Source organism: Bradyrhizobium sp. HKCCYLRH2047 (assembly GCF_051168175.1).
In the GTDB taxonomy this organism is placed as follows: Bacteria; Pseudomonadota; Alphaproteobacteria; order Rhizobiales; family Xanthobacteraceae; genus Bradyrhizobium.
The window spans coordinates 282,300-339,970 of sequence record NZ_JBNPUM010000006.1; the positions used below are offsets into that span (position 1 = coordinate 282,300).

Below are 57,671 nucleotides of genomic sequence, written 5' to 3' on the forward strand. Positions count from 1 at the left end.
CAGGTCCTTCCTGATGCGCCCGACCAGCACGTCGTCCTGGCCGGAGGCGTCGACCGGCATCGGGAAGTAGTTGTTGGCGCGGTCGTCGACCACGCGCACGCCCGGTGCCGCCGCCAGGATGCGGCGGACGTCGTCCTCTGAGATCGGCTTCTCGCATTCGAAGGTGATCGCCTCGCAATGCGCGCGCAGCACCGGCACGCGGACGCAGGTGACGCCGATGGCGATGCCCTCGTCCTCGAAGATCTTGCGGGTCTCGTTGATGACCTTGGTCTCTTCGTCGTTGTAGCCGGTGTCGGGATCGATCGCCGTGTTGTGGCTGAACAGGTTGAAGGCGAACGGATGCGGCATCACCTTGGGCGCATAGACCTGGCCGTTGAGGCTCGCGCGGGTCGACTGCACCAATTCGTCCATCGCCGCCGCGCCGGCACCGCTGGCAGCCTGGTAGGTCGAGATGATCACGCGCTTGATGCGGTTCTTCTGGTGGATCGGCCACAGCGGCACCAGCGCCGTGATCGCCGCGCAGTTCGGATTGGCGATGATGCCCTTGTGGTCGCGGATGCGGCGGGCGTTGATCTCCGGGATCACCAGCGGCACGTTCGGGTCCATCCGGAAGGCCGAGGAATTGTCGACCACGACGGCGCCGGAGCGCACGGCAATCGGCGCGAACTTCTTGGAGATGCCGCTGCCGGCCGAGAACAGCGCGATGTCGACGCCCTCGAACGAGCGCTCGTTGAGCTCCTCGATCACGATCGTCTGGCCACGGAAGGTGAGGGTCTGCCCGGCCGAGCGGGCGCTTGCCAGCGCCTTGAGCCTGCCGACGCGGACATTACGGCGGTCCAGGGTGGCGATGAACTCGGCGCCGACGGCGCCGGTGACGCCGACGATGGCAATGGTGGGATCGTGAGGCACGTCTTCAAGTCTCCGGTTGGAATCTGGGCATAAAAAAAGCCCCGGACCTTCATCAGGCGGGGCTTCGGTTCGAAGATGGTCGCAATCGAGTTCGACTACGCGCGCACGCCTCCCGAGGCCCGCAAGGGCTTGGTGGTTTTCGTCGTGCGTTTGGTCGAGGTCGACATGGCGCCGGACCATAGGGGCGGCCGGAACCGCCGTCAACGGCCGAAAGGCACCAAAACAGCGCCATCGCGGTTGAATCGGGGGCGGTCCTGACGCAATAAGCCGGCCATGAGCTCCTCGGTCAGCGACCTTCCCAACCATTTCGAACTGCTCGGCACAGACGGCGCGGCCCGTACCGGCCGGCTGACGACTCCGCACGGCGTGGTGCGCACCCCGGCCTTCATGCCGGTCGGCACCGCCGGCGCCATGAAGGGCATCCACTGGCGCGACGTCCGCGAGGCCGGCGCCGACATCGTGCTGGGCAACACCTATCACCTGATGCTGCGGCCAACGGCAGAGCGCATCGCCGCCCTTGGCGGCCTGCAGCGCTTCACCGGCTGGGGCGGTCCGATGCTGACCGATTCCGGCGGCTTCCAGGTGATGTCGCTGTCGGGCTTGCGCAAGGTGACCGAGCAGGCGGTGACGTTCCGCTCGCACATCGACGGCGCGAAGATCGAGCTGTCACCGGAGCGCGCCATCGAGGTGCAGCGCCTGCTCAACTCCGACATCGCGATGCAGCTCGACGAATGCGTGCGGCTGCCGGCCGAGCGCGACGATATCGAGCGCGCGATGCGGCTGTCGCTGCGCTGGGCCGAACGCTGCCGCCGCGCCTTCGAGAAGGCGCCGGCAGGCTACATGCTGTTCGGCATCGTGCAGGGCGGCGATGTGCCCGCATTGCGCGTCGCCAGCGCGCAGGCGCTGGTCGAGATCGGATTCCACGGCTATGCGATCGGCGGCCTGGCCGTCGGCGAGCCGCAGGCGGTCATGCTCGAGATGATCGAGGCGACCGCGCCGGCGCTGCCGGCCGACCGTCCGCGCTACCTGATGGGCGTCGGCACGCCTGACGATCTCCTGGAGTCGGTCCGGCGCGGCATCGACATGTTCGACTGCGTGCTGCCGACCCGCAACGGCCGCCACGGCGTCGCCTACACGCGCTTCGGGCCGGTGAACCTGCGCAACGCGCGTCATGCCGACGATGACAGGCCGCTGGATGAGGAGAGCCCGTGGCCGGCGGCGCGCAGCTATGCCCGCGCCTATCTGCATCATCTGATCAAGGCGGGCGAGGCGCTCGGCGCGACGCTGCTGTCGGAAATCAACATTGCCTATTTCCAGCAATTGATGGCCGGGATGCGCGAGGCGATTGCACAGGGGCGGTTCACGGAATTCTACGAGCGCACCAAGGCCGATTGGGCGCGCGGCGACATCGCCTCGCGCGCCGGCTGACGGCCGCTTCAGGTGAAGGCCGTCAGCTTGTTGTGAGCCCGGCCCTGTGCGCCGGCCCTCATGAAATTGTGCTGATCATGCACTGCCGACCGGCTCGATGGCCGACGGTTGCGTTATCCTCGGCCATCGAACGGCCGTGACATCACGTCGCGGAACTCTCTCGCCCTGGGGCCGTTCAATTGCAGACGAAGCGGCTTTTCACGGAGTGCTTGGTGACGAAGCCATAGCCGCAGGTGTCGCAGGTCCAGAGATAGCTGATCGCATTGTCAGCCAAATATGCCGACGCCTCCGCGGCAATCATGGAGTCGGCGCAGACCGGGCATGTCGGCAGATCGCAGCCGCGGGGATTCGGGCGGGCGGTTGCGGTCGACACGAGATCAGCGAGTGCTGACATATTGACCTCCTGGACGATCTCTTTGTTGGCGATCTCTGCTTGAACGACGTCAATTTCGAAAAGGGTCGATTTCGAACAAGTCGCGTTCGAACGGGTCTATTTCCGACGAGTCCAACTTTCGCGGATATCAAATCCGTCACACAAAGAGTTTTGTCTGGGTGGTCTGTTCTTATATCTATTCTACAACGGCGCTTTCGTTTGGCACGAACGCCCCGATTGTATCACTCCGAAGATGACATCTTGCTGATGTCCGCCCGGGTTGCAGTCGACCTGCACCGTGAATCTTCATCCGGCTGAAATCAAGCATACACCGAGTTTATTGACCTTGTCGCAACACAAATGCGTTGGTTTTTCGCAATTTAGCCACGACTTGTTGTGCGCCGCGATCGTCCTAAGATCGCGCAAACGTGCTTGCGCAGCGCAACAGGCTCGCTGAAGATGGTCAGAAGCGTTGTCGACGTCGCGCGGGGCGCGCAGAGGAGTGATTTCATGGAGTCGTCAGCACAGCGTCCAGGACGCGGGCGCGTATTTGATTCAATTGTCGACGCGTTCGGCAATACGCCGATTGTGCGGTTGCGAAAGCTGCCGGAGCAACATGGAGTCAAGGCGACCATCCTCGCCAAGCTGGAATACTTCAATCCCGCCGCGAGCGTGAAGGATCGGATCGGCGTCGGCATGATCCTGGCGATGGAGCAGGCCGGCGTGATCAAGCCCGACACCGTGCTGATCGAGCCGACCTCGGGCAATACCGGCATCGCGCTGGCCTTCGTCGCGGCGGCGCGTGGCTACAAGCTCAAACTGGTGATGCCGGAGTCGATGTCGGTGGAGCGGCGCAAGATGCTCGCCTTCCTCGGCGCTGAGATCGTGCTGACGCCGGCGTCGCAGGGCATGAAAGGCGCCATCGCCACCGCCGAGGAGTTGTTGCGGACGACGCCGAACTCGGTGATGCCGCAGCAGTTCAAGAACCTCGCAAACCCGGACATCCATCGCCGCACCACGGCCGAGGAGATCTGGAACGACACGGCTGGCAATATCGACGTGTTCGTCGCCGGCGTCGGCACCGGCGGCACCATCACCGGCGTGGGCCAGGTGCTGAAGTCGCGCAAGCCCGGCCTCAAGGTCGTCGCGGTCGAGCCGGAGGAGAGCCCGGTGCTGTCGGGTGGGCAGCACTCGCCGCACAAGATCCAGGGCATCGGCGCCGGCTTCGTGCCGGACATTCTCGACCGCTCGGTGATCGACGAGATCGTCAAGATCAACAGCACCACCGCCATCGAGACCTCGCGCGCGCTGGCCCGCACCGAGGGCATTCCCGGCGGGATCTCCTCGGGCGCGGCGATTGCAGCCGCGATCGAGATCGGCAAGCGGCCGGAGAGCGCGGGCAAGACGATCCTGGCGATCGTGCCGTCGTTCTCGGAGCGCTATCTGTCCACCGCGCTGTTCGAGGGGATCTGATCATGGCCGACCAGCCGCGGCGTCCGCGCACGCTCGCTGACGCCCGTACCGAGGCCGAGGCCGCGTTCAAGAAGGTGACCACCAAGCCGGTGGAGGCGCCGCCGAAGAAGGCGGCGGTTCCTGGTGTGCGCGAGCAGGTGACGTTGCGGATCGACCAGGACGTTCTCGAGCACTTTCAGTCTCAAGGGCCGGGCTGGCAGGACCGCATCAACGCGGCGCTGCGCAAGGCGGCAGGGCTCTGAGGGGCGGCTGCATTCTAACGAACAAGCCCGGAGCTCGTGCTCCGGGCTTTTTTACCGGGGGAAGACGAAGTCGCTTACCGGCGCAGCGCGCTGCCGAGCACACCGCCCATCATGCCACCGATGAAGGCGGCGCCGGCGGCGTTGCCCGAATTGTCCTGCGGCGGCGGATTGCGATAGACCGGCGCACCCTGAGGCGGCGGGCCGCCGGCAGCCACGTTGCCGGCCGGCTTGGCGCGGCGCGGCCTGGCCTCGTCGCCGACTGCGGCGGTCGCCGGCGCGGGCTGCGGCTCTGCCAGCAGCGCCTTGTGCTGCAGCTTGGTCAGGAATCCAGTCGACGGATAGCCTCGGGCCGCCTGCCAGCGCTTCATGACGCCGCGGGTCTGGTCGTCGAACACGCCGGTCATCCTGGTGTCGAAGCCAAGACCGGTCAGCCGCCGCTGCACGTCGCGGCGCTTGGTCTTGTCGAGGCCGATCTGATCCTCGCTGACCTGAGTGCCTTCCTCGGTGTAGGTGGCGGGATCGACGCCCTTGGCGACGTTGCGAGTGGCGGTGTTGATGGCGCCGCTCTCGATCGCGGCGATGCGCGCCATCGCCAGCGACTTGAACTGCCCGTTCGGGTAGGTCGAGAGATAGGCGTTCAGCTCTTCCGGCTTGTTGGAGTCCTTCACCGAGCGCCAGAATTCGAGCTCGGCTTCGCCTGCGGTCACGGTGGCCGTCGCGACGGCCGGCGTCGTCCCGGCCGTGGCGGCCGTTGCAGCAGGGGCCGCCGCCGGGTTGAGGTAGACGGCGCCGATCAGGTTGGTATGCCCCCAGGGCAATTGGCCCTTGCTGGTCTCCTCATTGACCTGGGCGCGCACGGCGGTCATGGCCTGCTGGATCTCGATGCCGGGCTGGGCGATGTGCGAGATCAGCGCGCGGGTGAACGGGCTGTTGGCGCCGGCCTCGCCGTCGAGGGCGGTCTGGCCCGGGCCGGTGGCGAACGCGATCAGCGTACCCTCGCCGGACTTCATCTCGGCCAGGCCGGTCTGCACCGACACGCTGCGGGTCGGCGAGTTCGACTTGATCTTGGCGGCGAACGGATTGTCGCGGCAGGCATCGAGGAAGACGAGCTTGACCTTGGCGTCGCCCATCGTCTGGTCGAGCGTCACGTCGATGTTGATGGCCGAGCCCAGCTTGACGTCCATCTCCGATTTCAGGTCGGCGTCGACCGGCAGCAGGTAGTTGGTGCCGGCGATCGCAATGCCGTGTCCGGCGTAATAGAACACCGCGATATCGGCGCCCTGCGCCTTGCGACCGAAATCGAGCAGCTTCTCGGTCATCTTGTCACGGGTGAGATTGGTGCCCTCGACGACGTCGAAGCCGACGTTGCGCAGGGTGGCCGCCATGGCCTTGGCATCGACCGGCGGGTTCGGCAGTTGGGCCACGCTCTTATAGGCGCCGTTTCCAACGACAAAGGCGACCCGGCGGTCGGCCTTGGCGGCTTCAGCGGTCAGCAACACGCAGAGCAGGGACAGGGCGACGGTGAGATAGCGCATCAGGAGATCCCCCAACGATCAAGCGAAGCGTTCACTGCAGCATTTGTCGCGGATCGGCGCCAAAAGTCTTGTTCCCGGTCAAAAAATCACGCTTCCGCCATAAACCAGTTCGCGGGTGTTGCGCCAGATCCACGACGATCGCGTGTAGCGCGGCGGTTCCGTGATCCGGGTCACGCCGCTTGAGGGGATGCTCGGCGCCTCAGGTCCCTGCCGAACTGCCCATCGGCACCGGCCGAGGCTGCGGCGGACGCAGGTTCAGCAAGTTTCCGGCGAGAATCAACGCCGCGCCGACCACGGTCAATCCGTCGAGACGCTCCGCATAGACCAGCCAGCCGACGGTGGCGGTCAGCGGAACGCGGAGAAAATCCATGGGCACCACGATGGTGGCGTCGGCGTAGAGCAGCGCCCGCGCCATGCAGAAATGCGAGAAGGTGCCGCAGAGGGCGACGAGCAGGATCCAGCCCCAGGCGGTGGCCGATGGCGGCGTCCAGAATACGAGCGAAGGGATGAGGCCGGCGACGGATTGCACCACCAGCATCCAGAAGATGATCGACACGGTGGGCTCGGTGCGCGTCAGCAGCTTGACCAGTGCGATCGAGATACCGAAGCCGACCGCGGCGGCCAGCGCGATGAGCTGTCCCGGATTGATCGCCCCGGTATCCGGGCGGACGATCACGACGACGCCGACGAGGCCGAGCCCGATCGCCGCCAGCTTGAACAGGGTGATGCGTTCGCCGAGGAAGGCCGCCGCCAGCAGTGCCGTCCAGATCGGCATCGTGAACTCGATCGCCACCACCTGGCCGATCGGGATCAAGGTGAGCGCGAAGAACCAGCCGAGCTGCGCGCCGTAATGGACGAGGTTGCGCGCCGCGTGCTGCTTGAGCCGCGAGGTGCGCAAGGTGGCAAAGCCTCCGCTGAGGGCGATGACCGGCGAGAGCATCACCAGGCCGATCAGGCAGCGCAGCTCCATCAGCTCGAACACGTTGAGCTCGCGCATCGCTTCGCGTCCGGCCACCGCCATCACCAGCATCAGGCTGAGCCAGCCCGTCATCCACAGTGCGGCAATCAGTTTCGAAGCGGGACGATTCATGCGGTGGCGGGGAGAGCGAGGACGGCGGCGAAGGCGGGCTGTATCACCTCGCGCGCAGAGCAATGCAAACGAAATCAACGGTGCAGCGCACCAACGCCGCTGCAGGCTTTGCTCGCGACGGACGCGCGTCATCGAGAAAAACGTGGAGTGTGGCTGTGTTTCGTCCTAAAGCGACCGCCGCGATACAGCCCGCGAACAGCACAACACAGTCTAAGGCAGCCAGAGACAAGACATGACCGAACGCGCCGCTTCAGCCGACTTCGTGACCGCCTTTGCCACTGGCTGGCCGGAGCGGGAGCCTCATCTCATGGTGCTGTCGCTGACAACCCATAAAGGTGTGCAGGACTTCGCCATGACGCGGGAGCAGGCGCTGCTGGTCGCCAAGACCATCAAGCGCACCGCCGCGCAGCTTGCTCCGCCGCCGTCCGCAGGTGCGGTCCCCGGCGCCAGGCGCGGCAGTTGATCGGGATCACCGCGACAGTGAAATGTTGGCTGCGCGGAACTGGCTGTCGGCCCGGATCGACACGGACTGCCTCTTGCCGCGGGTGGCGAGCGCGATGTTGGCGTTGAAGCCGGCGGTGGTCGCGAGCAGCTGGAAGTTGCCGCCGCCGCCACGGCCCTGCAGCACGCCATTGATGCCGCGGCTGGTCTCACTCCAGGTTCCCGAGATGGCCGAGCCCTCAGCGATCACCTCGGCCTGCAGCCCGAACTTGTAGGCATCGCTGGCGCAGGTCAGGACGAGCGTCATCCGCGGTCCCGAGACGCCGTAATTGGCCCGGCACCGGATGCGCTCGGTTGAGCCGTCCTCGAGGGCAACCGTGCCGCTGCCGCCCCATGTTCCGGCCATGCCCGTGAAGGGACCAGGGTCGGCATGCCCCGGCGAGGCGGTCACGCCCGCCGTCAAAACAACGGCGGTGGCCGCGACCCGCCGCACCATCTTCAGGAGCGTGTGCGCGCCGTTACAGGCGCGAAGCCTGCCAGCGGCCGCTGCAGGGGATGCCTGCCGAGGCGCCGTTCCACTTGCCCGAGCCAGAATTGCCGTTGAGCTGCCCATTCGCATATGCGCCATTGATGGAGACCTTGACGAGGCCTTCGCGTCCAATCGAACCCGACACATTGGCGCCAGCCGCAGAAATCTTACCGTCTGCGACGATCAAGGTCGAGCTGGCCGTGGGCTCGCAGCTGCCACTGTTGGTGACGATCGTCACCTGCCACTGCCCGTCATAGGGCGACTGGGCGAATGCGGGGGCGGCCGAGCTGCCCACCAGGATCGACGCGGCGAAAGCCATTCCAATGCGGTCGAGACGCATGAATCGTTGTCCCTCAAATGTCGTTGATCACGACCTTATTTGGAAGAATTGTGACGAAAATTTGCCGCAGCGCCACAACGGATTTTTATCGAGCAATTTCAGTCCATTAACGATTAATGCGGAACCCGGCTTGGAGGCATTCGGGCGGCATTGTGCGCAAACTGCGCCTTCGCCCACGGCATAAGCGGGCGAACGCCCACATCTTTCCGCTGACCGCCCATGCTGCCGTTCGCAGGGCACCGCGAGGGCGCCAGCGGGGAGGATGTCCACAACTTATCAGGGCGATGCGATCAGATGCTCAGTGCGGGGTGAGGCTGGGCGCCTTGGTCGCGAACTGCTCGTCCTGCGGCTTGGCCGGAATCGCGCCTGTCGCCTTGGCCGATTCGACGACATCGCCGAGCAGCTTGAGCCCGAGCGGTGCGAGAGCGCGCTCCCACAGCTCGCGCGCGGTCTCTCCCTTCTTGACGAAGCACCATTCCTGGGCGGCGATGGCGCCCGCATCCATGCGGTCGGCGAGGTGATAGATGGTGCCGCCGGCGATCGGATCGCCTTCCTTGATGGTCCACTCCACCGCAGCGATGCCCCGGTGACGCGGCAGCAGCGACGGATGGTAGCCGATGCCGCCGAGCCGGGCGGCTGCGACCGCCTCGTGAGTGACGCGGGCGTGGCTATGCGCCGTGACGATCAGGTCCGTGCCGGGGGCGATCTCGCCGGCGGGCACGACCTTCGGATTGGCCTGGACCACGACCTCGATCCCGGCCGCCCGCGCCGCGGCTGCAAGCCGGTCCTCGCCATCATGAACGACGACCCGCGCGATCTCGATTCCTCTCTCGCGCAGCATGTTCAGTGTGGCGACACCGAAATGGCGGGAGCCGACGAGAGTGATGCGCATGGCCAGGGATCTTCCACGGTTGGGGGCTGGATCCGGTCGGAGGCTCTGACCGGGCGAAACGGGTCAAACCAAGCCTTGGCCTCCAGGTCAAGCGCCTGCTGGGCCGTCGTCACAGTCTGGCTTCGTCCGGCCGCCGGAGGCGCTGTGGGACCCAAACGGGAAAGGGGAAGGCCGCTCCGAGCCGGAGTTGGCGGGGCCCCTCACGCCTATTGGCGCGCCGATCGCCATGGTCGCCATCAACCTGGCCGCCATCAAGATGCAGGCCGAGACGACCGTGGCGGATGACACGCCCTCGTCGGTACCGGCGGCGGCCTCAGATGAACCGGGACGTCAGGACAGGTGCCGGAAATTCGCCTATAGGTTGTGTATAGACCGGTGCTGCATCACGCATATTGCTCGACACAGCTCAACTAAAGGCGCCGAGCTATCAACTGTACTGATGAGGACAACCGAAGATGCCGCTCCTGTCGGCTCAACGGGCGCGATCTGGTCGGTCTTCGAACGCAATTTCCTGGACCCATGGCTGAAGATGTCATCGAACTTCTGGTTGTGTTATCAGTTGGCGCGTCTGCGTAGTAAAACTGACGCTTCTGCGTATGACGAATATAATTTCTTAAAGGCCCAGGAGCACAATGCTCGAGCCGCTCCGCCGCGCGGCCGGATAGCCGGGTGCCGCGCCTGTCACCGATCCCTGGGCAACAGCACCCGGTTATTTGCCGGCGGTCATGTGGTTTCCGGCGGCGGAAGGTCGATGCCGAGCGCCGCGCACAGCGGCCCAAGATGTTTCTCGTAGCGGCGCCAGCTTCCGATCGAGCGGCGGTAGATCGGCTCGCGCACCTGCATCAGGCTCGCCGTGCGCACCATGCGCTCGGTGCGATGGAAGTCGAGGCAGGCATCCTCCCAGTCGAGCCCGCAATGGGCGAGCACGCGGCGCGACACGCCGTCGAGGTCGTCGACCAGATCCTCGTATTGAACGTCCATCAGGATGCCGGGCGGTAGCACCTTGTGCCAGTGTTCCATCACGCCCTCATAACCCCGGTAGTAGTGGCCGAGTTCGGTCAGGTCGTAGGCGAATGGCTGTGAGCCTGTGAACAGCAGCGAGTAGCAGGAAATGCAATTGTCGAGCGGGTCGCGCCGCGCGTTGATGATCCTGGCGCGCGGGAACGCCGCATGGATCATCCCGACGAACAGGAAGTTCAGCGGCATCTTGTCGACGATGCGCTCGGCTTCGGGCGCCAGCGTCCGAACGCGGGCGGTGTACTCCTGACCGATCTTCGTCATTTCCTCGGGTGGCAGCAGCGTGATCAGATCGGGATACGCCGGAACGACCTTCTGGCGGTTGGCGCATTCGCCGACGAGATCCTTGAAGGTCTCGAGCTCGCCCGCGCCGAAGACCTTGGAATGGCTGGCCAGCACCTGCTCCATCAGGGTGGTTCCGGAGCGCGGCATGCCAACGATGAAGATCGGGGCCCAGGAATCGTCGCCGTGCCCTGCAACCATGCGAAAGAACTCGGGCGTGAAGCGCGTCGCGACGTTTTTCATCATGCCGAGCCGCTGCTCGGAGTCGTAGTCGAAGGTCTTGCGCTTGAGGGTGTTGGCCTTGTGCAGATGCGAGAAGGCCAGGTCGTAGTCCTTCAGGTCGGACAACGCCTTGCCAAACGCGAAATGGGCTGCGATCTGCTTCTCCTGGTCGAGCTGGTCGACGCGTTCGATCAGCTGCCGTAGACTCGGAAGCCGGCTGTCGTCCGGCTTGAACTTCGACATGTTCGCGAGATTGAGGTGGATCGGCGCGTCGTCCGGCGCCAGCTCCAGGGCCTTCTGGAACGCCGCCGTTGCCTCCTCGAAACGGCCGAGCGCCTGGTAGGCGACGCCGAGATTGTTGTAGGAGCCGAAACGCTCCGGCTTGATCTTGATGGCCAGCAGGTTCTGCTCGATCGATTCCTCGAGCCGGTTGAGCTCGAGGAAGGCGTTGCCGAGATTGCCATAGGCGTCGGCATAGTCGGGCCGGCTCGCGATCGCCCGCTTGTAGTGCTCGATGGCGCGCTCGCGATGGCCCTGGCGCAGCAGCACGTTGGCGATGTTGTTGTGGGTCTCGGCATGCTCCGGGCTGAAGTCGAGGACCTTGAGGTAGTGTTTCGCTGCCTCGATGTCTTTTCCTGTCGTGTAGAGCAGGTTGCCGAGTGCGAAATGCGCATCGAGGTGCTGCGGCTTGTTGTCGATCGCCCGCCGGAGCAGGGCCATCGCCTCGTCGATCAGCCCCTGGTTCTGGCGAACCATGGCGAAGGCGTAGAGGATGCCGGGGTGGCTCGGCGCCAGCGCAAGTGCCGTCTCGTAATGCTGTACGGCCGTCTCATAGTGGCCGGCGGAGGCCTCGACGGCTCCGATGCTGCCATGGGCCTCGGCGGATTTGTCGTTCACCGCGACCGCGCGCACGAAGAAGTCCTTGGCCTCGTCGAGCCGGTTGGCGGTGGTGCAGATCATGCCGAGTCCGACCAGCGCGTCGAACTGGTTCGGCTGCCCCGCCAGGATCAGGTTGTAGATCGTCTCGGCATCCTTGGAGTCGCCGCGGCCTTGCAGCCTCTTTGCCACGGCAGCGGCGCCTTCGACCAACGTCTGCAACGATCCGGCCTGCTGCGAAGCGAAGGAAAGCGATGCTGTCGTCGGCGTCACCACGGGCGGGGCCACGTTCACGGGCTGGGGCGGCTTGGCGCCCGCGATCGCCTCGGCAATGGTCGGCCGCACGGCTTCGCTGCCGAGCGCATCGAGCAGCGGCTTCAGCCGGTCGCCATACATCCGCCAGCGGCCGACCGATCCGGAGAACAGCGGCTTGCGGACCTGGACCAGGCTGGCCGTGTTCACCGGACGCTCGTTCTCGTGGAACGACAGGCAGGCGTCATCCCAGTCGAGCCCGCAATGCGCCACGATCTTGCGCGCATGCGCATCGAAGTCACGCACCACGTCCTCATACGCCACCTCCAGCATGACGCCGTCCGGCAGCACCTTGCGCCAATGACCCATCAGGGCATCGTAGGCGCGGTAGTAGCGGCCGAGCTCGGCGAGGTCGTAGGCGAAGGGCTGCGGCTCGGCGAACAGTTGAGTGTAGCAGGACAGGCAGGTGTCGATCGGATTGCGCCGGACGTGAATGATGCGCGCATTCGGTAGCGCGAGATGGATCAGCCCGGCGAACAGGAAGTTCGACGGCATCTTGTCGACGATGCGCTTGGTGTCCGCCGGCAGGTCGGTGAACCGCTCGAGATAGGCGCGCGCGAGGGCCTCAATGTCGGCGTCGGACAGCTTGGCGAGCATCTCCGGATAGTCGCCGCGGGCACGGTCGGTGAACAGTCCCGCGGCGGCCGCGAAATAGTTGACCTCGCCGGCGCCGTGCACGGCGGAATGGCTGGCGAGGAGCTGCTCGACCAGGCTGGTGCCGGACCGGGGCATGCCGATGACGAACACCGGCGCCTGCGATGGATCGCCATGGCCGGCGCGCGCCTGCAGCATGTCCTTGGAGAACACCGCGCGGATGCGCTCGATCTGGCGCAGCGTCTGGTTCTCGTCATAGTTGATGCGGCGGCGCTCGAGAGCATTGCCGGCGTTGAGGTGGACCAGCGACCGTTCGCCGTCCTTGATGTCGGCATAAGCCCGCCCGAGGGTGAAGTGCAGGGCGATGCGCGCATCCTCGGTGAGCGTCTCCGAGTTCGCGGCCAGATCCTGCAAGGGCGCCCAGCGCGCGTCGTCGACCGCGAACGGCTTGACCACGCCGTAGTTGAGGTGCGTGCCGATACTGCGCGGGTTGACAGCCAGGGCGGATTCATACGCGAGCGCCGCCTCGTCGAGCCGTCCCAGGATCATCAGCACGCCGGCGAGATGGTTCATCGTCGTCGCGTCGCGGGGATCGTGGGCGAGGGCCGTTCGATAGCTTGCGACGGCGTCCTCGTAGCGCTTGACGTCGCGCAGCGCATCGCCGCGGTTGCGGTGGGCGACGGCATAGTCGGGGCGCCGGCGCACCGCCTCGGCGTAATGCGCGAGCGCCAGGTCGTGCTTGCCGCGCGATTGCAGGGCATTGGCGAGATTGTTATGGGCCTCCGGGAAGTCCGGCCGTTCGGCGATGGCGCGCTCATAATGGAAGATGGCGGCAGGGACGCTCTTCATCTCCAGGTGCAGATTGCCGAGATTGTAGTGCGCCTCGGCGAGATGCGGGCTCAGGGCAAGGGCCTGCTGATAGGTGCGGATCGCGGCATCGAGCTCGCCGGCGGCCTGCTGGCAGCCGCCGATGTTGAGCAGCACGACCGGCGCATTGGGCTGGATCGCGAGCGCGCGCGTGTAATGGACAATGGCTTCCGAATGCCGCCCGAGCATGCGGCAGGCGTCGCCGAGGCTGGCGGCGGCCGCGGCGAAATCCGGCCGCGCGTCGAGCGCGGCCTCGTGATGCGCGAGCGCGCGCTCGTACTGGTCGAGGCGCTGCAAGGCAAAGCCGAGCGCCTGGTGCGCGTCGGCGCTGGTCGCGTCCGCGGCCAGCACCAGCTCCAGATGCCGAACCGCGCCGCCGGGGTCGCCAAGGCTGGTGAGCACGCTGCCGAGCAGCAGCCGGGCGTCGGTCGAGGTCTCGTCGAGCGCGACGGCGCGCTGCAGATGCGCGCTCGCTTTGGCGAGATCGCCGAGGCCTGCGAAGGTCTTGCCGAGCGACAGGTGCAGATCCGCGGCATCACCGGCTTCCTCTGCGGCCTGGTCGAGCAGGGCGCGTGCCTCATGCGCATCGCCAAGCTGCAGGCGGACCGCGGCGAGGCTGCACAAAGTGCGGAAATGACGGGGCTGAAGCGAAAGAACTTTCCGGTAGGCCTGCTCAGCGATGCGCAAGGCTTGATCGCTGAGCGCGGCCGCCGACGGCTGTCCGCCGTCCGACGCTGTGGGGACGAGGCGGGGGCGGAAGGCGACGGCGAGCTCGTTCATGATGACAACTTGCTGAATGTTCGACGAATGCCGTTGTCGAGGCGGATTGAAGCGAAACGGAGGCTTAGACGAGGCCGATCGCAAGCGGTCGGCTAGAACCCTTCGAGCAGTGCATGGAATTTGTCCGGCCACGTGCAGCGTCGATGGCCGGTGCTGCCACAACGCAACGAGCCGGCGTAGACCCAAGGGTCTGCGCCGGCCAATGTTGTCAGGTTGCCGAGGGCGTCAGCCCCACATGTGATGCATCGCGTGGTGGTGGGACATGTCCGGACCGCTCGATGCGGCTGCAGCGGTTGCGGCTGGCGCCGCCGCGGCCGCCGCCGTGTGGTGGCTGCTGTGATGGCTGTGGTGGCCGCCGCAGTGATGGGTCGTGGTGGTGTTGTTGTTGCCGCCGGTGGTTCCTCCGCCGGCCGTTCCACCGCCCGTCGTGCCGCCTCCGGTCGTCCCGCCACCCGTGGTGCCTCCGCCGGCAGTGCCGCCTCCGGTGGTGCCGCCACCCGTCGTGCCACCTCCGCCCATGCCGCCGCCGGGCGTGGTCGTGCTCGCCGGGGTGCCGCCAGTGCCGTTGGCGATGTTCGGCGTGGCGCCCGCCGGCATACCGGTGCCCTGGGCAATGCCATTGACCGCCGTCGCCGTCACGAAGCTCGTCGCGGATGTGACGTAGGCCGATCCGCCGATCGCGATGTTGTTGCCCGCGATGTCTCCGGCATTGCCGATGTAGTTCGCGGCGGCAGCCTTCAACATCGCCTGATCGGTCGCCAGGGCTGCACCGGTGTCACCGTTCATGATGCCCATCAGCGCCTTCGTGGCCATGATGGTGTCGGACTGCAGAGCACCGGCGGCGAGCTCGTCGTCGAAGCGTCCCTTGAACACCGCGCCCTGCGCCGCATCGAATGCCGCACCGAAGTTCTGGTAGTTGGTGATCTGGTCGATCAGGGCCTGCGACGCCGTCCCCGTTCCATTGGCCACCGCAACCAGCTTCGCACCCAGCGTGTTGCCCTCGGCGAGGAAATTGGCCCAGAAATTGGTCTGCGCCTGATTGTCCTGGAACTTCGTGACCGTGCCGGTCAGGCCGCCGGGCATCTCCGAGAAGCCGCCGCCGTGTCCCGGCATGCCGGTGCCGCCCGCCGCGGCGTTGAGGGCCGCGTCGTTCTGGAACACGTCGATCATGTCGACGATGTTGTCGGCGGAGCCGCGCAGCGCCGTCGGGCTGGCCATCGTTTCGGCGACGTTGTAGTTGTTGATTTGAAGGTTTGCCTGGCTGAGCAGCGTCATCAGATGCAGCGTCGTCGTCTGGGCATCGACAGCGGTTTGACCTGCTTCAATCGCAGCGAGCTTCGCGGGATCGTTCAGGATCGCTTGGAGGCCCTGCGCCACGGCCGTGAAGTCGGCTTGGACCTGGTTGATATTGTTGGCGCTCATGCCGCCCAGCGAAAGGTCAGCGACGGCATTGAACACCGTTCCGATGGCGGTCAGGTCGCCCGCGGCCGCTGCAGCGAGATTGGTGGCGCTGTCGTTGCCGGCGGGAAGGCTCTGGAACGCCACATCCATGGCACCCGTGTTGGCCAGGAAGGGAACGTTGTTGAGCGCGGCCGAGAGATGCGCGTCACCCTGGATCTGCGCCAGGATCTGCATCTGCACGTTGTGGATGGTCTGGTCGGCTTCGGCGAGGGTCGCCGGATTGGTTGTGTTCGGCGCCGCGTTGATCAGCGTCGTGATCTCGTTCGAGACCTGGGTGAGCACCGCGGTGTCGGTCGCGTTGAGCGTAAAGGCCTTGCCGCCGATCGTGACGTCTCCGGGATTGGCCAGCATCGCGTTGATGTCGTTCTGCACGGCATGCAGGTCGGTGGTGTAGCTGCCGAGGAACGGGTTCGAGTTGCCGCTGTTCTGCGGCGTCGACCACAGGCCGGTCGAGATGCGAACGGCGTCGTTGAAAACGACGCCGGCCTGCACGAGGTCGGTCGACAGGTTGAGCGCCGAGGCGCGAACCAGCAGGTTGGACGTGCCATTCGCCAGCGCCGTCGGGTTGAAGGTATTGGCTGCCATTGATCATCTCCCCAAGTTTCAACCCGGCGTCTGCTGCTTGGCGGTTCGGCAGCACGCGGGCGTTGATCGGGCTGAGACATCTCGTTCACCTCCTCGCGGAGCGGGCGAAATGTCGCAGCCTCAGAGCACCTGGGAATTATTTGCTCCAATGGGGCCAAAAGAAGCGCCGCGGAGTCCTCAAATATGATGTTGTTCGGGCAAACGACGATTGTCGCAGCCGGGTCACGGCCGCGCTCGGAAGCGTACTAACTCCTTGAATTCCGTCGTGGCATCCTTGCAACATCACCGCTCAGCGAAGCTTCGATGCACGGTCCAGACAAGAAGTTGCCCCGATCTTGCGGCTGGTCGCCGATCTCTCCTTAGAAAAGTTCCAGCGTAACGAGGGTTCACAGTGCGGAACGGAACATGCATCTTTGCTGATCTTCAGAGGCTTCCTTTCTTCAACGCGTGTCGTCTCGCCCGGCTCATCGTCCTTCTCATTTCCCCCGGGAGCACTGCGTGAGTTGACCTCATCTGCTTGCTCCCGGGTATCCGATCCGCAGCAGCTGCTGCGGCTGCCTCATCAACCCCACATGTGATGCATCGCGTGGAGATGCGACATGTCGGGACCGGCAGCCGCGGCCTGGTTCGTATGCGCGCCCTGGCTGTGATCGTGATGATGGTGATGATCGCTGTGATGCGCGGCGTTGCTGCCGTTGTTGGCCGTGGTACCTGTCGACGTGCCGCCAGCCGCCGCTCCGCCGGTCGACGTGCCTCCGTTCGCCGCGGTGCCACCGGCTGCCGCGCCACCGCCGGCGGTGGTTCCTGCCGCAGCTGTGCCGCCAGTGCCGTTGGCCAGGTTCGGTGTCGCGGTGACCGGAATGGTGCCGTGCGCGGTGCCCTTGATGGAGGTTGCCGTCGAGACCGTCGTGGCCGTCCCGACATAGGTGCCGCCATTGACGGGAATGTTGTTGCCTGAGACGTCCATGGCGTCCGCCGCGAAGCCTTGGCCTGCCGCGGCGATCATCGCCTTGTCTGCCGCAAGTGCTGCGCCGGTGTCGCCGTTGAGGATGCCTTGCAGGCCCTTGACGGCATGGGCAGTGTCAGCTTCGAGCGTGCCGCTGAGCAGCTCGTTGTCGAACCGACCCTGGAATACGGCCCCCTGCGCGGCGTCGAAATTGGCGCCGAACTGCTGGTAGTTCTGGATCTGCGTGATCAGGGCCGCGCTCGCCTGCGCACCGCCGGTCGAGATCTTCTGCAAGGTGGCGTTGATGGTGTTGGCCTCGGCCAGGAATGCAGCCCAGAAATTCGTCTGCGCCTGATTGTCCTGGAATTTGGTGACCGTGCCGGTCAGTCCACCCGGATCTTCGGCGAAGCCGCCGGAATGGCCGGCATTGCCGTTGCCGCCCGCGGCCATGTTGAGGTTGGTGTCACCCTGGACGATGTCGATGATGTCGAGCAGATTGTCGGCCGTGCCGCGCAGCGCCGCCTGATTTCCCGTGGTCGCCGCCGCGTCGTATTTGTTGAGCTGCAGGTTGATCTGACCGAGCGCGGTCTGCAGGTGGATCGTTGTCAGCGCCGCCGCGTTGGCGGTCTCGCCGGCCTCGATCTGCGCGAGTTGAGTCTTGTTGTTGAGGATGGCCGTCAGGCCCTGCGAGACCGCAGTCAGATCGGTGTTGACCTCCTGCAGGTGCGCCGCGTCGATGCCGCCGGAGGCGAGCTCGACCACCTTGTTGAAGACGAGGCCGACGTCCTTGAGGCTGGCGCCAGCGGTCGCCGCAGCAAGGCTCGCCGGATCGTCCGCGCCGGCGGGCGAGGTCTGGAAGGCGATGTCCTGGCCGCCTGTGTTGGCGAGGAAGGGCACATTGTTCAGCGCGTTCGCCAGATGGGCGTCGTTGTGGATCTCGCCCAGGATCTCCTGCTGGAGCGCATGAATGGTCTGGCTGGCGGCAGCCTGGGTGGTGGCGTTCGCGAACTGCCCCGCCGCCTGCAGCAGCGTCCCCAGCTGACCCTCGACGTTGGTGAGGACTGCCGTGTCAGTGGCGTTCAGTGCGAAGGTGTGTCCGCCGAGCGTGACCTGACCTGGATTGGCCAGCATGGCGGCGATATCGGTCTGCACCGCCGTGATGTCGGCCTGATAGCTGCTCAGGAACGTCGGCGAGTTGCCGCTGTTGGCGAGGCTGAACAGGCCGAGCGAAGCGCGGACCGCATCGTTGAAGACGACGCCGGCCTGCACCAGATCGGTCGAATGCTGAATAGCAGTGGCGCGAGTCAGCAGGTTCGACGTGCCGTTGGCGAGCGCGGTCGGACTGAAGTTGACTGGCGTGGCACCACCGCCGCTGCTCGGCGGCGTCGAAGTGGTGCCGCCGGTGCCGTTGGCGATGTTCGGGGTCGCCGTCACCGGGATCGTGCCGTGGGCGAGGCCGTGCACGGAGGTCGCCGTCGAGACCGTGGTGGCCGTGCCGACATAGGTCGCGCCGCCAATCGCGATGTTGTTGCCGGAGACGTCCATGGCGTCAGCGGCGAAGCCCTGTCCGGCGGCGTTGATCGCCGCCTTGTCCGCCGCGAGAGCCGCGCCGGTGTCGCCGTTCAGGATGCCCTGCAAGCCTTTCACGGCGGCCGCCGAGTCGGCTTCCAGCGTGCCGCTGAGCAGCTCGTTGTCGAAGCGGCCACGGAAGACATTGCCCTGGGCGGCGTCGAAATTGGCGCCGAACTGCTGGTAGTTCTGGATCTGCGTGATCAATGCCGCGCTGGCTTGCGCGCCGCCCGTCGAGATCTTCTGCAGGGTTGCGTTGATGGTGTTCGCTTCGGCCAGGAACGCGGCCCAGAAATTGGTCTGCGCCTGATTGTCCTGGAACTTGGTGACCGTGCCGGTCAATCCGCCGGGATCCTCCGCGAAGCCTCCGGCATGGCCCGGCATGCCGTTGCCGCCGGCTGCCATGTTCAGGTTGGCGTCGCCCTGGATGATGTCGATGCTGTCGAGCAGGTTGTCGGCCGTGCCGCGCAACGCAGCCTGATTGCCGGTCGTTTCCGCCTTGGCATACTGGTTGAGCTCGAGGTTGACCTGTCCGAGCACCGTCTGCAGATGGATGGTCGTGAGCGCGGCCGCGTTCGCCGTTTCGCCGTTCTCGATCTGTGCGAGCTGGGTCTTGTTGTTGAGAATGTTGGTCAGACCTTGCGAGATCGCGGTGAGGTCGGTCGTGACCTCCTGAAGATTGCCGGTGTGGATGCCGCCGGAGGCGAGGTCGACGACCTTGTTGAAGACGAGGCCGACATCCTTCAGCGTGTTGCCTGCGGTCGCTGCGGCCAGGGTCGCCGCATCATCGGCACCGGCCGGCGTGTTCTGGAAGCCGACGTCCTGGCCGCCGGTGTTGGCGAGGAAGTTGACCTTGTTGAGCGCGCCGGACAGATGCGCGTCGCCGTTGATCTCCTGCAGGATCTCCTGCTGGACCGCGTGCAGCGTCTGATCCGCGGCTGTGATCGTCGCAGCATTCGTGGTCTGCGGTGCGGCCGTGAGCAGCGTCGAGATCTGCGCTTGCACGTTGGTGAGAACGGCGGTGTCGGTCGCGTTCAGCGTGAAGGCCTGGCCGCCCAGGGTCACCTGGCCGGGATTTGCGAGCATCGCCGCGATGTCGTTCTGCACGGCGTGGAGATCGGTCGTGTAGCTGCCGAGGAACGGGTTCGAGTTGCCGCTGCCGGCCTGCGAGAACAGGCCGAGCGAGGCGCGCACCGCATCGTTGAACACCACGCCGGCTTGGACGAGGTCGGTCGACATGTTGAGCGCTGAGGCGCGCACCAGCAGGTTCGACGTTCCGTTGGCCAGCGCCGTCGGGTTGAAGGTGTTATTCGCCATAGATCATCTCTCCCCAAGTTCATCCGACGCCCGGCAGGGCCCCGTACCGAAACTGGCCGGACGATGCGGAAGCGCATCGGCCCTGCGTCGGACGTGATGCGCCGCGCCTCACGCCCGTGCGCCGCTGTGTCGCGCGCTCTTCTGACGCGCGCTACTTTGTCGCACCTCGCTATATGCTCGGAGCAATCGGGCCAAAAAAGGCGTGGGGGAGTCCGCAAATATGTTGTTCTCGGGACATCGCGGATCTGTGACAGATGCGTCGCGATCGCGTGCCAAGTGATTGATTTCTGGCAGCAAGCAGCAAATGCGCGGTGCGGCGACCGGGCGCGAATTGCATCTTGTCGTCAAGATGCTGCCTGCATCTCGCCGGTGAGTGGCCGGTCTCCAGCGATCAGACGCAGGGTTGGTCTGATGCTGTCAAGGCTGCCCGGCGACGCGGGCGCGCGGCATTGTCTCAGCGCCATCGCTGGAAAAACGCCACGATGGATTGTGTGTCGGGGAAGTTAGAGGCAAAGGCGTCTGGGCGTGTCGGCGACCTCGCCGCGCGCCGTTCAGGACGGCGGCGCGGCCTGGCGCTGCGCCAGGAGCGCAGTCCTGATCTTCTGCAGCAGTGTGGTGTAGAGCTGATTCCAGGCCGGGTCATTCTGCCCGTTCGCGTCGAGCCCCTGCTTGGTCAGGCCCAGGCTGATCCGATAGACGGCGAGGGCGCCGTCGATGTTGCCGAGCGGAAGGAAGGCATCGCCCAGACTCTGATAGGAATTTGCAAGCGCCTGCTGCAGCGACGGGTCGTTGGCGATCGTGTTGGCGAGATGGGTGATCAGCGCGGTGTTGGCGCGACGCTGCTCGAAGGCTTCGGCATGGCGGCCCTGGGCGGTGAGCACATCCGCCAGCAGAGCGTGGCACCAGGCGAGGTCGCGCTGAAAGCTGAGATTGCCGCGGTGGGCCGCGGTCAGCTTCCGGATGATGGCGAGGCTGGCGGAATAGGCGGCATGCGCAGCCTCGAGGTTTCGCTGAACGAACAACACGGCGCCGATGCGGTTCAAGGCGACCGAGAGGTTGCGTTGAAACCCGGCGTCGTCCGGATTGGCTGCGGTCAGGTACCTGACGATGGCGATGCTCTGCTTGTAGTTCTGCAACGCGCCCATGAGATCGCTGGCGGTGGCTGCGCGATCGCCTTCCGCGATCCCGGCGGCGGCCTGATCCAGCAGCCTGCCGGCGGCGACCGTGACGCCGACCGCAAGGCCCCCGCGGGCGACATCGCCGCGCGGGCGTTCCAGCAGCGCGGCGAGCGCGACCGGCTCGTCGCTCTCCACGGATTCCGGCGCAGACTCTGCTCTCGAGGCTCGATCCCGATCAAAGGGCGCAGGCGGCGCCTGCTGCTGAGAGGCGCGCGGTTGCGGACGCAATCCCCGTCCGAAGCCGGGAATTCGGCGCAACATGCCCTCGACCTGCGCGGCCGTGATCAGGCGCGTGCATTCGAACTGCCGGGACGTGCCCTGCCATCGCGGGCACCACAGAAAGTCCTCATGGTCGAAGCGATGACGGGCATCATTCCAGCAACTGTTGCAGGCGTGATGGTTGATGACCCGATAGGGGGTCGCAAACTCGTTGGTCGGGTGGGTGAAGCCGCTGATCAGCACGACCGGAGTGCCGACCGCCCAGGCCAGCCATGACAGCCCCGAGGAAAGGCCGATGAAGAACGCGGCGTGCTTGAGCCAGCGGGCGCGCTCGGGCAGCGGCCGGTCGCCGGTCTGATCCTCGGCTTCGGCAGGAATCTGCGTTCGGAAAGCGCCGTGGCTGCGCTCCGCGGTCTGATCGACGCAGATCACGCGATAGCCGGTCGCGCGCAGGAAGGCCACGACGCTCTGCCAGCCCTCCGGATTGTTCCAGTGCTTGCATGCGGTCGTCGCCTGCACGGCGATGCAGACATAGGGGTCCTCGATGGGACGGCTCTCTTCGCTCAACGCGACGCGTGGCGGCTGCTCGGCCGGATCGACGCCGAGAATATGAGCTGCTGTCCGATGCAGACCGACCTGCCGGAAATCACAGGGATGATGCACGAACTCGGCATCGTCGAAGAACAGCGCGACCGAGTAGGTCGCGTAGTATCGCTCCGCCTGGACCGTGTCGTGGCTGAGGAACGTGATGTCTGGGTAGGCGGCGCGGAACAGCGGGATCAGCGGCTCGCCCATCGCACAGCTCAGGCGGCATCGATGCAGGTCCCTGAACTTCACCACATAGCTCATCCATCCGATGATGTCGCCGATCGTGCCGACCGGGAATTGGATCAGGACGTCGCGGTCGGTGGCGTCATAGTCGTGGCACAGCAGCAGCTCGGGCCCTGACCACACTTCCAGCCTGAACGGGACGAAGTAGCGCTTGCTGCTGTTGACGTGCCCAGAGCGCAGGTCGATGTCGAACAGGACGTTGGCGGTCTCGAGATCGCTCAACCGGACGCGCCAGGCGTGTCCGGTGTCGGGCAGCATGACACGACAGCCGTCGTTGAAATCGAAGCGCAGCCCTTGGGGACCCTCCTGGGTCGGCATGGCCGCTGGCGGTGGCAGTCGCGGCTTGCGTGCCTGATCAGACGCCTCGGTGCGGGCGCCGGGCTGGGCGGACGGTAACGCACTCGTCGGCACCATCGCCGGGTCCGAGGTGCGGGGAAAATTTGCAACGTTCATGTTGAGGTGCCGACGCGGTCTGCGTTCATTCGTGAGCGATGGCGCCGACCGCGGCTGTTCGGTCTTGTTACTCCACGAAGGCGCGGCGCCACTGATCGAGAACCGGCTTCATCAGATAGCTGAGCATCGTCCGGCTGCCGGTTTGAACGTAGACTTCGGCCTGCATGCCGGGCATCAGGTTGACGTTGCCGAGCCGCTTGCGCTCCTCGTCGGATAGCGTGATCCTGACCGTGTAGAAGGTGGAGCCGGTTCGTGGGTCATTGGTGATGTCAGGCGACACGAACGAGACTTGGCCGCTCAATTTCGGCGTGGTGCGCTGGTTGAAGGCGTTGAAGTGGACCATCGCATCCTGCCCGGTGTGGACGTGATCGATGTCCTTGGGCTGGACGTGCCCTTCGACCTGCAGTTCGTCCGAATCGGGGACCAGCTCCATGACGGTCTCACCCGGCTTGATGACGCCGCCGATGGTGTGGATCGCGAGCTGGTGGATGGTGCCGGAGTTCGGCGCGCGCATCTCGATGCGATCGAGCTGGTCGCGCGCGGCGACGCCCTTCTCGACCAGATCGCCTTCCTTGGCCTGTGACTCGCTGAGATCCTTGACCACCTCGCTGCGGAAATCCTGATCGATCTTGACGGTCTGGAGCTCGGCTTCGCTGATCTTGGACCTCGTCTCCGCCACGCTGGACACCAATTGGCCGCGTTCACCGTCGATTCGAGCGGCTTCCCGCTGCAGCGTGGTCAGTCGCGTCAGCGGAACGAGCCGCTTGTCATAGAGCTCCTGCACGCCGGCCAGCTCGCCCTTGATCAACTCGATCTGCTTGTTCTTGGATTCGAGCTGGGACTCCATGCCGCTGATCTCGTTGTTCAGCTGGACGATGCGGCCCTGCAGCAGCTCCTTCTGGCTCTTGCGGGTCGTGGCACGGGCCTTGAATAGCGCGTTCTCCGACGCGATCACGGTGCGGACATTCGGATCGTCCTGACGTGAGGTCAGAGTGGACGGATAGTCCGGCTGATCGAGACCGTCACGCTCGGCCGAGAGCCGTGCAATCTTGGCGCGCTGCTCGTTCAATTGCTTGGTGATCGCCTGGAGCTGGGCTTGGCTCTGCGTGGCGTCGAGCCGCACGAGCAGATCACCCGCCGCAACGCGCTTGCCGTTGTCGACCTTGATTTCCGCGACAATGCCGCCTGTCGGATGCTGAATGGCCTTCACGTTGGATTGCACCACGAGATTGCCGGGGACCACGATCGCGCCGGCGAGCGGCACGAGGGTCAGCCAGCCGCCGCCGAGAACGCCGGCGACGAGCAGCACCCGCAAGCCGAGACGCAGCTCGTTCTCGAACATGCGGCTGACGCGCGGCACCAGCGATTCGTCCGAGCCGTCGTCGAGATCAGCCGCCGTTCCTTGCGTCGCAATGAAGGTCATGCCGGTGGTCAAGGCCGTGCCGGCGGTGCCGACCAGGCGACCGACACGGGTTTGCGGAACGACGGGCGCATGCGCCAGGCGGGCAGGGAGGTTCTGCTGTCCCATCGGTCGCGGCGCACCGACGCCGAAATTGCCGTCGCGCCGCGCATCCTGCAGGTCGAGCACGGGCGCCGAATTGCCGCCCGCCACGCGTGCAGGCGGATGGCGCGGCGGCGGCGATAGCTCCGGCTCGTAGCCACGCATCGGTGCGGGCTGCTGCCAGTCCATCTCGCGGATGCCTTCACCGCGGCGTGCCCGGGGCGCCTGGGCACCGAGACCGAACAGCGACAGCGACGCACCGAGGGCGCGGCCCATGGTGCTGCCCTTTTTCTTCGAGCGCGGCTTCGGCCTGCCCTGCGACGGCGGCGGACGCCGGCGCTTCTTGCCGCCGTCACGTGCACCGCGGCGTTGTCGCGGGTCCTCGTCGGAGCCGTCGTCGAATGCGCCCTGCAGCCGCTGCAGCTCGAGGATCAATGCGTCGCCCTGCGGACCGACCGCGCGAGTCTTCGGTCGTACATAGTCGTCGTCGTCGAACGGCCTGAAGTCGTTGATGTGTTTCATTGATCAAGCGCTTTCTGCTGGGGCGGCGCGACGAAGCGAGCGGGCGTTCGGATTTGGCGCCGCTGCGGGAGCAGCAACCCTGGGCGGAGCGGGGGCATGCGCGACGGCAGGTCCCGCGGCCTTGTTGGCCCCGGCGACTCGGGCAAAGATCTCCTGGCAGGGACCGAATGCGATCGCCTTGCCCTCGTACAGCACCAGCGCCATGTTGAGCGCATTCAGCGCGCTGGGACGGTGCGAAATCACGATCACGATGCTCTGGTTCTGCTGCCGCATGATCTGAATGGCGCGGCTGAGCGCGTTCTCCCCGTCGGTGTCCAGATTGGCATTCGGCTCGTCGAGGACGATGAGAAACGGATCGCCATACACCGCGCGGGCCAGACCGACGCGCTGCCGCTGACCGGCCGACAGCGACATGCCGCCTTGGCCGATTCGCGTCGAATAGCCCTCCGGCAGCCGCAGGATGATGTCGTGCACGCCGGCGATCTGCGCCGCCTTCAGGATCGCATCCGAGCTCGCATTCTCGTCGAAGCGGCAGATGTTGTCGGCGATGCTGCCATCGAACAGGGCAACGTCCTGCGGCAGGTAGCCGATATGGCGGCCGAGATCCTCGTTGCTCCATTGGTCGAGCGCTGCGCCGTCGAGGCGGACGGATCCATGCTGTGCAGGCCAGATGCCGACCAGCGCCTTCGAGAGCGAGGTCTTCCCGGAGGCACTCGCGCCGAGCAGCGCCAGACCCGTGCCTGCCTTGATCGAGAACGACACGTTTTGAACGATCGGCCGATCGGTGCCCGGCGCGGTGACCGTCAGCTCCTGTACGGTCAGCTCGCGGAATGGGCGGGGCAACGCGACCGGCGGCGCTTCCGGCCTGGCCGTGGCCTTGCAGATATCACGCAGACGCGCGATGCCCTGGCGCGCGGCGACCAGCTGTTTCCAGCTGCCAAGTGCGATCTCGATCGGGGCGAGCGCGCGGCCCATCAGGATCGACGAGGCCATCATCACGCCGCCGGACGCCTGTTCGGAGACGACGAGCGCCGCGCCGATACCGAGCATGCCCGACTGCAGGATGAAGCGCAGCACTTTCGCGGCGGCCCCGAGATTGGCGTAGACATCGCTGGCGCGAATATTGTCCTTCAGATAGCGCTCGTTGACGGCGTTCCAGCGTGCCGAGAAGCGATCCAGCATTCCGAGCGCGCGAATCACCTCGGCATTGCGCTGGGTGGCATCGGCGAGAACCTGCCGCGCGGCGCTCGTGTCGCTGGCGGATTTGCTCGCCTGACGCGACAACCGGTCGGTCACCAGCGTCATCGAGATGATTCCAGCCGTGCCGATGACGGCCGTGATGCCGATCAGCGGATGAAACAGAAACATGCCGATCAGGAAGATCGGTATCCACGGCATGTCGAGAAAGGCGGTCGGTCCCATGCTCGACATGAAGGCGCGCAGCTGGTCGAGATCGCGCAGCGGCTGCTGCATCAGCATCGGCTTGGTGCCGCGCAGGGGCAGGGTGGCCAGAGCGTGATGAATCGCGTCCTGCAAGCTCGCGTCGAACACGGTCGCCACCCGGCACAGCATGCGGGTACGCAACGCGTCGAAATAACCCTGAATCAGATAGACGGCCAGAATCATCACCGACAGGCCGACGAGCGTGGCGAGATTTTTGCTCGGAACGACGCGATCATTGACCTGCATCATATAAACCGAGCCCGAGAGCATCAGGATGTTGATGACGCCGCTGAACACGCCGATGCCGGCCATGCGCTTCACAGCCTGGCGCAACCCGCGCGTCACCGGATCGTCGCTTCCCGAGAGAAGGTCGTTGAGGGCAGCCGCGGCTTTCGTTCTCGGGCGCTCTTGAGCCAGACTCATCCAGGCGCGTCTCCCAAAACACAGTGCTTCACTCCGCGCTATTGACAGTCGATACCGACGATTTTCCGGCAACAATTGGACATGTGGGCAATTCCGTCGCAGCGTCGCGGGCACACGACCGGCGCGAGACGCAATGCGCCGGGTCGGCTCTGAAAAGTTGTGGCGTCGTTCGGAGCGATCGGGTTTGTGCGAAATCTGTCCGCGATCGTCGATGGTTGCAGCGTGATAACAGCCATCGGCACGCGACGCGCGTCACACATTCGTCCGTCTATCACCTTGGTTCCGTACTCATTGGTCGCGGTCCGGGCCGAATGACGCCACGAAGCCGAATAAATCTTCCTGCGGTGCAACGCACAGGCGTTGTCATCTCGATCATGCGGTATTCGATGATGGTGCGGAGAACGATCATGATGGCGGCGGCAACACAAGGACATGCGGCCCCGCGCACCAATCCAGGACGTGCAATCAGCTCGGCCAGGCATGGCGGCCGACGATGTGTTCTATCATCGAACGTGCGGCCGCTGTGGAACCAGTGACCCGTCAAGCATCGGGCGCACGAGATCAACATCAGCTCCAGGGAGGACCAAGCAGATCAGTCCGCGTGCAATCCGAGCAACTCGTCACCGGCTCGGGTCACGGCAGTTGATCAACCATAGGCGTGATCCAACCGGTCACGCTCAAGCGTAGCGGGGCAACGATTGGGTGCAGAACGGCGCCGTAACGCCGAAGTCGGACGAAGTTGCTCACTTAGTAAAGCGTATCCGGGGGACGACAAAGTTGCTGAACGACATCACCATCGAGACGCGTGATGCGGGAATGGATTCGGGTCGAGGGGCGGCCCGCAGGAGTGAATACTTCATCATCCTGCGCCGGATCGGTCCGCTGAGACGAAATACGGTCGCCAGGTCGGCGGTAAATCGCGCCGATCGCGTGCGCGCAGCTCTGGAGGCGCACGCATGAAGATCCGCAAGACCGACTATGGAACGATCATCCTGCACTGGACCTTGGTTGGGGCCACTGTGATCGCGTTCTTGACGGGGCTTCGCATGGCGACCGAAGCGCCTGGACACGCGTGGATCGCCAACAATCTCGACTGGCTGCTGCCCCGGCACCGGACCTGGACCTGGCACATGCCGGCTGGGGTCGTGCTCGCGAGCGTCGCCGTCGCCTACATGATCTATATCTCGAAGTCGGGGCTCGGTCGCCGCGTCACCATCGACAAGATGCGCTTCAAGGGCCTGCTCGGCCGCCGGCCGGCGCGGCTGGGCTCGATCAGTGTGATGCTGCACTGGGTGCTTTTCATCTCCATGGCGATCCTGATCGTCACCGGAGGCATGCTCTTCTTCGGCGTGGCCTCCGGCTACGTCACCATGATGATCCACTGGTACGCGACCTGGGTGATCCCGGCCTTCGTGGTGCTGCACGTCCTGGTTCATTTCAGCATCGGCGGAAAGATGCAGCTCTATCGTGTGTTCCGGCCGGCGCCCTTGCCGCCGCCGCCGCCGAAGCTCGATCCCGTCGAACTGCTCACGATGCTGGTCGAGCAGTCGGAAAAGCTGGAGGAGGCGGAGGCGCCTCCGAAGCGGCCTGCGCCGGCCGCGCGGCCTGCAGCGCGTGAGCCGATGCCGGCGCCGCGGCGCATGGAGGAGCCGCTGCGGGCACGTTCGGAGCCGCGGGTGCCGCCAGGCCGCATGCGTCCGCCGCCGGCACCTGCCAAGGGCAACTCCCGTCGCCGCAATCCGAGCTTCCAGTCCAACCCGTTCATGGTCGCGATCGCCGCGGCCATCGTGATCGGTTCGGCGATGTTCGCCGCCGACTACTACGCCGAGGACACCGTCACGGTGTACCGAATCGCGACATCGGATGCGCCGACGCTTGACGGCGATTCGTCGGATCGTGTCTGGCGCAACATCCAGCCGCACATGGTGACGACCAACCAGGGCGACAATTTCGACGGTACCGGCGAATCGCGCGTCTGGATCAAGGCCGCGCATGACGGCACGTGGGTGTATTTCCTCGTCATCTGGGAGGACCCGACGCGGTCGCTGAAGCAGTTGCCGCTGATCAAGAAGGCCGACGGCTGGCATCTGCTGCAGAACGGATTCGACAAGGGCGACGAGAACGACTTCAACGAGGACAAGTTCTCGCTGTTGTTCACGACGCTGCCGATCACCCTGGCCGCGGACCGAACCTTTCACATGAGCTCGCAGCCGATGCCGGACAAGCCGCCGACGCTGTCGGGTCGCGGCATCCACTACACGCCGGCGCCGAATCTCTATGCCGACGCCTGGCTGTGGAAGGCGACGAGCGGCGGCCCGACCGGATGGATGGATGATGATCATTTCGGTCCGCCTGCAGAACCCACGCCGGATCAGGTCAAGGGACTCACGCCCTACAAGGGCGGGTTCGCACCGGATCCGGGGACCGCGAACTATTCCGACAATTTCGTGATCGACAGGGAGGCCGCAAGACTGGGGAATCGGGGCGTGAGACCGAAGCGCCTTCCGAAGGACGTCGCCGCGATGACCGCGGCGATGGGCGAGATCAATCTCGATCCGAACATCGGCGAGAGCGAAGGCGCACGCTGGTTCATGACCGAGGCCGAATCGGTGCCGTATTCGGCCGAGGCGGATGCCCAGACGCCGATCGGGACCGTCGTGCCCGGTGTGCTCGTCAGCGGCGAGTTCACCGGCGATCGCGCGGACATCCGTTGCGCAGCGCGTTGGGCCGCGGGCCACTGGACGCTCGAAATTGCCCGCAAAATGGACACGAAAAGCAAGTACGACGTCCCGATCAAGAACGGTGTCTTCATGCGAGTCGCTGCGTTCGACCACACCCAGATCCGACATACGAGGCAGATCCGGCCGATGCGACTTGAGGTGCAGTGATGGGTAAGATTTGCAAAATCCAGTACAACAGGGAAACGTTCTACGCGAATGTGGGCGATATCCTGCTCGACGGCGCCATCAACAGTGGCGTGGATCTGCCCCATGACTGCCGCAGCGGAATCTGCGGCTCCTGCAAGGTAACGGTCGTCGACGGCAAGCTGTTCGGCGGGATGGAAGGCGACATGGCGCATGCGTGCCAGGCGCGTGTCGTGTCCGACCTCAAGATCATCACCGAGCCCGTGCCGGATACGGTGACGATGAATTGCGAGGTGGGCGATCTCGTGCGGCTCGCGCCCGACGTCGTCGGCGTTACCCTCGAGATGCCGAAGCCGCTGCGATTCTTCCCCGGGCAATACGCCAAGGTCCAGTACCGCGGTTTTCCGACGCGCTGCTACAGCCCGACCTATCCGATGGTCGGCGCGCCCGACAGCCATTTGCTGTATCTGCACATCCGCATCCTGAAGGATGGCCTGGTGTCGTCGGCGCTCGGCCGCGACATCCAGGTCGGCCATCGCGTCAAGCTGACGGCGCCGCTGGGCACCGCGTTCTTCCGACAGAAGCATCGCGGCCGGATCATCCTGGTGGCGAGCGGCACCGGCTTCGCGCCGATGTGGGCGATCGCTGTCGCCGCCATCACCGAGAATCCGAAGCGCGAGATCGTCTTCATCGTCGTGTCGCGCACCTTGCAGTCGTTCTACATGCATCAGGCGTTGTGCCGCCTGGCGCGCTTCCCGAACGTGAAGATCATTCCGATCGTGTCGGAGCCGCAGAACGTCTCGCCCGCGATTCGCAGCGGCCGGCCGACCGAACACATGCCGGAGCTCACGCCCAACGACGTCGTCTATACCTGCGGCGCGCCGGCCATGACTGAGGCGGTCGCGAAGATGTCACGCGCGGCCGGCGCGAAGTGTCATTGCGATCCGTTCGTGTCGTCGGCGCAACCTTCGGAGACCCGCGGCGGACTCATGGATCGTCTCGCCGGATGGCTCGACAGCCAGCGCGGCCGGCCGGCGATGTTCCAGCCGGCCGAATGACATCGAGGCAGCCACGGCCCGTGGCCGCCTCGCGAAAGTCTAGCCGGCCACGAAGCTGAGCAGGGTGCCCGTCGCTGACGCCGGCGGAACAACGAGGCTCGCGCCGCTGCGCACCGCCGCCGCGCCAAGCGCCTTTTCCGTCGTTGCGAGATCATGTGAAGCCAGCACCAGGCCGGCGCCGCCGCGCTCCGGCAGGCCGGCGAGCGACACGCCGGGATAACGCGCTGCGAGCTGCTCCCGGGTCAAGAACACGAAATCGGCGCGATCGCCGCCCGAGGTCACGGTCACGGCGCCGTCGGCCTCGGCTCGCCCGTCGCGATCGATCAGGCGCGACAGATGGGCTGCGTCCTTGGTCGGATCCGGCGTCACGATCAGGGCCTGCTTCAGCTGCTTGGCGGCGTTGGCATGGCGCATCAATTCAGGAATCCAGACTGTTTCGCGCGTCTTGTGCTGGCAGGCGAAGATGCGCAGGCCGCCCGGAGCCTCCGCGACCGGCCATTGAAACACGCGGAATTTCGCTGCCGAGATGGAGCCGTCGGGCAGGGGCACCGGGCGCTCGAAATCGATCGGGCCAATCGGCTCAAAACCCCTCGCGCGGATTTCCTCGGCGCCGGCCGCCGAGTCGATCGCGGTGAAGGCGATGCGCTCGATACCTTCGCCGCGCTGGGCGAGGAAATTGCGGGTCGGAACGTTGTGGTCGGTCTCGGCGAGGATGCCGAGCAGCTCGATGTAATCAGGATCGAGCATGATGGTGTAATTGCCGGACCCCATCTTGGCGCTGTGCGTGCCGCGCGGAGACAGCGTGAAGCCCAGCCGCCTCCAGGTCTCCGCCGCGGCGTCGAGATCCTTCACCACGACGACCGCGTGATCGATACCGATGACATTCTTGAGGGCCACGCGTTTGTCTCCTTGCAGCGAAGTTGGCATATTGGCGGCCGAACTATGCCCAATCGACCTATGCGCCGCAACCGGCGCGGATGGGCGCTCGGCGCAAGGCAAGACCGTCTTCCTGGAGGGCGGTTGATCAGCAGGGATGAGCTGTTCACGATGAGCATGACGATGGAAAACGTTCAATGGCCGCCGTCCTTGTGGGCTGCGCAGACCCCGTCTGGACCTGACCTGTCCGAGCTTCAGGGCAGTGTGCAGGCCGATGTCGTGATCATCGGCGGCGGCTTCACCGGATTGTCGACGGCGCTGCATCTGCGCGAGGCCGGTGTCGATGTCGCGATCGTCGAAGCCATGGAGCCGGGCTGGGGCGCCTCGGGTCGGAACAACGGCCAGGTGATCCCGACACTGTCGCGCCCGGATCCCGAGGATCTCATCGCCCGTCACGGCGCCGCCGGCGAGCGCTTCGTTGCGATGCTGCGCGACAGTGCCTCAGCGCTGTTCGAGACCGTCAGGCGCTACGGCATCGACGCCGAGCATGAGCAGGCCGGCTGGGTCCAGCCGGTGCATACGCCCGGCCGCATCAAGATCGCCGAGCGCAGGTTCAAGCAGTGGTCGAAGTTCGGCGCGGAAGTCGAGCTGCTGTCACGCGACCAGACGCGCGACATGCTCGGCTCGGATGCATGGTATGGGGGCTTCTGGAACAGGACCGGCGGTCACATCAATCCGCTGGCGCTCGCGCGCGGGCTGGCGCGAACCGTGCTGAGCCTGGGGGGCCGCATCTATGCGCGCTCGCCGGCGATCTATTTCGAGCGGCGCGGGAATCGTTGGATCGTCCGCACCGCGCAAGGCGAGGTGTCGGCGCGCGCGCTGGTGCTGGCGAGCAATGCCTATAGCGGCGAGTTCTCCAAGGCTCTCGCACCCGAGATCGCGCATGAGGTGATGCCGGTGCTGTCCTGGCAGATGGCGACGCAGCCGCTGTCGGACAATGTGCGGAAGACCATCATCCCGGCGCGGCAGGCGATGTCCGATACTCATGGTGAGCTCTATTTCGCCCGCTACGATGCGCGCAACCGCCTGGTGACGGGCGGCGCCGTGATCGGTCCCGGCAACAAGTCCGAGCGGCTGAAGGCGAGGGTCGCCGAGCGCCTGCAGCGCCTGTGGCCGCAGATCGGCGAGGTCCGGTTCGACTATGTCTGGAATGGCTATGTCGGCATGACCACGGACTACATGCCGCGAATTCACCGCCTCGGTCCCGATGCCTATGGCTGGACCGGTTGCAACGGCCGGGCAGTCGCACTGACGATCCCCCTCGGTGCGGAGCTTGCGAAGGCGGTGCGCGGCGTGCCCGCGAACGAGCTGGCCTTGCCGTTCACGGAGCCGGTCACCATTCCGGCGCACGCCCTGCTGCGTCCATTCGCGCCACTGATGCTGCTCCTGTACCGGTACCGCGACGCGCGCGAGATCGGCTAAGACGTGGGATGTTGGGTCCGGGCGAAGTCGCCGCCCGGAATGGCCTCCAGCAGCGCCTGCGTATAGGCATGCTGCGGGTTGCCGAACACGTCGCGCGTGGGCCCATGCTCGACGACGACGCCGTCCTTCATGACCGCGACCAGATCGCAGATCTGGGCTGCGACCCGCAGGTCGTGCGTGATGAAGATGATCGACAGGTCGAGCCGTTCGCGCAGGCTGGTCAGCAGCTTCAACACCTGCGCCTGAACGGAGACGTCGAGCGCGGACACCGGCTCGTCCGCGACCAGCACCTTGGGCTTCAGCGCCAGCGCGCGCGCAAGCCCGATGCGCTGGCGCTGACCTCCGGAGAACTCATGCGGAAAGCGGTCGGCGGCGGACGGGTCGAGCCCCACCAGGCTGAACAGCTCGCGCGCCTCGGTCAGCGCCTGCGCTCGCGCGGTGCCGTGCACGATCGGTCCCTGCGCCACCAGCTCGACCGCCTTGCGCCGCGGATTCAACGAGGCGAACGGGTCCTGAAACACCATCTGCATCTGCTGGGTTCTGTTTCTGACCTCGCTGCGCGAGAGGCGTGCCCAGTCCTCGCCGTCGAGCAGGATCGTTCCTGTGTCGGGATCGATCAGGCGAATGATGCAGCGGGCGAGGGTGGATTTGCCGGAGCCGGACTCGCCGACGATGCCGAGCGTTGCCCCCTTCGGCAGTGAAAGCGAAACGTCCCTGATTGCATGGGTAGTGCGCTCGCCGCGGCCGAGGAAGCCGCCGGTGCGATAGGTCTTCGAGATACCGGAGATGGCGAGGATCATCTGGTCCGATAATCTGCGTGCCGGAGGGGCCGCCACGGGTGGCACCGCAGCGATCAGTTGCCTGGTGTAGTCATGCTGCGGCCGTTGCAGGACATCCGCCGCCGCGCCCTGTTCGACGACGCTGCCATGCTGCATCACGACGACGCGGTCGGCGATCTCGGCGACGACCCCGAAGTCATGCGTGATGAACAGCACCGCCGTCCTGCGCCGCTGCTGCAGCTCTCGGATGAGCTTGAGGATCTGGGCCTGCGTCGTGACGTCGAGCGCCGTCGTCGGCTCGTCGGCGATCAGCAGCTTCGGATCAAGCGCCAAGGCCATGGCGATCATGGCGCGCTGGCGCTGGCCGCCGGACAGCTCGTGCGGATAGGCCTTCGCCGCGCGCGGCGGATCGGGAATGTTGACGTCGGACAGGAGCGACAGCACGCGCGATTTGATCTCGGCTTTCGACAGATCGGTATGGATGTCCAGCACCTCGCCGATCTGGTCGCCGATCGTGCGCAACGGATTGAGCGCGGTCATCGGCTCCTGGAACACCATCGCGACCTCGGCGCCACGCATGCTGCGCATCTCTGCCGCCGTGGCGGTGCAGAGATCGCGCCCGGCAAACAGGATGCGTCCGCCGTCGGTGCCCACACCGTCGGGCAGCAGCCGCATGATGGCATTGGCCATCATCGACTTGCCGGAGCCGGATTCTCCGACGATGCAGACGATTTCGTTCTCGGCGACCGAAAGCGAGACCTCGGAGATCGCATGCGTGCGGTCGGCGCCCTTCGGCAAACGCACGCTGAGGCGGTCGACGGTCAGAATGGGCTGTGCGGGACTCATCGCTGTTTCAGCCGGGGATTCAGTGCGTCATTGAGCCCCTGGCCGACCAGCGACACCGCGAGCACGGTGACGAGAATGGCGACGCCCGGGATCGCGGAGACGTACCACTGCACGCGCAGCACGTCGCGCCCGAGCCCGATCAGGTTGCCCCAGGAGGCGACATTGGCGTCGGACAGCCGTAGGAAGGCGAGCGCGCTCTCCAAGAGGATCGCGACCGCCATCACGACACCGGCATAGACGATCACCGGCGGCAGCGCGTTCGGCAGGATCTCGCGCAGGATCAGCTGGGTGTCGCGCATGCCGAGGGTGCGGCCGGCCTGGACGAATTCGCGGCTGCGCAGCGACAGGAACTCCGCCCGTGTCAGCCGGGCCGGTGCCGGCCAGGAGACGATGCCGACGGCAATCGTCACCGTCGTCAAAGTCGAGCCGAACACCGCGACCAGGACCAGCAGCAGGACGAAGTTCGGCAGCGTCTGGAAGGCTTCGGTGATGCGCATCAGGATGTTGTCGACCCAGCCGCCGTAGTAGCCCGCGAGCGCACCGACCAACACGCCGATCGCCACGGCAATGAGCGTGGCGACGCCGCCGATCAGGAGCGAGATGCGGGCGCCGTAGAAGATCTGGGCGGCGATGTCGCGGCCGGAATTGTCGGTGCCGAGCAGGAAGCGCGGATTGGCGAGCGGCCAGATCAGGGGCCGGCCGGCGAGCGCGAGCGGATCGCGTGGATAGAAATAGCCGGCGCTGAGCGCCATGCCGATGACGATCAGCAGGAGCACGAGGCCCAGGACGGCAGCGGGACTGCGGAAATAGCGTTTGACCGCGTCCATGCGCTAGCTCTCCGCCGTGATGCGCGGATCGAGCCGCGCGTAAAGCAGATCGGTCACGAAGTTGACGGCGATCACGAGCAGCGCCGAGACGAAGACGATGCCGAGCAGGGTGTTGAGGTCGCGCTGGACGACCGACTCATAAGCGAGACGTCCGAGGCCGGGCAGCGAGAACACCGTCTCGACCACCACGGAGCCGCCGAGCATCGTGCCGGCCTGGAGTCCGATCAGCGTCACCATCGGCAGCAGCGCGTTGCGCAGCACGTGGCGGGTGACGATGCGGGTCTCGTCGAGGCCCTTGGCGCGCGCGGTGCGGACGAAATCGAGGTTCAGGACCTCGAGCATGGAGGCGCGCATGATGCGGAGATAGATGGCGAGGAAGATCAGGCCGAGTGTCAAGGACGGCAACACCAAGTGTCGTGCGATATCGAGCACGCGCCAGACGCCGGTCGTGACCGCGCCGATATCCTCGAAGCCGCCGGCGGGCAGCCACTGCAGGTAGATCGAGAACACGACGATGGCCATCAGTCCGAACCAGAACGACGGGGTGGCATAGAAGATCAGGCCCACCGTGGAGATCAGCGTATCCGGCCAGCGGTTGACGCCGCGCGCGGCGATCACCCCGAAAACAAGACCGAAGAAGAAGGCAAAGGACAGCGCCGATGTCATCAGCAGCAGCGTCGGTGGCAGCCGCTCCAGGATCACGGCAGCGACGGGCTTGCCGTAGATCGCGGAGAACCCGAGATCGAGACGCACCAGCCGCCATAGATAATTGGCGAGCTGCATCGGGACCGACAGGTCCAGTCCATAGAAGCGACGCAACTCGCGGGCGGTGGCGGCATCGCCGCCGCCCATCTGCGCCATCATCGCGTCGACCGTATCGCCGGGCGCGAGTTGCAGCAGCAGGAAGACGCCGATCAGGATCAGGAACAGGGTGGGGATCGAGGCGGCGAGCCGCCGCCCCGCAAGGCTCAAGATGCGCATGGCCTCATCCTGACGGATTCCGGCTCAGGCGGAAAGCCACAGATCGTGCCAGCTCGACGATCCCCAGCGCGGCGTGTTCGAGTGGTTGCGCGCCTTGGCCGTGATCACGGTGACGAAGATCTGCTCGATCGGCATCCACACCGGCAGCTCGGTATTGGCCTCGCGCACGAAATCGGCATAGAGCGCCTTGCGCTTGGCCGGATCGACCTCGGTCGCCGCGTCATCGATGATCTTGTCGATCTTGGGATCGTCCCAACCCCACTGATTGGTCCAGGGCGCGCCCTTGGGCTGGCCGGAGCGATACCAGACCGTGGTCGAAACCGCGGGGTCGTTGCGGTACTGGTGCCAGCCGGTCGCGAGATCGAAGGCGTGCTCGTCATAGACCTGCTTGAGAAAGCCGCCGCCATCGTTGCGCACGATCTCGATTGCGATGCCAACCTCGCCCAGCGATTGCTGGAGGAAGGTTGACCACAGCGAGATGTCCTCACCCCACGGCGCGGGCAGCAGCCGCAGCGAGAAGCGGGTTCCGCCGGCGCCGGGCTTGTAGCCGGCTTCGTCCAGGAGCGCCGCCGCCTTGGCCTTGTCGTAGGGATATTGCGGCGTATTGGCGCCGGGGTAGAAGTCGGTCGAGGTCGACGGGATCGGACCGGTGCCCAGCTTGGCGAAATCGCCGAGGAAGTTCTCGATGAAGAAGGGAACGTTGATCGCATGCGCGATGGCACGGCGGACCTTCACGTCCGCCAGCTCCTTGCGGCGGACGTTGAACTCGAGCGTGTTGGTGCGCGCGTTGCCCTCATTGCCCTTGGTGGACACGATGAAACGCTTGTCCTTGCCGAGCCGCGCCATGTCGGAGATCGTCAGGCCCGAGAACGGGCTGTAGTGCAGCTCGCCGGCCTCCATCTGCGCCGCCGCCGCGGCCCGGTCGGTGATCACCTTCCACACGATGCGGTCGAGATAGGGTGCGTTCGGCCGCCAGTAGTCGGCATTGCGCTCGGCGATGATATACTGGCCGCGCTCGTACTTCACGAATTTGAACGGACCAGTGCCGATGGGGGCGAGGTTGGCGGGGTTCTGCCTGATGTCGCCGCTCTCGTAGATGTGCTTGGCCGAGACGTAGCCGAGATCGGGCAGCGCGCGCAGCAGCAGGTTGAGCGGCATCGGCCGCTCGTAGCGGAAGATCGCGGTCTGCGGATCCGGCGTGTCGACCGCAGTCAGGAACAACTGCAGGGTCGATCCGTAGTTCAGGATCTTCTTCCACATGTTCATCGCGGTGAAGGCAACGTCCTCCGACGTGAACGGCTTGCCGTCATGCCAGGTGATGCCCTTGCGCAGCTTGAAAGTGACGGTCTTGCCGTCCGGCGTCGCCTCCCAGCTCTCGGCAAGCACGCCGACCGGCTGGCCATTGGCGTCGAGGTCGACGAGGTTCTCCTGGATCTTGCCGCCGATGATGTAGACACCGGTCGAAGCCTGGAGGCTCGGGTTGAGCTGACGCTGCTCGGCGCCGTAGTGAACGTTGAACACGCCACCCTTGCGCGGCGTCTCCTGGGCGAAGGCACGGAATGGATTGACCACGTTCGCAGCGATGGCAGCGGAGGTCAGGAGGGCGGTCCGGCGGCTGATCTCGAAACGGCTCGAATTCATCAAGGTCTCCCGAAGGCCAAGCGGGACGCTGGCCGATGGTGCAATCGGGGCGAAGATTACGCGGATCGCGGGTCCAAGTCATTTGCCAATTGCCGTGCAGCTCTGCGGCATTCTCGTGCGGCCCATGCAGCCGGCGGCACCGTGGCATACATTGCTCGTATACGAACGAATGGGAGAAGACCTTCGTCGACAAGGCCCTGAATGTGGTGGGGATTGCCGGCGGCGATTGAGCGACCGGAAGCAACTTTGACGTGGCGCCGCAGAGAGCACGCTATCTTAAGTCGGCGTCCCGCGTCTGCATTCGATCGGTAGCCTCAGCACGAATGCGACACCGGTCTCGCTCGGCCGCAGCGAGATCTCGCCGCCATGGTTTGCCATGATGGCGCGCACGATCGCCAGCCCCATGCCGGTACCGCCGCTGTCGCGCCGGGTCGTGAAGAAGGCGTCGAAGATGCGGTCGCGGTTGTCAGGCGAGATCGGATCGCCATCATTGCTGGCGATGACGATCAGCATCTCCTTGCTCTCCTCGGCCTCGAGGCGGATGCGCAGGGCGCCATGCCGGACGGCGTTGTCGACGAGATGCGTGAGCACGATGAGCACGGTTTCGTTCGGCAATGTCGTGCTACGTTCGACCGGCCCTGATGTCTCGATGACAACCGACGGGAAACGCGGTCGCAGCGTGCCGACGGCCTCGGCGATGCTACCGGCCTCGACCGCCGACACCGTCTCCGCCCGTGCCAGCTCGCGCAAGCGCTGGGCCAGTGCCGCGAGGCGGTCGGCGTCGCCAAGGATGTTGGTGAGGAACGTCTCCTGCTCGGCGCGCGTCAAGGTCTCAGAAGGGCTGGCCAGAGAGTCGAGCAGCAGCTCGGCTGCGCCCTTGATCGAGGTGAGCGGTGATTTGAGTTCGTGGGTCAGATGCGCGGAAAAGCTCCTGATGTAGTTGGAGCGTTGCGCCAGTTGCTCGGCCATGGCGAAGAAGTGCTCGGCGAGCTCCGCGAAGTCGCGGGTGCCGTAATGGGCGAGCGGACGGAAGCCTGCGGGATCGTTGCGTCCGATCCGGCCGGCGCGATCGACCAGCTCGCGCATCGGGCGCGTGATCGTGCGCGCCACGATGAGGCCGACCAGCAGCGTCGTGAGGACAATGGTGGAGCCGGCCGCGATGAACTTGCCGCGCTCCTGATAGAGATGCTCGAAGATGTTGCGCGGCGTGCGCGAGGTATAGATGACCCCGGCGACGTGATCGTCGACGATCACGGGCATGGCCGAGAACACATGGACGCCGACGCCGCGGCTGATCGAATAGATCGGTGGTGGGGCCTTGTCGGGAATGCGGATGCGGAGCGCGGCGCTGTAGCGTCCCTTCAGGGCGGCGGCCACCTCGTCGATATGGGCGAGGGATTTGCCCATCTCGTCGCGGCCGGCGATCACGACGCCCTGGGGATCGAGCACGCGATACCCGGCCAAGGTGACCTTCTGCGTCTCCCTGACGATCGGCAGCAGGCGCGCGCCGATCGCGACGTAGGCCGGATCCGCAGGATGGACCGCATCGCGTGCGTCGGGCCGGCGGACGAACAGATCGTTGGCCAGGAGATCGAGCAGGGGGCGAATCGGCGTCACCTCGTCGGAGGCATCTGGACGTGACTCGGGCGGGATCTCGGCGCCGAGCGGCACGCCGGCGGCAAGGCGCGCGGAAACCTCCTCGGCAAAGACCGCCGCCAGCACGCGGCTCTGCGCGATCAGCTCCGCCTGGGTCTGGCGGATCAGCTGGTTGTCATAGATGCGAAAGAAGAACAGCCCGACCAGCGGCAAGGTGCCGACCAGCGCCAGAACGCCGAAGACGATCTGTCCCAGCGACGGCCGCCATTTTGCCTTGGGCTTGGGCGCGATCATGGGGCGCCGCAGCGGCCGAGCCGGAAGCCGACGCCATGCACCGTCTCGATGGCGTCCTCGCAATGCGCGGCTGCCAGCTTGGCCCTGATGTTGCGGATGTGGCTGTCGATGGTGCGGTCGGAAACCTGGATGTTGAGCTGATAGGCGGCGCTCATGATCTGCTCGCGGCTGAACACGACGGCAGGGCGCGTCATCAGCGTGCGCAGGATGCTGAATTCCAGGGCGGTAAGTGTCAGCGGCGCGTCGCCGAAGCGCGCCAGATGCTGCTGCGGGTCGAGACGAAGCCTGCCATGCGCCAGCTCCTCCGGTTCGGGCGCACGATCCGCCCCACCGGATGAGACCCTGCGGAGAATGACGTTGACGCGGGCGACGAGCTCGCGCGGACTGAACGGCTTGGTCACGTAGTCGTCGCCGCCGATCTCGAGCCCGAGAATACGGTCGATCTCCTCGTCGCGCGCCGACAGGAACAGGATCGGCACCTGCGAGGTCCGGCGAATCCGCCGGCAGACCTCGAGGCCGTCGTACTCCGGCATGCCGACGTCGAGCACGATCAGGTCCGGACGGTCTTCGGCGAACCTGGCCAGCGCGGCGCGGCCGTCGGCGGCTTCCTTCACCGCCATGCCGGCCTTGCTCAAGGCCACGCGCAGGACCTCGCGGATATGCGGGTCGTCGTCGACGATGAGGATTCGGGGAGACACGTGCTTTCCTCCGCGGCGAGGCATCAGCTTGGTTTCTGCGACACGGGATGTGTATCGAGATAGCGCTGCAGGCGCCAGCCGCGAAAACTCCAGGATCGCCAGGACGCCATGCTGCTTTGCTGTTGCGCGAGGAGCCGATCGCGGTCGCTCGCCAGTCCCCGGTCCGTCGGTCGCAACAGCATCGCCCGCTCGATGGCCGGCAGCGCCTCTGGCCCGAGCCAGACGAGATAGGAGCCGTCGATGAGAGGGCCGCTCTGCCCCGCCTCACGACTATGGGAGACATTGAAGTCTGCGATCGGCCGGTCGAAATTGATCAGTGCACAGCCGTAAATGGTCGCCGAGAGCACCAGGATGTTCATGCGGACGAGCCACGCGTTGGACTTGGCGAGAGCGATCCTGAGCACGATGAGGATCAGGCCGATCGCAACCAGGATCATCCATATCAAGGCCGCGATCCGCCAATAGGTCAGAGCATAAGTCTCGATATACATGTGAAGCCGTTGGATCGAGGATACGACCAGCATCACGTTCTGTGCCACCCAGAGATAGACCAGCGGCCGGACCAATCGCGACTCGTTTGCCGTGGTCTCGGAGCGGACGGCGACGATGACGAAGGCCGCCGCGAGCAGCGCTGTGACGATCAAGGGATAGGCGCCCCGGTGCGCATAGGCCGCATAGGTCATGCCGTCCGGAAGCGCGGCATGTCCCCACAGATAGGCGCCGTCGAGCGCCGTCTGGAGAGCAAACAGGACGTTGAACAGGATCAGCGCCCGAAGCACCGTTTCAGGGCCGAGCACGGTCGCCAGGATTGACGGCTGATCGGGTTCGCTTTCGATCGGCGGGCTCCAAGTCTTGGTCCGCTCGCGCCAGCGAAGATTGATGAACGGCCAGACCATGGACAACGTGACGAGCCAGAAGATCGCGCGCCCCATCGTGAGTTGGGAAGCGACCTGCTCGGGACTGAGAACGGCGAACCAGCGCTCAATGACCGGATTGGCTGCCGCGAACAGAGCCAGGAACACGCAACCGAGTGCCAGCGGGATGCTCCAGACAAGGAGAGTTCGCATGACCATGTTCGTGCGTAGCGTCACGATCGCATCCGGTATCAGCCGAAACGGTCCGATGAGCAGCAATTGCCGTGCGGCGGTCAGCGGAAGCCGGAAGCCGCGCGCGGATCGGTTGGTCGCCAGCGCGACGGCCGACAGCGTCGTGAGCAGCAGGACAGGAAAAGAAAGCAGGTTCAGTTCCTCGATGGCGGGAGCCAGGCCGGCACCGAAGAGAACTGCGGCTCCGACCAGACGGCCTCGATTGGTCTTGGCGAGGTTGGCAAGAACGCTGGCGGAGGCGAGCGCGGCGAAAAACAGCGGGAATGCCAGGCCAATCGGCCGGCCGTCGTACAGCAGCGGATCGGCGAGGCCGACGAGGCCTGCAGCGATGGCGAATTTGAGCCACATGGAATCGGGCGCGACGGGTGCAGCCGTCGGCTCGGCAAGGGTGGTCATGGAGGAATCCTTGGTTTGGGTCATCGCTCGGGCCGGAAGGCACAAGCCGATGAGCCCAGCATGACGCCTGCCTATGCAGCGGCTCACGAGGGGATCTGCAGCATTTCAGGATTTGTTTGCAGATTTGGTGCAGACGCGATTCTGCTGCTGGCGCGGGCGAAACGTGATTGTTACGCAATGGCCGTCTTTCCCCTGGGATGATCGGCTGCACACATGCTTGGACGTATCAGGACCGCGGTTCTCTGGATCCTTGCTCTGCTCTTCATTTTCGTCACGCTGAACAGCAACGAGCCCTATCTGGTTCGGCTACGGGGCAGCGGCCATGTGGCCCTGCTCCTCATCGGGCTTGCTGTCCCGCTGCTGCTGATGCTCGGCGGCCGGTGGCGGCAGGGGGCCGCCGGACGCGCGCTCGTGCTGGCATGGTACGTTCCGCTGATCATGCTGACGTCGACGCAGTTCATGTTTGCCTGGCGCAAGTACGAGACGTTCCGCACGCCCCCGGACGTGGCGCGTCTGCTCGGCCGGCATTTCATCGTCGGCTACACGGCCGTGGGCGACGCAGCCGCGTTGGCGCGGCAGGGGTTGATCGCGGGAGTCTATGTCACTCACCACAACGTCCGTGGCCGGACCGAGCCGCAACTCCGTGCCGAGATCGCGCGGTTGCAGGACGCGCGCCGGAGTGCCGGGCTGCCGTCCCTGCTGGTCGCGGCGGATCAGGAGGGAGGCTCCGTCGCGCACCTGTCTCCGACATTGCCGAACATGCCCGGCCTCGCCACGCTGGCCGATCTGCCGGCCTCGCGGCGCGCGCAGGATGCGTTCGCGATGGGGCGCGCCCAAGGTGAGGCGCTCGCGGCTGCCGGCATCACCTTCAACCTGGCGCCTGTCGTCGACCTTCGCCCGAGCTGGACACGCAACCGACTGGACTTTCACACCTTGATCGGCCGCCGCGCGATCTCCAACGATCCCGCGGTGGTTGGCGACATTGCGCTCGGCTACGTCCGTGGCCTGGAAGCTAGCGGTGTCCGCGCGGCCATCAAGCATTTCCCTGGTCTGGGTCGCGTCGCAGCCGATACGCATCATTTCTCGGCACAGCTCGGCACACCGGCAGATGTCCTGGAACGGTCGGATTGGCGGCCATTTCGACAGGTGCTGCTGGGCTCGCACGCGGCGATGATGGTCGGTCACGTGACGGTCGATGCGGTCGATCCGGAGCGGCCTGCCTCACATTCCAAAGCCGTGCTCGAGGGACTCATTCGCGGCCGCTGGAACTATCAGGGTGTGATTGTGACGGATGATCTCGTGATGGGGGCGATCTACGGCCGCGATCTCTGCAAAGCTGTCGTGGAGGCTCTGAACGGCGGTGCCGACCTGTTGCTGGTGGCCTATGACGGCACCCAGTTTCATCGCGTGCTGGCCTGCGCCAAGGAGGCTCTGGCGCAAGGACGCATCGACCTCGATGCCCTCAGCCGAAGCGATGAGCGGCTGAAGCGCTGGGCGCCGGCGGTTGACAGATCAGAGCCGTCGAATGTGTCCACGGTTCTGCAAGAGACTGGAGCCGAGCATCAGAAAATCGTCGACTGAAGGGCAGGACAGCGCGAGTCCTCAGCGCGGGCCGTTGCCGGTCCAGTTGCGCCAGGCGACATTCGAGAGGCTTCTCAGGTCGGTCGCCAGCGGGCGTCGTACTTGTTTGTCGTGCTGGGCAATGAGGTGCTCGGACTCGCGTATCTTGAGCTGGAGTTCCGCGACCTGCCGCTTGGTGTGTTCGAGCGCCTTCGCATCGGCGCTCTCGCCCACCGTGAACCGCGCCGTCTCAATCTGCTTCAAGGCAGCACGATTCTTTTTGAGCTGGGCGCGATGCCAGGCAACCTTGCTGTCACTGTCCGCAACCATGGTGGACTCCCGCGAAATGCCGCGAAGACTAAACGACCGATTTCTGATTCGCGACAGCCTAGGCCCGGCATCGGCAACATCGGAATACCGATCTGCCGAATCATCGTCTCGATGACTTGAACTTGGCCAGCTCAATCCAACCTCGCGGCGCGTCTCATCTCATCGATCAGTTCGGACGCTTCAGCCTTCGTCATCTCCGCTTGCGTGGGGGCAGGGCGACCGGCCTGCTCGCTGAGCGTCTTCAAGCAGGACGCGTGGGCATCGGTCATCGGATCGGCTCCGGAACCCCAGTCCTCGGGTTCTTTCTGCAGCCGTTCAGCCATGGGGCTCTGCCGTTCTTGGCGGGCTCAATGCGCCAGCTTGCAGAATGTTCCCATTTTGTTCTATGGTGTAATGATCATCGTCTGAGGGGGGCTCCATGCGCGATCTCGATCTGGTTCGAGCCGAAATCGACCGTCTGCGCCTTCAGGTCGGGCGGCAGCGTCGCGAAATCGTGCAACTGCGGCGGGCCGGCGTGCCGGCGGCGGCGGCCGAAGCGCTGTTGCAGCGGATGTTGGGAACGCTTGAGGGACTGCGGCAACAACGCGAGCAGCTCAAGCTGGAAGAGGCGAGCAGGCTGCCTCCCAGACAGAGAGGGGCCCGGCACGCATGACATTCCGGCGACAAGGTCGAGCGATCCGCTGCTCGTCGGTATTCAGCTCGCCGAGACGGCCATGGCGGGTCCGCGCCCGGTCATGAGGAGGTCCGCGTCCTTGGCTTGGGCAGCGAGGGCAAAGGTGGGTCGGCGGTCCCGTGCCGCTCGCCAACATGGGGCGTGTGAGCTTCGGGCAATACGATGTCCGGCGGTACGGCCGTCAGCTCTTCCGGAGTGGCCTCGCATGATTTGATCTCGAAATTGTTGTCCAGAATTTTCTCGCCATGCGTGCCGAACGTGATGAGATCGGCCTGTTCCGCGGCCTCCCAGACCTCGCGCTCGGTGCGAAACGGGCGGGTCATCTGTTCGTCATTCTCAAACAATGCGTAGGGCACGAGCGCCTCCAGATTGCGATCCGCCGACGCAGCGATGCCGTGCCGCCCGACGCCGCCCATCCATTTCAAGGCAGGGACGCCCAACAAACTGCGGCACGTGCGGGCTGGTTCCACCCCCGGGAGAGCGTCAAGCGATTGACCAGTTGTGACGGTCCTCGCGCTTTCCAGGTGGAACATGCCCGCCAGCGGGAGGTTGCCCGCGGTGCGAATGGCCAGGAGAGTTCAATGGATATCAAGGGAAAGAAGATCGCGATCCTCGCAACCAACGGGTTCGAGCAATCCGAGCTCGAAGTGCCCCGCGATCGCCTCAAGCAGGCGGGCGCGACCGTCGAGATCGTCTCGCTCGCGCTGGGCGAGATCAAGGGATGGAATGAGAAGGATTGGGGACGGCCCGTCAAGGTCGACAAGACGTTGGACCAGGCTTCTGCTGCGGACTACGACGCCGTCGTGCTGCCGGGCGGCCAGATCAATCCGGATCTGTTGCGGCTCGAGCCGAAGGCGCTGCGGTTCATCAAGGAGATCTTCGAAGCCAAGAAGATCGTCGCGGCGGTCTGTCATGCGCCGTGGCTCCTGATCGAGACCGGCATCGCCAAGGGGCGCAAAATGACGTCGTACAAATCGATCAAGACGGACGTTTCCAATGCCGGCGCGCAGTGGCAGGACGCGGAGGTCGTCGTCGATCAAGGCGTGATCACCTCGCGCAATCCCGGTGATCTGGAAGCCTTCAGCGCCAAGATCATCGAGGAGGTCAGGGAAGGCCGCCATCTCAAGCGTAGCGCGGCTTGAAGCTGAGATCGGAAGCCGGGAGAAATCCCGGCTACCTCAGGAGGGACAGGCCCAGCGCCCGAGGGGTCGAACGCTGGGCCGCAGTCCACACGGAGTGCCTCCAGCGAGATGGGGGAACGCCGCCAGAGGCACGGACATGACTCGCGGCGGGCTGGGTCGTTCCTAATTCCTATGTTCGGCCCTTCGCCCGCGTGACTTCGATGATAGCCTCGCAAGGTTCAGTGAGGAATCGGAACTTCGCTGCTCATCCCGGGTTTGCCGCTTTTGACCAGGCCGCGGAGATGCGTCGTGAGCGAGAAGGCAAAAATCCAGGACTACAAATCTCCGGCTGGCGGTTGGGGGTCGGTGCACGCGGTCGCGAGCATCCTGACGCAGGAGGAGGTGACGCTGCTCGGCAGCGAGATCCTGCTGAAACAGAACAAGCCGGGCGGCTTCATGTGCGTCAGCTGCTCCTGGGCCAAGCCGGCAAAGCCGCACCCGTTCGAATTTTGCGAGAATGGCGCCAAGGCGACCGCGTGGGAAATCACCGGCAAGACCGTCGGACTGGAGTTCTTTGCTCGGCACAGTCTGACAGAGTTGCGAGGCTGGTCGGATCATCAGCTCGAAGAGCAGGGGCGTCTCGCTCATCCCATGCGCTACGACGCTGCGGCGGATCGCTATGTTGCCGTGAGCTGGGACGAGGCCTTCCGCGACATCGGGGCGGAGTTGAACAGGCTCGATCCACGGTCGGTCGTGATGTACACGTCGGGCCGGGCCTCGCTCGAGACGAGCTACATGTATCAGCTGTTCGGCCGGATGTACGGCACCAACAATTTTCCCGACAGCTCCAACATGTGCCACGAGTCGACGTCGGTAGCGTTGCCTGAGGTGATCGGCGTGCCCGTCGGCACGGTGCTGCTGGAGGATTTCGACAAAGCGGATTGCATATTTTTCTTCGGCCAGAACACGACGACGAACTCGCCGCGCATGCTGCATCCGTTGCAGCGGGCGGCGCAACGCGGCGTACCCATCATCACCTTCAACCCGCTGCGTGAGCGGGGGCTGGAGCGCTTCACCGATCCGCAGAACCCGATTCAGATGGTGCTGACCGGCGGGACGCGGATCAGCACGCAATATCATCAGCTGCGCGTCGGCGGAGATGGGGCGACGCTGCTCGGATTGTGCAAGGCGGTCATCGAGGCGGATGACGCGGCGGTCGCCAGGAAGAGCCCGCGTGTGCTGGATGTCGCCTTCATCGAGCAGCACACGTCCGGCTTCGAGGCCTTTGCGACCTTCTGCCGGCAGGCGTCGTGGAGCGATATCGAGCGGTCTTCCGGCCTCGAGCGCGCCGCTATTCTGGAGGCAGCCAAGGTCTACGCGAACTCGCACGCTGTGATCGCCAATTACGGCATGGGAATTACGCAGCATCGGCATGGCGTCGAGACGGCCAAGATGATCGTGAATCTCCTGCTGTTGCGCGGCAATATCGGCAAGCCCGGGGCCGGCATCTCGCCTGTCCGCGGCCATTCCAACGTGCAGGGTCAGCGCACCGTGGGAATCTCCGAGAAGACCAAGCTGGTGCCACTCGACAAACTGGCCGATCTCTATTCCTTCGAGCCGCCGCGATGGGACGGTCTCAGCACGGTGGATGCCTGCCAGGGCATCATCAAGGGCGAGGTGAAGGGCTTCATCAGTCTCGGCGGCAACTTCCTGCGCGCCGTCCCGGAACGTTCGCTGATGGAGCCGGCGTGGTCGAAGCTGCGGCTGTCCGTGCAGATCGCAACCAAGCTCAATCGCAGCCACATCGTCGCAGGCGAGGTGACCTATCTGCTGCCGTGCCTCGGCCGCATCGAAATCGACCGGCAGGCCAGCGGAGATCAGGCGGTCTCGATGGAGGACTCCACCACCTGCATTCACGGCTCGCGCGGGCAGCGCCAACCCGTCGCCGAGACCCTGTTGTCCGAACCAGCCATTGTCGCCGGTCTCGCCAAGGCCACCCTGAAGCCAAATCCGCACGTCGACTGGGATGCCTGGGTGGGCGACTATGCGCGCGTCAGAGACGCGATCGAGCGGACCTATCCCGAGCAGTTCAAAGACTTCAACAAGCGCCTGTTTGAGCCCGGCGGCTTTCCGCGGCCGCTTGGCGCCCGCGAACGCAAATGGAAGACGCCGACCGGCAAGGCGAACTTCACCGTGCCCAAGGCGGCGCTCAATCCGCCGGAGGAAGGCAATGGCGTGTATCAGCTGATGACCTTGCGCGCCGACGGCCAGTTCAACACCACCGTCTACAACGAGGACGACCGTTTTCGCGGCGTCACCGGTGGCCGTCAGATCGTCTTCATGAACGCGAGCGACATGGCTGATCTGGGCATCAAGCAGGGCGAACCGGTTCGGCTCTCGACCGAGGCCGATGACGGCGTGGAGCGCTCGCTGGGCGGGCTCCAGGCAGTGGCGTTCGACATTCCGCGCTACAGCGTTGCGGCCTACTACCCCGAATGCAACGGATTGATTCCGCTATGGCACTATGCGGAGGGCAGCAAGGTGCCCGCCGCAAAGTCGATCCCGGTCCGGATCTCGCGCGACATGGCCTGAGCTCTCCGGAGCGGTCAGCCGGCAGCCCGTTGTCGTGCGTCGCCCGGTGCCGCCGTTGCGCAAGGGCTCGTGATCTCCGGCGGGGTCGCGCCGGGGCGCAGCGGGACGACCAGCCGGCACACCAATCCCTCTGGACGCCAGTCGAAGGAGGCGCGCCCACCAAGCTGGCTTTCCACACTGGCCATCAGGCTGCGCGTGCCGAAGCCGCGCGAGGTCGGTGCGCGCACCAAGGGACCGCCGGTTTCAATCCAGATCAGATCCAGGCGCTCATCCTCGATGGTCCATTTGACCGAGAGATGTCCGGAGCGGACCGACAGCGCGCCGTATTTGGCCGAGTTTGTCACCAGCTCGTGCAGCGCCAACGCCAGCGTCTGTGCGGTCGCAGGCTCGAGTTGCAGCTCGGCACCGTCAAAGGCGACCTGGCCGCCCGGTGCATAGGGTGCAAGTTCTTCGGCCACCAACCTGCTTATCTTCGCACCTTCCCAGCTTGATAGCGAGAGGATGGTGTGAACGCGGGCCAGTGCGCTGATGCGCCCCTCTACCGCGTTGACATAGGTCTTCACGCTGTCCGCCTTGGTGAGCCGCACGATCGACTGGGCCAAGGTCAGCGCATTCTTGGCACGATGATCGACCTCGCGGGTCAGCAGGTTCTGTCGTTCCTCGGCGCGCTTGCGCTCGGTGATGTCGATCGTGACCCCGCTGACGCGGATCACGCGGCCAGTCCTGTCGGTGGTCGCCGCGGCCGTTCCAACGCACCACCGCTCTTCGCCATCGGGCCGGTTGATCCGGAACTCAGCCTCATACGAAGCCGTGCCACGGCTGAATTCCGCGACCACCTGGCGGGCGCGCTCGGCATCCTCCCGGTGCAGCAGCGCCATGATGTTCACGGTGTTCAGCTCGAAGTTCTGCGGCGTGACGCCGAAGATGCGGTACTGGCCCTCGTCCCACATCCAGTCGCCATTGACACCGTCCCAGTCCCATGAGCCCATCCGACCGGCCGCGATCGCCATGCTCCGACGCTGCTCGCTCTCGACGAGCTTTGCTGTTGATCGCTCAAGCTCGGCCGTGCGAGCCCGTACCCGGTCCTCCAGCTCAAGGTTCAGATGTTCGAGCTCGCGTGTCTTGCGATAGAGCTCGGCAAAGACCTTGATTTTGGCGCGCAGCACCTCCGGCACGACGGGAACCGGCACGTAATCGACGGCGCCCATCTCATAACCACGCAGGCGATCGAAGTCGCTTACCTGGATGGCGGAGATGAAGATGATCGCAATCTTCTGGAACCTCGGATGCTCACGGATCATTTGCGCCAGCTCGAAACCGTCGAGCTCAGGCATGCAGACGTCGACGAGGATCACGGCGATCTCGTTCTTCAACAGAATTTCGAGCGCCTCGCGACCAGAGGTGGCGACTACGAGGTTTTCGCCGAGTTCCTTCAGGATGACCTCGTAGGCCAGCAGCTTCGCGGGCTGATCGTCGACCAGGAGGATGTTGACCTTCGCATGTTCCATCATGATGAGCCGTTCAGCGGTGCAGCCACATGCGAATCGCAAGAAGCAGCTGCTCGGTGTTGACGGGTTTTGCCAGATAATCGGAGGCGCCAGCTTCGAGACACTTTTCACGGTCTCCCTTCATGGCTTTCGCGGTCAACGCGATGATGGGGAGCCGGACGAAGGCGGGGTTTTGCCTGATGACGCCGATTGTCTGATAACCATCCATCTGCGGCATCATGATGTCCATGAGGACGATCGCGATTGCAGGATTGCTCTGCACCAGGTCGATCGCTTCGCTGCCGGTGGTCGCCGTCAGCACTTTCATGCCGCGGCGTTCCAGCACGCTGGAGAGAGCAAAGATGTTGCGGGCGTCGTCGTCGACCAGCAGCACCGTCTTGCCGATCAGATCCTCGTCGGAACTGTTCAGCTTCTCGAGCATGCGCTGCTTCTCGAGCGGCAGTTCCGTAATCACACGGTGCAGGAACAACGACGTCTCGTCGAGCAGCCGCTCCGGCGATTCCACGCCCTTGACGACGATGCTCCGCGCCATCGTATGCAGTTCCGCATCCTCCTCGGCCGACAATTCCCGCCCGGTGAAGACGACCACCGGAACGCTCGACAAGAATTCGTCGGAGCGCAATTGATCGAGGACGTCGAACCCGCTCATGTCGGGCAGCCGCAGATCGAGAACCACGCAATCGCACGGGGCGCTACGCAGCGTATCGAGCGCCGCAGCTCCCGTATCCGCCGCGATGATCTCGATGTCGTCGTGATCCAACAGCTGGCGGATGCTGAGCTGCTCGGCCGCGTTGTCCTCGACGATCAGCAGCCGCTTGCGTCGCGGCTTGGCGTATTCCTTGATCTGCGACAGGGCCGCGCTGACGCCTTCTGTTGTCGTGGGCTTGCTGACAAAGGAGAAGGCGCCACGCGCCAAAGCGTGCTGGCGATCTTCGTCGAGCGTGATGATCTGCACCGGGATGTGCCGCGTCAGCGGATTATGCTTGAGCTGGCTCAGAACGGTCCAGCCGAGCATATCCGGCAGGAAGACGTCCAGAGAGATCGCGGCTGGTTGATACTGCTTGGCGAGATCCAGCGCTTCGGCGCCGCGGCCGGCGATCAGGACCTTGAAGCCCTTATCGCGCGCGAGGTCGATCAGGACGCGCGCGTAGTGTGGATCGTCCTCGACCACGAGCAGGATCGTATCGCCGGGTTCGAGATCGAGACGATCGTCCGGCGGCGGCTCGATCCCGCGCTCCGGCGCTGCCGCTTGCTGAAGGGCTGGAGGTTGAACGTAGGGAACGGGCGATGCGGGACTGACGCGCGGCGTCGTTGCGGGACCTGAATATTTGAGCGGCAGATAGAGCGTGAAGGTGCTGCCTTTGCCGGGGGCGCTCTTGAGATGGATCTCGCCGCCCAGGAGGTTGGCGAGCTCGCGGCTGATCGCGAGCCCGAGACCGGTGCCGCCATATTTGCGGCTCGTGCCGGCATCCGCCTGCTGGAACGCCTCGAAGATCAGCTTCTGCTTGTCTTGCGGAATGCCGATGCCGGTGTCCGAGACCTCGAACGCGATCACGGCCGGCGCAGTGTTGAGCACCGGATGTTCTGCGCTCCATCCGCCGAGCGCCGCAGACACCTTCAAGCGCACCCCTCCTTCGGCGGTGAACTTGAAGGCGTTCGAAAGCAGGTTCTTCAGCACCTGCTGCAAGCGCTTGGAATCCGTGACGATGCTGCGGGCCAGGTTCGGGTCGACGTCGATGTTGAAGGCGAGCAGGCGGTTTTCTGCCTCGTGGCGGAACGGACGTCCCACGGTATCCAGGAGGTTGGTGGTGAGGATCTCCTCGGCATCGACCGTCACGGTGCCGGACTCGATCTTGGAGAGATCGAGGATGTCGCTGATCAGATTGAGCAGATCGGTGCCGGCGCCATGGATGGTGCGGGCGAACTCGACCTGCTTGAGAGTGAGATTGCCGTCCGGATTCTCGGTCAGCTGCTGGCCGAGGATCAGGATGCTGTTGAGCGGCGTGCGCAGCTCGTGCGACATGTTGGCGAGGAACTCGGACTTGTACTTGGATGTCAGCGCGAGTTCGGTCGCCTTTTCCTCGAGCGCGCGGCGGGCCTGCTCGATCTCCTGGTTCTTGCGCTCGACCTCGACGTTGCGCTCGGCGAGCTGTTGCGCCTTCTGCTCGAGCTGTTCGTTGGTCTGCTGCAGCTCGCGCTGCTGGGTCTGAAGCTCCGCGGCGAGCTGCTGCGACTGCTTCAACAGTCCCTCGGTCTGCATCGTGGCTTCGATCGAATTGAGCACGATGCCGATGGAGTCGGTGAGCTGCTCGAGGAATGTCATCTGCGACGTCGTGAATGGGCTGAGCGACGCCAGCTCGATCACCGCCTTGACCTGGTTCTCGAACAACACCGGCAGCACCACGAGGTTCTTCGGGACGGCGCGGAGCAGGGCGGAGCCCACGGGGATGAAGTCGGCTGGGATCTCCGAGACCAGCCGCTGGCGTTTGTCGATCGCGCATTGCCCGATGAGGCCCTCGCCGAACTGGACATGCGTCCGGTGAGGATAGATGCCGTCATCGGCGTATGAGGCGAGCAGGCGCAGCTGTGGCGCGGACTCAGTCTCGACCTGATAGATCACACCGCGATGGGCGTTCACCAGCGGCGTCAGCTCGGTCAGCAGCAGGCGGCCGACGGTGGTCAGGTCGCGCTGGCCCTGCAGCATGTTGGTGAACTTGGCGAGGTTCGTCTTGAGCCAATCCTGCTCGGTGTTGAGGTCGGTGGTGAGCCTCAGATTGGTGATCATCGTATTGATGTTGTCTTTGAGCTCGGCCACCTCGCCGCGGGCATCGACCTGGATGGAGCGGGTGAGATCGCCCTTGGTCACGGCCGTCGCGACCTCGGCGATAGCGCGCACCTGGGACGTCAGATTGGCCGCGAGCAGGTTGACGTTGCCGGTCAGGTCCTTCCACGTGCCGGCCGCGCCGGGCACGTTGGCCTGACCGCCGAGCCTGCCCTCGACGCCGACCTCGCGGGCCACGCTCGTCACCTGGTCGGCGAAGGTCGCCAGCGTCTCCGTCATGTTGTTGATGGTGTCGGCGAGCGCTGCGACCTCGCCCTTCGATTTGACCGTGAGATTCTGCTTGAGATCGCCGTTGGCGACGGCGGTCACGACCTTGACGATGCCGCGGACCTGCTCGGTCAGGTTCGCGGCCATGAAGTTCACGGTATCGGTGAGGTCTTTCCAGGTGCCGGCAACGCCCGGCACCTGCGCCTGTCCGCCGAGCTTGCCTTCGGTGCCGACCTCGCGCGCCACGCGCGTCACCTCGCCGGCGAAGGCGTTGAGCTGATCGACCATGGTGTTGATGGTGTTCTTCAGCTCGAGGATTTCGCCCTTCACGTCGACGGTGATCTTGCGCGACAGGTCGCCGCGCGCCACCGCGGTGGTGACCTCTGCGATGTTGCGGACCTGCGTGGTCAGGTTGGCCGCGAGCAGGTTGACGTTGTCGGTCAAATCCTTCCAGGTGCCGCCGACCCCGGGCACAACGGCCTGGCCGCCCAGCCGGCCCTCGGTGCCGACCTCGCGCGCGACGCGCGTCACTTCGGCCGCGAACGAGCGCAACTGCTCCACCATCGTGTTCAGGGTGTCCTTGAGCAGCAGGATTTCGCCGCGCACGTCGACCGTGATCTTCTTCGATAGGTCGCCGCCGGCGATGGCGGTCGCGACCTCGGCGATGTTGCGGACCTGCGCGGTCAGGTTCGAGGCCATGAAGTTGACGCTGTCGGTGAGGTCCTTCCAGGTACCAGCGACTTCGGGCACCTCGGCCTGGCCGCCGAGCTTGCCTTCGGTGCCGACCTCACGGGCGACGCGCGTCACTTCGGACGCGAAGGCGTTGAGCTGGTCCACCATCGTGTTGATGGTGTTTTTCAGCTCGAGGATTTCGCCCTTCACGTCCACGGTGATCTTGCGGGAGAGGTCACCGCGCGCCACGGCCGTGGTCACCTCGGCGATGTTGCGGACCTGGGCCGTCAGATTGCCGGCCATCGAGTTGACGCTGTCGGTGAGATCCTTCCAGGTGCCGGCGACGCCGGGGACGTTGGCCTGGCCGCCGAGCCGGCCCTCGGTGCCGACCTCGCGCGCCACGCGCGTCACCTCGCCCGCGAAGCGGTTGAGCTGATCCACCATCGTGTTCAGCGTCTCCTTGAGGCTCAGGATCTCGCCGCGGACGTCCACCGTGATCTTGCGCGACAGGTCGCCGCCGGCGATGGCGGTTGCGACCTCGGCGATGTTGCGCACTTGGGCGGTCAGATTGCCGGCCATCGAGTTGACGCTGTCGGTGAGGTCCTTCCAGGTGCCGGCGACGCCGGGCACCTCGGCCTGGCCGCCGAGCTTGCCGTCGGTGCCGACCTCGCGCGCCACGCGGGTGACTTCGCCAGCAAAGGCGTTGAGCTGGTCGACCATCGTGTTCAGCGTCTCCTTCAGTTGAAGGATCTCGCCGGAGACGTTGACCGTGATCTTCTTCGACAGGTCGCCCTTGGCGACGGCGGTGGCGACCTCCGCGATGTTGCGGACCTGGCCGGTCAGGTTCGAGGCCATCGAGTTGACGCTGTCGGTGAGGTCTTTCCAGGTGCCGGCGACTCCACGCACCATGGCCTGGCCGCCGAGCTTGCCCTCGGTGCCGACCTCGCGCGCCACGCGCGTCACCTCGCCGGCGAAGGCGTTGAGCTGGTCGACCATCGTGTTGATGGTGTCCTTCAGCTCCAGGATCTCGCCCCGCACATCGACGGTGATCTTCTTGGACAGGTCGCCATTGGCGACGGCGGTCGTCACCTCCGCGATGTTGCGGACCTGCGCCGTCAGGTTCGACGCCATCGAGTTGACGCTCTCGGTGAGATCCTTCCAGGTGCCGGCAACGCCGAGCACGTTGGCCTGGCCGCCGAGCCGACCGTCGGTGCCGACCTCGCGCGCGACGCGCGTGACCTCGCCGGCGAACGCGTTGAGCTGGTCGACCATCGTGTTCAGCGTCTCCTTCAACTGAAGTATCTCGCCGGAGACGTTGACCGTGATCTTCTTTGATAGATCGCCGCTGGCGATGGCGGTCGCGACGTCGGCGATGTTGCGCACCTGGGCCGTCAGGTTCGACGCCATGAAGTTCACGTTGTCGGTGAGATCCTTCCAGGTGCCGGCAACGCCCGGCACCTGCGCCTGGCCGCCGAGCTTGCCCTCGGTGCCGACCTCGCGCGCCACGCGCGTCACTTCGGAGGCGAAGGCGTTGAGCTGGTCGACCATCGTGTTGATGGTGTCCTTCAGCTCCAAGATCTCGCCGCGCACGTCGACCGTGATCTTGCGTGACAGGTCGCCGCGGGCGACCGCAGTGGTGACGTTGGCAATGTTGCGGACCTGAGCGGTGAGGTTGCCGCACATCGCGTTGACGGAGTCGGTGAGGTCCTTCCAGGTGCCGGCAACGCCGGGAACGATCGCCTGGCCGCCGAGCTTGCCGTCGGTGCCGACCTCGCGCGCCACGCGCGTCACCTCAGAGGCGAACGAGCGCAACTGATCGACCATCGTGTTGATGGCTTCCTTCAGCTGCAGGATCTCGCCGCGCACGTCGACGGTGATCTTCTTCGACAGGTCGCCATTGGCCACCGCGATCGTCACCTCCGCGATGTTGCGGACCTGGCCGGTGAGGTTGTTGGCCATCGAGTTGACGCTCTCGGTCAGGTCCTTCCAGACGCCCGTGACCTCGGGAACCTGGGCCTGGCCGCCGAGCTTGCCCTCGGTGCCGACCTCGCGCGCCACGCGCGTCACCTCGGAGGTGAAGACGCTGAGCTGCTTGATCATCGTGTTGACGATGGTCGCCGACTGCAGGAACTCGCCGCCCAGAGGCCGCCCATCGACGTCCAGCTTCACGGTCTGCAGGAGGTCGCCTTGGGCCACGGCGGCGACCGCGCGCGTCACCTCGCGGGTGGGCCATAGAAGATCGTCGATCAACGTGTTGATCGAGCTCTCCATGTCCGCCCAGGAGCCGCTGGCAATGCCGAATCGCACGCGCTGGCGCGTCTTTCCCTCCCGTCCCACGACCTGGCCGACGCGTTCGAGCTGCTGCGCCATCCGCTCGTTGGCTGCAATGATCTCGTTGAACGTGTCGGCGATCTTGCCGTCAATGCCGAGATAGTCGCCGCTCATGCGCACGGAGAAATCTCCGGAACGCATCGCCTGGAGGACACGGAGCAGATCCTGGCTGGCATCGGCCGCCTCGGCTCCGTTGCCTTGGCGACCAAACCCTTGGCGCAGGGGCATCGGACCGGCAGCAGAATCGACATCGCTCATCAAGTTCCCCCGTGGCAGACCGCCTGCCAGCAAGAATCCGAGATTCGTATAGCCGGCGGCATACAAGCCGCCGCAACTATCCAAATCAAGCCGGGACGCCGATTTCTCAGGCTTATGGAACCGGCTTCTGCTGGCACAAGCACCTCAACTCCCCTCCAGCAAAAGGGTTCCAAAGGATTTAACTGCCAAATAGGACGGCCATTTCCATGGAACAACGAAGAGACGCCGTCGGAGAACCGCGGGTCGAGATCGGTAGCTCAGTCGCCGCGATGGCCTCCGAAGGCACGATGGGGAATGGTGCGGGAGACAGGAGGAGGTCGGATGGCGCTGCAATGCGCGCCATGTTCCATCGAGCGCAGGGCGAATATTAATATCATGTAACAGAGTTGCACCGCTCCGCCGCGTCTACCAACTCATTGGGATGAAACAATCAGATCTTTTCAGAGAGAACGCAGACAACTGTCTTCAGCTCGCGGAGCGCGCCGACGGAGAGCCGGCGTTCCGGCGCTATCAACGGATGGCCCAGGGCTGGAACGCCCTCGCCCTCCAGCAGGATTGGCTCGATGGCGAGATTGCGCCGCTCGGAGAGCCCCGGACTGCGCTGCCCAAGTAACAAATCCGAATGGAGGAGCGTCCCATGACAGCCCGCACCGTTCTCATTGCACTGCTGACGGCCTTCGGCCTGGCATCGGCCGTCGCCGCGTTCACGACGATCCGCCAGGTGCATACGGAAGCGTATTCGCTGCCGCAGCCCATCACCCGCATCTGAACCAGCGGCAGCATCAAAGCTGCCGATCCGCCAGAGGATCCATAGACCTGTCCATCGGCGTAGGTCGCGTTTGCAGCCGCCAATTGTACATGGATCGATCCGAGCTCCGCCGGCTCGCCGGTACGGCCCAGCGGGGTCTGGCCGCCGCGCGTCCAGCGTCTCCATTTCAGCTCCGCCGGAGACCTGAAGCGGGGTCCAGGTTGGCCGGGAGCGACGGCGTTACGAGTACCCTTCGGCCCGGCTGCTTGGCCAACGACTTTACGTAGTTCGTTGGCTGATCCCGGCTTGACGTGAGGGCAGGCGGCCTTGATGATCCAGAACGGGGCATGAATGTTGGCCTTCATGGTTGCATCGAAATCTTCGGAAGAGACGTCCCGGATCGACTGACGCGTCTGCTGCCGCGACGATGTCGAGTCCGCCGAGCGCTTCGATGGCCTGTTGCACCAGCCGCCGGCAGAACTCCTCGTCGCGCAGGTCGCCAGTGATGGCGACGGCCTTCCGCCCTCCCGCCCGGATCAAGGCGATGACCTCCTGCGCATCCGGCTCTTCGGTTGGGTCGTCGCTCGGCGCGTTTCGGCGAGGGCGTCAGTGCGTCCCATGCAGCAGTCGCTCCCCGGTGATCAGCGCCTTGCGCCGGCGAGGGCCTCCGAACTGCGCTGAGCCGGGTGACGCGGTCGATTCTGCGACGTGTTAGCTCAAGGAGGGAACGAACAG

Annotated in this window: 40 protein-coding genes and 1 pseudogene (1 of these 41 only partly in view); 14 read left to right on the plus strand and 27 right to left on the minus strand. The window is 65.2% G+C overall.

Annotation, left to right across the window (positions count from 1 at the left end):
- Nucleotides 1–909: the 5' portion of an aspartate-semialdehyde dehydrogenase gene (locus ACQR1D_RS17040; RefSeq protein ID WP_434839855.1), read on the minus strand. It extends 117 nt beyond the left edge of the window; only the first 909 of its 1,026 coding nucleotides appear in the window; its start codon is at nucleotides 907–909; the stop codon falls past the left edge of the window.
- Nucleotides 910–1,182: 273 nt separating this feature from the next.
- Between ACQR1D_RS17040 and tgt the strand changes: the two genes are divergently transcribed.
- Entirely contained in the window at nucleotides 1,183–2,337 is a 1,155-nt protein-coding gene (tgt, locus tag ACQR1D_RS17045) for a tRNA guanosine(34) transglycosylase Tgt (protein ID WP_316178614.1), read from the plus strand.
- Between the two features lie 175 nt (nucleotides 2,338–2,512).
- Here tgt and ACQR1D_RS17050 read toward each other — a convergent pair whose 3' ends face one another.
- Nucleotides 2,513–2,731 carry a hypothetical protein gene (locus ACQR1D_RS17050; RefSeq protein WP_315711782.1) on the minus strand — a complete coding sequence of 73 codons (219 nt, stop codon included), beginning with the start codon at nucleotides 2,729–2,731 and terminating at the stop codon, nucleotides 2,513–2,515.
- 489 nt (nucleotides 2,732–3,220) lie between these two features.
- On the opposite strand from ACQR1D_RS17050, the gene cysK reads away from it, so the two are divergent.
- Both cysK and ACQR1D_RS17060 read left to right on the plus strand, forming a co-directional pair.
- The gene (gene cysK / locus ACQR1D_RS17055) at nucleotides 3,221–4,183 is read left to right on the plus strand and encodes a cysteine synthase A (RefSeq protein ID WP_315799864.1); all 963 of its coding nucleotides are present in this window, start codon (nucleotides 3,221–3,223) and stop codon (nucleotides 4,181–4,183) included.
- A 2-nt stretch (nucleotides 4,184–4,185) separates the two neighbouring features.
- Entirely contained in the window at nucleotides 4,186–4,425 is a 240-nt protein-coding gene (locus ACQR1D_RS17060; RefSeq protein ID WP_315799865.1) for a BrnA antitoxin family protein, read from the plus strand.
- Between the two features lie 74 nt (nucleotides 4,426–4,499).
- Here ACQR1D_RS17060 and ACQR1D_RS17065 read toward each other — a convergent pair whose 3' ends face one another.
- Nucleotides 4,500–5,960, minus strand: a complete 1,461-nt coding sequence (locus ACQR1D_RS17065) for a caspase family protein (protein ID WP_434839856.1) — start codon at nucleotides 5,958–5,960, stop codon at nucleotides 4,500–4,502.
- Nucleotides 5,961–6,159: 199 nt separating this feature from the next.
- The gene (locus ACQR1D_RS17070; RefSeq protein WP_316178619.1) at nucleotides 6,160–7,050 is read right to left on the minus strand and encodes a DMT family transporter; all 891 of its coding nucleotides are present in this window, start codon (nucleotides 7,048–7,050) and stop codon (nucleotides 6,160–6,162) included.
- A gap of 232 nt (nucleotides 7,051–7,282) precedes the next feature.
- Here ACQR1D_RS17070 and ACQR1D_RS17075 point away from each other — a divergent pair, with 232 nt between their 5' ends.
- Nucleotides 7,283–7,513 (plus strand): hypothetical protein, encoded by a 231-nt coding sequence (locus ACQR1D_RS17075; RefSeq protein ID WP_315799868.1) that lies wholly within the window; start codon nucleotides 7,283–7,285, stop codon nucleotides 7,511–7,513.
- A 6-nt stretch (nucleotides 7,514–7,519) separates the two neighbouring features.
- Here ACQR1D_RS17075 and ACQR1D_RS17080 read toward each other — a convergent pair whose 3' ends face one another.
- From ACQR1D_RS17080 to ACQR1D_RS17120, 9 genes are all read right to left on the minus strand, one after another.
- The gene (locus tag ACQR1D_RS17080) at nucleotides 7,520–7,987 is read right to left on the minus strand and encodes a hypothetical protein (protein ID WP_315799869.1); all 468 of its coding nucleotides are present in this window, start codon (nucleotides 7,985–7,987) and stop codon (nucleotides 7,520–7,522) included.
- 22 nt (nucleotides 7,988–8,009) lie between these two features.
- Nucleotides 8,010–8,360, minus strand: coding sequence for a hypothetical protein (locus ACQR1D_RS17085; RefSeq protein ID WP_315751045.1), 351 nt, complete (start codon nucleotides 8,358–8,360; stop codon nucleotides 8,010–8,012).
- Nucleotides 8,361–8,658: 298 nt separating this feature from the next.
- Nucleotides 8,659–9,252 carry a formyltransferase family protein gene (locus ACQR1D_RS17090; protein ID WP_315799870.1) on the minus strand — a complete coding sequence of 198 codons (594 nt, stop codon included), beginning with the start codon at nucleotides 9,250–9,252 and terminating at the stop codon, nucleotides 8,659–8,661.
- Nucleotides 9,253–9,975: 723 nt separating this feature from the next.
- The gene (locus tag ACQR1D_RS17095) at nucleotides 9,976–14,202 is read right to left on the minus strand and encodes a sulfotransferase (RefSeq protein ID WP_434893911.1); all 4,227 of its coding nucleotides are present in this window, start codon (nucleotides 14,200–14,202) and stop codon (nucleotides 9,976–9,978) included.
- A gap of 225 nt (nucleotides 14,203–14,427) precedes the next feature.
- Entirely contained in the window at nucleotides 14,428–16,248 is a 1,821-nt protein-coding gene (locus ACQR1D_RS17100; RefSeq protein ID WP_434893912.1) for a hypothetical protein, read from the minus strand.
- Nucleotides 16,249–16,810: 562 nt separating this feature from the next.
- Nucleotides 16,811–20,080: a beta strand repeat-containing protein gene (locus ACQR1D_RS17105; protein ID WP_316215866.1), complete on the minus strand. Its 3,270-nt coding sequence runs from the start codon at nucleotides 20,078–20,080 to the stop codon at nucleotides 16,811–16,813.
- Between the two features lie 551 nt (nucleotides 20,081–20,631).
- On the minus strand, nucleotides 20,632–22,761 hold the full coding sequence (locus ACQR1D_RS17110; protein WP_434839859.1) for an autotransporter strand-loop-strand O-heptosyltransferase: 2,130 nt from the start codon (nucleotides 22,759–22,761) through the stop codon (nucleotides 20,632–20,634).
- A gap of 67 nt (nucleotides 22,762–22,828) precedes the next feature.
- Nucleotides 22,829–24,784, minus strand: a complete 1,956-nt coding sequence (locus tag ACQR1D_RS17115) for an HlyD family type I secretion periplasmic adaptor subunit (protein ID WP_434839860.1) — start codon at nucleotides 24,782–24,784, stop codon at nucleotides 22,829–22,831.
- 3 nt (nucleotides 24,785–24,787) lie between these two features.
- Nucleotides 24,788–26,650 (minus strand): type I secretion system permease/ATPase, encoded by a 1,863-nt coding sequence (locus tag ACQR1D_RS17120; RefSeq protein WP_316178628.1) that lies wholly within the window; start codon nucleotides 26,648–26,650, stop codon nucleotides 24,788–24,790.
- Nucleotides 26,651–27,427: 777 nt separating this feature from the next.
- Here ACQR1D_RS17120 and ACQR1D_RS17125 point away from each other — a divergent pair.
- From ACQR1D_RS17125 to ACQR1D_RS17135, 3 genes are read left to right on the plus strand one after another with little or no spacing between them, the layout of a single operon-like run.
- Nucleotides 27,428–27,610, plus strand: coding sequence for a hypothetical protein (locus ACQR1D_RS17125; protein ID WP_315799877.1), 183 nt, complete (start codon nucleotides 27,428–27,430; stop codon nucleotides 27,608–27,610).
- Nucleotides 27,607–29,538 (plus strand): ethylbenzene dehydrogenase-related protein, encoded by a 1,932-nt coding sequence (locus tag ACQR1D_RS17130; RefSeq protein ID WP_315799878.1) that lies wholly within the window; start codon nucleotides 27,607–27,609, stop codon nucleotides 29,536–29,538. The genes ACQR1D_RS17125 and ACQR1D_RS17130 overlap by 4 nt, the downstream gene beginning before the upstream one ends.
- Nucleotides 29,538–30,572 carry a 2Fe-2S iron-sulfur cluster-binding protein gene (locus ACQR1D_RS17135; RefSeq protein ID WP_315799879.1) on the plus strand — a complete coding sequence of 345 codons (1,035 nt, stop codon included), beginning with the start codon at nucleotides 29,538–29,540 and terminating at the stop codon, nucleotides 30,570–30,572. The genes ACQR1D_RS17130 and ACQR1D_RS17135 overlap by 1 nt, the downstream gene beginning before the upstream one ends.
- A gap of 39 nt (nucleotides 30,573–30,611) precedes the next feature.
- Here the strand turns inward: ACQR1D_RS17135 and ACQR1D_RS17140 are convergent, their stop codons facing one another.
- Nucleotides 30,612–31,469 (minus strand): VOC family protein, encoded by an 858-nt coding sequence (locus ACQR1D_RS17140; RefSeq protein WP_434839861.1) that lies wholly within the window; start codon nucleotides 31,467–31,469, stop codon nucleotides 30,612–30,614.
- Nucleotides 31,470–31,619: 150 nt separating this feature from the next.
- Here ACQR1D_RS17140 and ACQR1D_RS17145 point away from each other — a divergent pair, with 150 nt between their 5' ends.
- Entirely contained in the window at nucleotides 31,620–32,930 is a 1,311-nt protein-coding gene (locus ACQR1D_RS17145) for an NAD(P)/FAD-dependent oxidoreductase (protein WP_434839899.1), read from the plus strand.
- Here the strand turns inward: ACQR1D_RS17145 and ACQR1D_RS17150 are convergent.
- The 7 genes from ACQR1D_RS17150 to ACQR1D_RS17180 form a co-directional block, all read right to left on the minus strand.
- Nucleotides 32,927–34,555: an ABC transporter ATP-binding protein gene (locus ACQR1D_RS17150; protein ID WP_434839862.1), complete on the minus strand. Its 1,629-nt coding sequence runs from the start codon at nucleotides 34,553–34,555 to the stop codon at nucleotides 32,927–32,929. The two genes, ACQR1D_RS17145 and ACQR1D_RS17150, sit on opposite strands and share 4 nt — an antisense overlap.
- Nucleotides 34,552–35,382: an ABC transporter permease gene (locus tag ACQR1D_RS17155; RefSeq protein WP_315799883.1), complete on the minus strand. Its 831-nt coding sequence runs from the start codon at nucleotides 35,380–35,382 to the stop codon at nucleotides 34,552–34,554. Before ACQR1D_RS17155 ends, ACQR1D_RS17150 begins: the two co-directional genes overlap by 4 nt.
- Nucleotides 35,383–35,385: 3 nt before the next feature.
- Complete coding sequence (locus ACQR1D_RS17160; RefSeq protein ID WP_316215860.1) at nucleotides 35,386–36,363, minus strand: ABC transporter permease; 978 nt, start codon at nucleotides 36,361–36,363, stop codon at nucleotides 35,386–35,388.
- Between the two features lie 24 nt (nucleotides 36,364–36,387).
- Nucleotides 36,388–38,004, minus strand: coding sequence for an ABC transporter substrate-binding protein (locus ACQR1D_RS17165; RefSeq protein WP_316178640.1), 1,617 nt, complete (start codon nucleotides 38,002–38,004; stop codon nucleotides 36,388–36,390).
- Between the two features lie 276 nt (nucleotides 38,005–38,280).
- Complete coding sequence (locus ACQR1D_RS17170; RefSeq protein WP_434839863.1) at nucleotides 38,281–39,894, minus strand: ATP-binding protein; 1,614 nt, start codon at nucleotides 39,892–39,894, stop codon at nucleotides 38,281–38,283.
- On the minus strand, nucleotides 39,891–40,592 hold the full coding sequence (locus ACQR1D_RS17175; protein ID WP_315799887.1) for a response regulator transcription factor: 702 nt from the start codon (nucleotides 40,590–40,592) through the stop codon (nucleotides 39,891–39,893). Before ACQR1D_RS17175 ends, ACQR1D_RS17170 begins: the two co-directional genes overlap by 4 nt.
- Before the next feature lie 23 nt (nucleotides 40,593–40,615).
- Nucleotides 40,616–42,094, minus strand: a complete 1,479-nt coding sequence (locus ACQR1D_RS17180; RefSeq protein ID WP_434839864.1) for a DUF4153 domain-containing protein — start codon at nucleotides 42,092–42,094, stop codon at nucleotides 40,616–40,618.
- A 213-nt stretch (nucleotides 42,095–42,307) separates the two neighbouring features.
- On the opposite strand from ACQR1D_RS17180, the gene ACQR1D_RS17185 reads away from it, so the two are divergent.
- Entirely contained in the window at nucleotides 42,308–43,675 is a 1,368-nt protein-coding gene (locus ACQR1D_RS17185) for a glycoside hydrolase family 3 N-terminal domain-containing protein (RefSeq protein ID WP_434839865.1), read from the plus strand.
- Nucleotides 43,676–43,696: 21 nt separating this feature from the next.
- Here the strand turns inward: ACQR1D_RS17185 and ACQR1D_RS17190 are convergent, their stop codons facing one another.
- Complete coding sequence (locus ACQR1D_RS17190; protein ID WP_315799890.1) at nucleotides 43,697–43,984, minus strand: hypothetical protein; 288 nt, start codon at nucleotides 43,982–43,984, stop codon at nucleotides 43,697–43,699.
- A gap of 131 nt (nucleotides 43,985–44,115) precedes the next feature.
- A complete protein-coding gene (locus ACQR1D_RS17195; RefSeq protein ID WP_315799891.1) occupies nucleotides 44,116–44,307 on the minus strand; it encodes a DUF3072 domain-containing protein in 192 nt (63 codons plus the stop codon).
- A 95-nt stretch (nucleotides 44,308–44,402) separates the two neighbouring features.
- Between ACQR1D_RS17195 and ACQR1D_RS17200 the strand changes: the two genes are divergently transcribed.
- A complete protein-coding gene (locus ACQR1D_RS17200; RefSeq protein WP_315799892.1) occupies nucleotides 44,403–44,636 on the plus strand; it encodes a hypothetical protein in 234 nt (77 codons plus the stop codon).
- An 80-nt stretch (nucleotides 44,637–44,716) separates the two neighbouring features.
- Here the strand turns inward: ACQR1D_RS17200 and ACQR1D_RS17205 are convergent, their stop codons facing one another.
- Nucleotides 44,717–45,073: a hypothetical protein gene (locus ACQR1D_RS17205; protein ID WP_316178948.1), complete on the minus strand. Its 357-nt coding sequence runs from the start codon at nucleotides 45,071–45,073 to the stop codon at nucleotides 44,717–44,719.
- A 165-nt stretch (nucleotides 45,074–45,238) separates the two neighbouring features.
- Between ACQR1D_RS17205 and ACQR1D_RS17210 the strand changes: the two genes are divergently transcribed.
- Nucleotides 45,239–45,799 carry a type 1 glutamine amidotransferase domain-containing protein gene (locus tag ACQR1D_RS17210; RefSeq protein ID WP_434839866.1) on the plus strand — a complete coding sequence of 187 codons (561 nt, stop codon included), beginning with the start codon at nucleotides 45,239–45,241 and terminating at the stop codon, nucleotides 45,797–45,799.
- A gap of 288 nt (nucleotides 45,800–46,087) precedes the next feature.
- On the plus strand, nucleotides 46,088–48,370 hold the full coding sequence (locus tag ACQR1D_RS17215; RefSeq protein WP_434839867.1) for an FdhF/YdeP family oxidoreductase: 2,283 nt from the start codon (nucleotides 46,088–46,090) through the stop codon (nucleotides 48,368–48,370).
- A gap of 14 nt (nucleotides 48,371–48,384) precedes the next feature.
- Here ACQR1D_RS17215 and ACQR1D_RS17220 read toward each other — a convergent pair whose 3' ends face one another.
- Together ACQR1D_RS17220 and ACQR1D_RS17225 are read right to left on the minus strand one after the other, a co-directional pair.
- Nucleotides 48,385–49,878 (minus strand): HWE histidine kinase domain-containing protein, encoded by a 1,494-nt coding sequence (locus tag ACQR1D_RS17220; RefSeq protein ID WP_316178950.1) that lies wholly within the window; start codon nucleotides 49,876–49,878, stop codon nucleotides 48,385–48,387.
- 13 nt (nucleotides 49,879–49,891) lie between these two features.
- Nucleotides 49,892–56,071 carry a HAMP domain-containing protein gene (locus ACQR1D_RS17225; RefSeq protein ID WP_434893921.1) on the minus strand — a complete coding sequence of 2,060 codons (6,180 nt, stop codon included), beginning with the start codon at nucleotides 56,069–56,071 and terminating at the stop codon, nucleotides 49,892–49,894.
- A gap of 538 nt (nucleotides 56,072–56,609) precedes the next feature.
- Here ACQR1D_RS17225 and ACQR1D_RS17230 point away from each other — a divergent pair.
- Both ACQR1D_RS17230 and ACQR1D_RS17235 read left to right on the plus strand, forming a co-directional pair.
- Nucleotides 56,610–56,801, plus strand: coding sequence for a hypothetical protein (locus ACQR1D_RS17230; RefSeq protein WP_315799896.1), 192 nt, complete (start codon nucleotides 56,610–56,612; stop codon nucleotides 56,799–56,801).
- A 24-nt stretch (nucleotides 56,802–56,825) separates the two neighbouring features.
- Nucleotides 56,826–56,957, plus strand: coding sequence for a hypothetical protein (locus ACQR1D_RS17235; protein ID WP_316178652.1), 132 nt, complete (start codon nucleotides 56,826–56,828; stop codon nucleotides 56,955–56,957).
- A 14-nt stretch (nucleotides 56,958–56,971) separates the two neighbouring features.
- Here the strand turns inward: ACQR1D_RS17235 and ACQR1D_RS17240 are convergent.
- A pseudogene (locus tag ACQR1D_RS17240) lies at nucleotides 56,972–57,632 on the minus strand (SDR family oxidoreductase); the annotation flags it as partial.
- Between the last annotated feature and the right edge of the window lie 39 nt (nucleotides 57,633–57,671).

Coding starts and splice junctions, on each gene's coding strand:
- tgt (WP_316178614.1), top strand. CDS start 1,183: ATGAGCTCCTCGGTCAGCGACCTTCCCAACCATTTCGAACTGCTCGGC.
- ACQR1D_RS17050 (WP_315711782.1), bottom strand. CDS start 2,731: ATGTCAGCACTCGCTGATCTCGTGTCGACCGCAACCGCCCGCCCGAAT.
- cysK (WP_315799864.1), top strand. CDS start 3,221: ATGGAGTCGTCAGCACAGCGTCCAGGACGCGGGCGCGTATTTGATTCA.
- ACQR1D_RS17060 (WP_315799865.1), top strand. CDS start 4,186: ATGGCCGACCAGCCGCGGCGTCCGCGCACGCTCGCTGACGCCCGTACC.
- ACQR1D_RS17065 (WP_434839856.1), bottom strand. CDS start 5,960: ATGCGCTATCTCACCGTCGCCCTGTCCCTGCTCTGCGTGTTGCTGACC.
- ACQR1D_RS17070 (WP_316178619.1), bottom strand. CDS start 7,050: ATGAATCGTCCCGCTTCGAAACTGATTGCCGCACTGTGGATGACGGGC.
- ACQR1D_RS17075 (WP_315799868.1), top strand. CDS start 7,283: ATGACCGAACGCGCCGCTTCAGCCGACTTCGTGACCGCCTTTGCCACT.
- ACQR1D_RS17080 (WP_315799869.1), bottom strand. CDS start 7,987: ATGGTGCGGCGGGTCGCGGCCACCGCCGTTGTTTTGACGGCGGGCGTG.
- ACQR1D_RS17085 (WP_315751045.1), bottom strand. CDS start 8,360: ATGCGTCTCGACCGCATTGGAATGGCTTTCGCCGCGTCGATCCTGGTG.
- ACQR1D_RS17090 (WP_315799870.1), bottom strand. CDS start 9,252: ATGCGCATCACTCTCGTCGGCTCCCGCCATTTCGGTGTCGCCACACTG.
- ACQR1D_RS17095 (WP_434893911.1), bottom strand. CDS start 14,202: ATGAACGAGCTCGCCGTCGCCTTCCGCCCCCGCCTCGTCCCCACAGCG.
- ACQR1D_RS17100 (WP_434893912.1), bottom strand. CDS start 16,248: ATGGCAGCCAATACCTTCAACCCGACGGCGCTGGCGAATGGCACGTCC.
- ACQR1D_RS17105 (WP_316215866.1), bottom strand. CDS start 20,080: ATGGCGAATAACACCTTCAACCCGACGGCGCTGGCCAACGGAACGTCG.
- ACQR1D_RS17110 (WP_434839859.1), bottom strand. CDS start 22,761: ATGAACGTTGCAAATTTTCCCCGCACCTCGGACCCGGCGATGGTGCCG.
- ACQR1D_RS17115 (WP_434839860.1), bottom strand. CDS start 24,784: ATGAAACACATCAACGACTTCAGGCCGTTCGACGACGACGACTATGTA.
- ACQR1D_RS17120 (WP_316178628.1), bottom strand. CDS start 26,650: ATGAGTCTGGCTCAAGAGCGCCCGAGAACGAAAGCCGCGGCTGCCCTC.
- ACQR1D_RS17130 (WP_315799878.1), top strand. CDS start 27,607: ATGAAGATCCGCAAGACCGACTATGGAACGATCATCCTGCACTGGACC.
- ACQR1D_RS17135 (WP_315799879.1), top strand. CDS start 29,538: ATGGGTAAGATTTGCAAAATCCAGTACAACAGGGAAACGTTCTACGCG.
- ACQR1D_RS17145 (WP_434839899.1), top strand. CDS start 31,620: ATGAGCATGACGATGGAAAACGTTCAATGGCCGCCGTCCTTGTGGGCT.
- ACQR1D_RS17150 (WP_434839862.1), bottom strand. CDS start 34,555: ATGAGTCCCGCACAGCCCATTCTGACCGTCGACCGCCTCAGCGTGCGT.
- ACQR1D_RS17155 (WP_315799883.1), bottom strand. CDS start 35,382: ATGGACGCGGTCAAACGCTATTTCCGCAGTCCCGCTGCCGTCCTGGGC.
- ACQR1D_RS17160 (WP_316215860.1), bottom strand. CDS start 36,363: ATGCGCATCTTGAGCCTTGCGGGGCGGCGGCTCGCCGCCTCGATCCCC.
- ACQR1D_RS17165 (WP_316178640.1), bottom strand. CDS start 38,004: ATGAATTCGAGCCGTTTCGAGATCAGCCGCCGGACCGCCCTCCTGACC.
- ACQR1D_RS17170 (WP_434839863.1), bottom strand. CDS start 39,894: ATGATCGCGCCCAAGCCCAAGGCAAAATGGCGGCCGTCGCTGGGACAG.
- ACQR1D_RS17180 (WP_434839864.1), bottom strand. CDS start 42,094: ATGACCACCCTTGCCGAGCCGACGGCTGCACCCGTCGCGCCCGATTCC.
- ACQR1D_RS17185 (WP_434839865.1), top strand. CDS start 42,308: ATGCTTGGACGTATCAGGACCGCGGTTCTCTGGATCCTTGCTCTGCTC.
- ACQR1D_RS17190 (WP_315799890.1), bottom strand. CDS start 43,984: ATGGTTGCGGACAGTGACAGCAAGGTTGCCTGGCATCGCGCCCAGCTC.
- ACQR1D_RS17195 (WP_315799891.1), bottom strand. CDS start 44,307: ATGGCTGAACGGCTGCAGAAAGAACCCGAGGACTGGGGTTCCGGAGCC.
- ACQR1D_RS17200 (WP_315799892.1), top strand. CDS start 44,403: ATGCGCGATCTCGATCTGGTTCGAGCCGAAATCGACCGTCTGCGCCTT.
- ACQR1D_RS17205 (WP_316178948.1), bottom strand. CDS start 45,073: ATGGGCGGCGTCGGGCGGCACGGCATCGCTGCGTCGGCGGATCGCAAT.
- ACQR1D_RS17210 (WP_434839866.1), top strand. CDS start 45,239: ATGGATATCAAGGGAAAGAAGATCGCGATCCTCGCAACCAACGGGTTC.
- ACQR1D_RS17220 (WP_316178950.1), bottom strand. CDS start 49,878: ATGGAACATGCGAAGGTCAACATCCTCCTGGTCGACGATCAGCCCGCG.
- ACQR1D_RS17225 (WP_434893921.1), bottom strand. CDS start 56,071: ATGCGTTCCGGAGATTTCTCCGTGCGCATGAGCGGCGACTATCTCGGC.
- ACQR1D_RS17230 (WP_315799896.1), top strand. CDS start 56,610: ATGAAACAATCAGATCTTTTCAGAGAGAACGCAGACAACTGTCTTCAG.
- ACQR1D_RS17235 (WP_316178652.1), top strand. CDS start 56,826: ATGACAGCCCGCACCGTTCTCATTGCACTGCTGACGGCCTTCGGCCTG.